The organism is Actinophytocola algeriensis, assembly GCF_014203735.1.
GTDB lineage: Bacteria > Actinomycetota > Actinomycetes > Mycobacteriales > Pseudonocardiaceae > Actinophytocola > Actinophytocola algeriensis.
The window spans coordinates 257,698-314,346 of sequence record NZ_JACHJQ010000006.1 but is presented as its reverse complement, the minus strand read 5'-3'; the positions used below and the strand labels follow the sequence as shown (position 1 = coordinate 314,346).

Here is a 56,649-nt window from a genome sequence, read left to right as displayed (position 1 = left end):
GCTCCCGCGCGCCCGCTTCGTCCTGGATGCCGGTGGACCCGGACAGGAACCGCGTCGCGGTGTCCGGGCTGAACAGGTCCACCGGTACGCGCGTGCCGAGCCGTTCGACCGCGTGGCTCGCGCTGGTCAGCACGATCTGCGTGCTGCCGGTGGCCGGCAGGTACGGCGTCACGTGCTCGGGGTCGGTCACGTTGTCGAACACCAGCAACGCGGGGTCGCGCCGGGTCTGGAGCAGGTTCCGCACCCGGACGAGCACGGTGGCGTCGTCCTCACCCTCCCGGCGGAGGCCGAGCGCGTCGGCCAGTTCGCCGAGTCCCGCCGCGACCGCGTCTGCGGTCTCGCCGGGTATCCAGGCGGTCAGCCACCCGTCGCGGATCCGTTGCCGCGCATAGGCTCCGACGAGCTGGGTCTTGCCGACGCCCCGCTGCCCGGTGACCGCGCACACCACGGCAGGCGCGCCGGCCCCGGCGAGCCGGGCCAGCTCGCCGACCTGCTCCCTGCGCTGGAAGTGCTGCGGTTCCCGCGGTACCGGCCCCACGACGACCTGCCCGTCGGCCACCGGCGAACCGGGCGACGACAGGTACACCTTGTCGATGTGCCGTGCCTGGACGACGTTGTGCGCCCAGCCGGAGACCTCGTTGCGCACGGGTACCTGGTCTTCGCCGCCGCGCTCCGCGGTCACTCCTCGTCCGGCACCACGTGCACCGCCGCCTCCTCGGACGACGCCGCCGCGCCGTCGATGCCGACGTCCCGCGCGTAGAGGTGCGCGTCGGCGTCGGCGGAAGCACCTTCGTCCTCGGCCACCAGCCTGCCGGACCGCGCCACCCCGACCTCGTCGTCGTACAACTCGCCGTCGGTGTCGGAGGCGTCCCCGAGCCCGTCGCCGTCCTCGGGACCGCCCTCGGGCAGCTCCCGGGACAACCGGGCATCGAGCGCCTCGTGCTCGGTGGAGAAGTCCGACGGCCGCTCAGCGGGGGAGTACCCCTCGTCCAGCACGTCCTCCACGCCACGGTCGACGAGCGTGTCCGCCGACGGGAGCAGGTCGGAATCGCTGTCGATGTCGTCTCTCATAGCTCCTCCTCAGCCCAACTGGCTGTCCACGTAGCACCACCGCCAATTCTCTCCCGGCTCGAAGCTGCGCATCACCGGGTGCCGGGTGTCGTGAAAATGCCGGGCCGCGTGCCTGCGTGGCGACGAGTCGCAGCACGCCACATTGCCGCATTTCACGCACATCCGCAGATGCACCCAGGTCGTGCCCTCCTCGACGCAGGCGGTGCACGCGTCGGTGGCGGACGGCGACACCTCCTGCCACGGGTGGTCGAGGTGCTTGCACGACTGGGCCGTCGACGCGGGGGTGCTCAGCTCGCGGTCCGTGTCGACCGGCTGGTCGTCGTCGCGGTCGAGCATCGACTCCTCGATGTCCAGGCGCTCCAGGATCCTGCGCAGCACCACGTCGTCCGCCTGACCGCTGTCGCGGGCCTTCAGCGCCTGCTCACGTTCGGTCTTGAGCAGCTCGGTGCGCAGCCTGCGGTACGCGTCGCTGGGGGTCTCGGCCAGCGTGCTCTGCCTGCCGAGCTGCTCCCACGCCGAGTCGGTGCGGTCGCGCAGCCTGGCCCGCAGCCGGTCGATGACCTCCGGCGGGTCCTCCGGCCGCTGGAGCTCCTCGAGCCGCTCCAGCGCGAGCTTGCCCATGTCGTTGACGACGGCGGCCTCCTGCAGCGCGTCCTCCGCCGGGTCGGGCGGCGGCAGTCGCAACTTGCGGACGAGCAGGGGCAGCGTCATGCCCTGGACGATGAGCGTGCCCGCCACCACCACGAACGCGGCCAGCACCAGCACGGCCCGCTCCGGGGTGTCGGCGGGCAGGATGAACGCGGCGGCGAGCGTCACGACACCCCGCATGCCCGCCCACGCGATCACCGCCGAGTACCCCCACGGCCACACGTGCCCGCGCTTCTTGCCGGTGAACCGCCGGACGACCCGCTTCGCCGTGCCGATGCCGAGCAACCACAGCATGCGGGTGAGGACCGTCGCGCCGAGCACGGCCGCGCAGATGCCCGCGATGGCGGTGCCGGACAGGGAGCTGTCGGCGACCTCCTCGGCGATCTGCCGCAGCTGCAGCCCGATCAGCAGGAAGACCGCGTTCTCCAGCAGGAACTGGATGGTCTGCCAGTTGTGCCTGCTCGCGAGGCGCGCCTGCCCGGACAGGACGGTCGGCGACTTGTGGCCCATGATGATCCCGGCCACCACCACCGCGAGCACGCCCGACCCGTGCACCACCTCGGCCAGCAGGTAGGCGACGAACGGCACCGCGAACGACAGCGCGGTGTCGGTCGTGAGGTCCTCGAGGCGGTTGCGGACGTACGCGGCGGCGATCCCGACCAGCAGGCCCGCGACCCCGCCACCGACCGCGGCGAGCACGAAGTCCAGGCTGACCTGCCACAACGACACCGATCCGGCGATCGCCGCGATGGCTGTGCGCAGCGCGACCAGCGCGGCAGCGTCGTTGAACAGGCTTTCGCCCTCGAGCAGGCGGACCAGCTTGCGCGGCATCCCGACGCGCCGCGCGACCGCGCTGGCCGCCACCGCGTCGGGCGGCGCGACGACCGCGCCGAGTGCGATGCCCGCCGCCAGCGGCAGCCCGGGCACCACGGCCCACGCGACCAGGCCGACGCCGAACGCCGTGAACACGACGAGCCCCACCGACAGCAGCGCGATCGGGCCGCGCAGCTTGCGGTAGTCCAGCAGCGAGGTCTGGATGGCCGCCGAGTACAGCAGCGGTGGCAGCAGTCCGACCAGCACGAGCTCGGGGGACAGCTCGTACTCGGGAATGCCGGGTAGGTAGGAGGCGGCGACGCCGACCCCGATCAGGCACAGGGGTGCCGACCAGTTCAGCCTGCGCGCGACGGCCGTGACGGCGAGTACCGCCACGACGAGCGCCACTATCTCTGCCGCGATGTGCACCCGACCATCATCCCCGCTCGCACCGCGGGGGCGCCTCGTGCCCGGGATGGACCCCCGCGGCACGCCCGGCGTGATGAAGGGGTCCTTCCTCGCGTCCGGTGTGATGAAGGGGTCCTTCGTGACGTCAGCGTCGCGAAGGACCCCTTCATGGGCACCGGGGGTCGGATCCGGGTCAGGCGCTGTAGCCCTTCGGCGGGATCAGCGTCGCGAGCTGGTTGAACGTGAGCCAGTAGATCTGGTTGCCGCCGAACGACGCGGGGTCGGCGATCAGGACCGTCATGTTGGCGTCGTTGTAGCCGATGACCGTGAAGTAGTGGTAGATCGTCTGGCCGGGCGGGTAGCCGGGCGGCTGGTTGCCTGGCGGGGCGACGATGTTGGCGACGATGGCGTAGCCGTTGTCGATGTCCAGCACGATGTCGCGCCACAGCAGGTCGCGTTGCGCCTGCGTGGGCGGGTCGTTGGGCATCTCCTTCGTCTCATACCAGCCGACGTAGCCGCCCAGTACGCGGGTGACCTGGCCGATGTGGTCGGTGCCGCCGGTGTGCGTGCCCAGCTCGGCGGCGAGATCGGCCTGGCTGCGGTACACGCCGCGGGCCGACAGCGCGATTCTGGTCGCGGCCGGGCCGCACCAGTAGCCGGTCTCCTGGACCTGGTAGTCGACCTGCAGCACGTGCTCGCCCGCGACGTGGACGTCGGCCGGTGGCGGTGCGGTGGCGGCCGCGAGCGGCGCCGTGAACAGGGTGGTGGCGGCGGTCGTCACGGCCGCGAGCGTGAGCGCGATCCTGCGCATGGGATCTCCTTCGACAGGCAGGGTCAGCCGATCTGTGAAGGATCAACCAACTGTCTGGGATTTCCGTTGCTCACCGATCGTGACAGCTGTGATGCGATCATTGCCAGACCTGTCCCCTGGCTCACCTGCGACATAGCGCAACTGAGCCACGCCGGAGGTCCCCGTGTACGACGTGCTAGACCCAGGCCGCGACCAGGGCCGCGTGTACCGCGCGCTCGCAGGCAACCGTCCGTCCGACGTGGACAGAGTGGCCGCGGCGACCGGGCTGTCCACCGAGGACGCGGCACGGGTGCTGGCGGAGCTGGCCGACCTCGGCGCGGCCGTCCGGACCGGTGAGGGGTGGGTGGCGCGGCCGCCGGTGCGGGTGATGTCGGACGTGCTGCGCGCGGAGGAGGCGCGCAGGACCGCGCTGTGGCGGGCGGGTGCCGAGCTGGACGAGCTGTACCACGCGGCACGCCGGGACATCGGCAGCGCGACCGACGTGGAGCCGGTCGCCGACCTGACCGAGCTGTTCGCGCTCACCGAGCGGGTGCAGGACCGGGCGCGGGAACGGATCCGCTGGCTCGACCGCCCGCCCTACCGCAGCTCGCCGGAGCGGTTCGCCGCGCAGGAGTCGTTGCAGGCCAGGCGGATGGGTGCGGGCGTCGCCTACCGGACGCTGTACCACCAGGCGGTCTACGACGACGCGGACCTGTTCGCGAGCATGACGAGGATGATCGACGCCGGTGAGGACGCCCGCGTGCTCGCCGACCTGCCGGTGAAGCTCGTCATCGGCGACGACCACATCGCGCTGCTGGTACCGGAACCGGGGCGGTCGGCGCTCGCCGGTGCGCTCGTCGTGCACGCTTCCGGTCTGCTGAACGCCTTCTGCGGGCTGTTCGAGACACTGTGGACACTCGGGGTGCCGGTCACCGCGGCCGAGCCGTCCGTGCGGCTGTCCGATCGCGACCGCACGATCATCACGCTGATGGCGGCGGGCCTCACCGACGAGGCCATCGCCCGCCGCCTGCGGCTGTCCCGCAGGACGGTCGTCCGCCGCATCACGGCGTTGCTCGACCGCCTCGGCGCCACGACCCGGTTCCAGGCAGGCGTACAGGCAGCGAACCGCGGCTGGCTCTGAGGCCGCCGCGGTTCGCTGTCCGGGGGTCACGACACCACCGCGGGCTCCCGCTCCTCGCCCTGCTCGGCGGCCTGCTCCGCAGGCTGGGACTTGCGCAGGGCCACCATCCCGATCACCGCGAACGCCACCACGACGACCGCGCCGATCGCGGCGACGGTGTGCAGGCCGCCGGTGAAGGCCTCCCGCGCCGAGGTGAGCAGGCTCGCGGCCACCTGCTGGTCCAGCCCGGGGGCCACGTTGGTGGCACCGGCCAGGCTCTCGCCCGCCTCGGCGGCGGCGCCGCCCGGCAGACCCGAGGGCAGGGTCAGGTCGTCGCGGTACACGGCGGTGCCGAGGCTGCCGAACAGCGCGATGCCCATCGCGATCCCGAACTCGCCGGTGGTCTCCGACATCGCCGACGCCGCGCCCGCCTTCCTGGCGGGCACCGAGCTGATGACCATCTCGGTGCACAGCACGCCCTGCGGCCCCATCCCGAACGCCGCGATCGACATGCCGAGCACGATCAGCACCACGCTGTCGGACCCGGCCTGGGTGAACAGCACGAACCCACCGGCGGCGAGGATCATCCCGAAGCCGAGCACGAACTCGGCCCGGATCCGACTGGCCAGCCGCGGCGCGATCAGCGACCCGGCGACCACCGCCAGCGCCTGCGGCACCAGCACGGCCCCGGCCTCCACGGCCGACAGCCCGGCCACCAACTGCAGGTACTGGCTGACCAGCAGGAACACGCCGCCCATGATCAGCGCGCCGATCGACATGATGCTCAGCGCCGCGGTGAACTTCCGGTTGCGGAACAGGCTCAGGTCCAGCATCGGGTCGGTCAGCGTCCGCTGCCGCCGCACGAACAGCACGCCCACCGCGAGCCCGCACAGCAGCACCAGCGCGGTCGCCACGGACACGCCGTCCTTCGCGAACTCCTTCAGTGCGAACACGACGGGCAGCACGGTCCCGAGCGACAGCACGACGCTGACCAGGTCCAGCCGGCCGGCCTGCTCGTCGCGGTACTCCGGCAGCAGCTTCGGCGCGGTGGCGAGCAGCAGCACCATGACCGGGACGGCCAGCAGGAACACCGCGCCCCACCAGAAAGCCTCGAGCAGAAGCCCACCGACCAGCGGGCCGACGACCATGCCACCCATGAAGCAGCTCATCCACACGGCGATCGCCAGCCCACGCTGCTTGGCGTTGGGGAACATGTTGCTGATCAGCGCCAGCGTCGACGGCATCAGCGTCGCCCCGGCGACCCCGAGGGCGGCCCGCGCCGCGATCAGCATCTCCGGACTGGAGGCGAACGCGGCCAGGATGGACGCCACCCCGAACGCGGCGCCGCCGTACATGAGCAGCTTCCGGCGCCCGATCCGGTCACCGAGCGTGCCCATGGTGACCAGGAACCCGGCGATCATGAAGCCGTAGATGTCGATGATCCAGAGGAGCTCGGTGCTGCTCGGCCGCAGGTCAGCGGCGAGGTGCGGCACCGCGAGGTGCAACACGCTCATGTCCAGCGACAGCAGCAGCGTCGGCAGTGCGAGCACCGCCAGTCCGGTCCACTCCCGGCGCCCGGCCAGTGCGGTGGTCTCGTTCATGATCCTTGCTCCGATGTGTTCGTGGTGGTGGTTCACCTACACGTCGGAGCGCCGGTACGGATCTCGACATCCGATCCGGATTTTTTTTTGATTGATCTTCTGGCTGGTCGTCCCGCGGGACTGGGCCTCCGCTGTACGCGGTTGTCGTCACCGGAGGTTCTGCTTGGCGGGGGTGTCCTCGCCGGACGTTCTGCACGGCGTGCCGTGTCCTCGCTGGACGTTTTGCACGATGTGGTGTGTCCTTGCCGGACGGGCCTCCTCGCCGGAGGGCAGGTCTCCGGGATGGCCGAGGGTTGGCAACGGGGCTGGTTTGGCAGGCAGCCTTGGGTTTTGGGCTTGTGCCCGTTTGCGCGGGGTGGGGTTGGCTCTGTCGTGAGGGGGCCGATCGGGGTCGTGCGCCTATCGGCACCCTCACGACAAGGCCAACGTCCTGGGGGGCGTAACTGTCCGTACTGTGGTCGGTCAGTCTCTGCCGCGGATGATGATCGTGTCCTCGTCCGGGGTCTCGGGTGTCTGGCGGTCCGGCTGGGGCACGCGCCAGCGGGTCGAGCGGCCGCCGATGGTGGCGGCTGGTTTGCGTTGTTCTCTTTCCCATCCGATGCCGGGGCATGCTGCCCGGAACTGGTTTCTGCGCACCGTCGTCTCCTCGTTCGTGCGGCAACCGAAGTGTTCGGAGGGTAGGCAGCATCGCACGAGATATGCCGGTGAATCACTCGAAATTCGCTGACTACGTCTATTCCGGCAGCGCGCGGCCGCGGGTTTCCGGGCAGAACGGGACCACGACCATGCCGACGATGTAGATCAGGCCGAGGACCGTCGCCGCCGTGCCGTAGCCGCCGAACGCGGCGATGATGGTGCCCGCCAGCAGTGGGCCGAGGAAGGCGATGAACCTGGCCGCGTTGAACACGAACGCGGCACCGGTCGCGCGCAGGTGGGTGGGGTAGAACTCCGGCAGCCACACCGGCATCCACGTGTACTGGCCGAGCGTGAAGAACCCGTTGACCGCGCACAGCAGCAGCACCAGCGTGAGGTCCGACGTCCACAGGAACAGCACCGGCGTCATGATCAGCGACGCGGCGAAGTAGGTGAACACCGTGCCCTTGCGGCCGAACCTGTCCGCCGCGAAGCCCAGCGAGATGTAGCCGGCGATGGCGCCGACGTTGTAGATCATCCCGGCGGTCGACGCGTAGCTCTCCGGTGAACGGCCTTCCGAAGCGGCGATGCTGCCGACGTACGCGGGTACCCACGTCGAGATGCCCCACCACGCCAGGGTCGTCACCGTCGACATGATCGAGCCGAGGATGGTCAGGCGGCGCAGCGCGGGATCGGCCAGGATCTGGCGCAGCGTGAACTTCGTGTACGTGCGTTCTTCCTCGGTCAGCGAGGACCGCGCCTGCAGTGCCGCCCGCCGCGACGCCACCTTCGTCCACTTGTCCGACTCCGGCACCCCGCGCCGCAGCCACAGCGCGAAGAACGCGGGCAGCACGCCGAGCAGGAACATGTACCGCCACGAGTCCGCGCCCAGCGGGGCGATGAAGTGCCACGCCGCCGACGCGACGAAGAACCCGAGGCCGAGGCCGCACTGCATGAGCCCGGCGGCCTTCGCGCGTGCGTGCGCTGGCCACATCTCCGCTACCAGCGACGTGCCGGTGCCCCACTCCGACCCGAGCGTGACGCCGGTCAGCAGGCGCAGGATCAGGAACGACTCCCAGTTCCACGCGAACGCCGACAGGCCGGTGAAGATCGAGTACAGCGTGATCGACAGCAGCAGGACCTTCCTGCGTCCTATGTAGTCGGCCACAATGCCGCCGATGATCCCGCCCGCACCCCACCCGAGCAGGGTCATGGCGATCGTGAGTCCGATGTAGAACGCCGGGTTGCCGTCGGGGTGCAGCTGCCTGAGCGCGAACCCGGCGGTGAGGATCAGCGCGTACGTCTCGAACCCGTCGAACAGCCAGCCCAGGTTGGCGGCGATCAGCGCCCGCCACTTGGTCCGATCAAGGGATCGGTACCAGGGAGTGGTTTCCTGCACTTCGGTCATGAACGACTCCTATGTCGTGCCACGCATGCGGCGGGACACCGCGGTCTCCGCACGCGTGACGACCCAGTTCACCACGAACCCCAGTACCCCCGCGATCGTGAGCAGTCCGTACACCTGCGCGGACAGGAAGCTCGACTGCGCGGCGCCCAGTGCGGCGCCGAGACCGTTCACCCTCGTCACGATCTCCACCAGCAGCGTGATGATCAGTGCCAGCGGCGCCGCCACCCGAACGCCCAGCAGCACCGCGGGCAGCAGTGCCGGGGTGAGCACCTTCGTCATCCGGTCCCAACCGGACAGTCCGAGCGTGCGTGGCGTGTCCAGCAGCACCGGCGACAGCGACCGCCGCGCCGACCGGCAGGTCAGCAGGATCGGCCACATGGCGGGCAGCACCACGACCACCAGCTTCATCTGCGCCGTGTACCCGAGCACCAGCGCGGCCACCGGCACCAGCGACGCCGCGGGCAGCGCACGCAGGAACTCCAGGCTCGGCGACAGCGCGCGGTCCACCGGCCGCGACGCGCCGACGAGGGTCCCGACGAGCGAACCGAGCACGGTCGCGATGAACAGTCCGAGCACGAACGTGAGCGACGTGTCACCGATGGCCGGCAGGAGCCTGTCGCTCTCGACCAAGGGTGAAACCCCGTCGACCCACGTGGACGGTGGCGGGAAGTACGGCGACGCCGGGTCGCCGAGCACCTCCCACAGCACCAGCAGCACCACCAGGGGGATCAACCCGCGAACAGGGGTTCCGCGCATCACGCCTCCCCGGCCGAGGCCAGCTGACCGCGGAAGGCCAGCCGGGCCGCGCCCATGACGAGTCCGTTGAGGATGATCCCGGTGACGCCGATGACGAACACCGCGGCGAACATCTGGCCCGGCTGCAGCGCCTGGCCCTTCGTGACCAGCAGGAACCCGAGCCCGGCCGGGTTGCCGACCATCTCGGCCACGAGCGTCAGCACCAGTGACGTGGACAGGCCCAGCCGCAACCCGACGACGATGGTGGCGGTCGCGGCGGGCAGCTGGATCTTCCACAGCACCGCCGCGCGGGACAGCTTCAGCACCCGCCCGGTCTCCACCAGCCGTCCCTCGGTGCGCATGCCGTTGATCGTGTTCAGCAGGATCGGCCACAGCGCCGCGTAGAACGCCACCATGATCTCGGTCTGCACGGAGAACCCGAACAGCAGCACGGCGACCGGCACGAACGCGACGATCGGCAGTGCCCGCAACGCCTCCAGGCTCGCCATCGAGTACGTCCACACCGGACGGACCAGCCCGAGCACCGACCCGGCCGCGACGCCGACGAGCCCGGCGACGGCCCAGCCGGTCAGCGCGGCGAACAGCGTGTGCCCGAGTGCCGTGCCCAGCTCGCCGTTGCCCAACAGCTCACCGAGCCCGACTGCCACCTCCGACGGCGGCGGCAGGTAGGTGAACGTGAGCAGGCCGGTGCGTACCAGCAGCTCCCACAACCCCAGCCCGAACACGAACACCGCCGCGCCGAGCACGTTCACACGTTCAGCCACTGGCGCGCTCACCGACCTTGTGACCGAGCGCCGCGTACACCTCGTGCCGCAGTTCGAGGTAGTCGGCGCGTTCCTTGGTGGCGATCTGGTCGCGTGGCCGGGGCAGTGGCACGTCGAGCGACAGCCCGATGTTCGCCGGGCTGCCGCTCAGCACGACCAGCCGGTCGGACAGGTAGACGGCCTCCTCGACGTCGTGCGTGACGAACACGACCGTCGTGCCGGTCAGCTCGGCCACCTGCTGGAGCTGGTCCTGCAGCGACGCCTTCGTCATGGCGTCGAGCGCGCCGAACGGCTCGTCCATCAGCAGCACGCGCGGCCGCATGGCCAGGGCCCTTGCGATCTGCACCCGCTGTTGCATGCCACCCGAGAGCCGCCACGGGTACTCACCGTCCCGTTCGGACAGCCCGACCATCGCGAGCGCCTCGTCGACGCGGCTGTCCCGTTCGGTCTTGTCGAGCTTCTCGATGCCCAGCGCCACGTTGCGGCGCACGGTCCGCCACGGCAGCAGCGAGTGCGCGTAGTCCTGGAACACGGTGACCACGCCGTCCGGCGGGCCGGCGATGTCCACCCCGTCGCACGTGATCCGGCCGCCCGTCGCGGACTGCAGCCCGCCGAGCACGCGCAGCAGGGTGGTCTTGCCGGAGCCGGACGTGCCGAGCACCGACACGAACTCGCCCTTCGCCACCCGCAAGTGCACACCGGACAGGATGTTCACCGGCCCGTTCGCGCCGGGCAGCGTGACCGAGAGGTCGTCGCAGGAGATCATGGCAGTCCCATCAGCTCTGTCGCGCGCGCGGTGTCCACAACGGACCCGTACTTCAGCTGGATGTCGAAGAGGTTCGCCGCGTGCGCGAACGGTGACCGGTCGAAGCACGCGTCCTCCGCGACCAGCACGCGGAAGCCGTACGAGGCCGCGTCGACGACGGTGGCCCGCACGCAGCCGGACGTGGTGGTGCCGCACACGACCAGCGTGTCGACACCGCGCTGGGTCAGATAGGTCGGCAGTGGCGTGCCGAAGAACGCGCTGGCCTTGGCCTTCGACAGCACGTACTCGTCGTCCCTCGCCGCCAGCTCCGCCGGGAACGGTGCCCCGTGCACCCGCCGCGCGATCTCCGGATCGCTCGACAGCTTCACCGCGCCGCCCACGAACACCGCGTCCGGCGCCGACCCGCACGTGAACACCCGGGGGATGCCCAGCGCACGCGCGTGGTCGACGAGCTTGACGATCGCGGGCAGCCGGTCCCAGCCCGCCTGGCCGCAGCCGGTCGGGTAGTCGGTGCTGAGGAACGACAGCGTCACGTCCACGACCAGCAGCGCCGGGCGCTCGCCGAACTCGACCGGGCCGCCGAAACCCCTGTCCCGCAGGCGTGCCAGCTCACCGGGTGGTACGAACTCGTCCCAGACGGCCATGGTCAGTCCGCCGAGGTGACGAGTGCGTCGAGGTCGACGTCACCGGTGAAGCCGTCGGCCTCCCTCATGGCCGCCAGCCAGACCGTCATGTCCTGCGGGCGGATCTCGGTGGTGTAGGTCGGCAGCTTCGCGGCCTTGATCGCCGCGTCCGGCAGGCCGGTGTAGTCCTTGAGCACCGCCCGCGCCTTCTCGTCGTTGCCGGTGATGAACTCCTCGGCCTCGTCGAGCGAGGCGCGGAAGTCCTTGAGCACGTCGGCGTTCCGCGCGGCGAAGTCCTGCTTCGCGATCCACAGGATGGCCGACAGCTCGGGCGCCAGCTCCAGGTACGGGTCGCCGAGGTTCACCGCGTTCGGGTCGGCCAGGATGCCGGTGGCGAACGGCATCACGGTCTCGACCGCGTCCACCCGGCCCGCCGCGAGCTGGTCTGCCTGCGCGGGCCCGTCCACCTGGACGATCTTGACGCTCGCTGGGTCGACACCCTCCTGCTTCAGCCACGCCTTGGTCGCGATGTGCGTGGTGCCGGTCTCGGTCAGCACACCGAGCGTCTTGCCCGCCAGCTGCTTGATGTCGGTGACCCCGGACTTCTTCGACCCGATCACGAAACCGGTCGGGTTGTCCTGGACGTCGATGGTCGCGCCGGACACCTGCGTGACCGGAATCCCCTGCTGTGCCGCGGCGATCACGGTCGTCGGCACGGAGAGCGCGATGTCGAACGAGCGGCCGAGCGTGCCCGGCAGCGTGCCGATGTTCTCGACCTTGGTGAACTCGACCTTCAGGTCGTGCTTGGCGAAGATGCCCTCCGCCATGGCCACCTGCACGGGCAGCGCGGCGGCGTTGGAGTTGTGCGCGATGCGCAGCGTGCGGGGGTCGCCGTCGTCGGAGGCGGCGCCGGGGCCGGAGCCGCAGGCGCTCGCCAGCACGAGGAGGGCCGCGACGGCGGCGAGCTTGGGGATGGTGGCCATGGGGGAAACTCCCTGGTCCTCTATACGACACTCATTGTCCTGTGGAGCGGATGCTAGGAGGGGGTTCCGAGCGCGTCAAGGCCTGATTCGTCCGGCTTGACAGTCTGTTACGGGAGACCTACTGTCCCGCTGACAGGACAACTAGTCTCGTATGGCGGTCTACATGAAACTTGCGTCCGAGTTCTCCGTCCCCGCGGCGCCGTCGAAGGTGTTCCCGCTCTTCTTCGATCCGGAGGTCATGCGCGGCTGCATCCCAGGCTGCGAGGAGCTGGTCCGCGTCGACGACGCGACCTACACGGGCCGCCTGGTCAACGAGGTCGCACACGTGCGCTTCTCGGCGGGCTTCTCCGCGTCGATCCAGTCGATCAGCGACGCCGACGACCGCAAGGAGGTCACGGCCGTCCTCAAGGGTGAGGACCGCAGGCTGGGCAGCTCCATCAAGATCGACGCCACGCTGTCGGTCCGCCAGGACGGGGACGAGAAGTCCGTGATCGGCTACCGGATGGACATGGCGCTGTGGGGCAAGCTCGGCCGCCTCGGCGAACCGATCATCCGGCGCCGCAGCCGCGAGGTGGAACTGGAGTTCGCCCGTTCACTCGCGATCGCGTGCGGTGCGCCGGTCGAGGAGGTCCGGCCGAAGGAGAAGCCGAGGAAGAAGGCGGTGACGGTGGCCGCACAGCCTGCCGCCACCCAGCCCGCTGCCGTCCCGTCCCACGATCTCGCGATCGCCACCACGCGGCAGCTCGCTGTGGTCGCGACCGTCATCTCGGTCGTGGCACTGCTGGTCGCTGTGCTGAGGCGGGGGCGTTGATGGCCCAGCTGCACCGCCCCGGCTCCCTCGACGAGGCCGTCGAGCTGCTGTCCGGTTTGGACAACGCGATGGTCTACGGCGGCGGTACCGCCATCCAGATCCTGATCAAGCAGGGCATCCTGTTCGCCGACCACTTCGTCGACCTCGCCACCGTGCCGGGCCTGCGCGAGGTCACCGCGGACGACCGCGGTGTGACCGTCGGTCCCATGGTGTCGATCCGCCGCATGGAGACCGCGGCCCCACCGCTCGCCGCCGACGCGTACCGGCACGTCGCGAACCCCCGCGTCCGGAACACCGCCAGCGTCGGTGGCAACCTGGCTCACGGCGACTACCGGCTCGACCCGCCGACCGCGCTGCTCGTGCTGGACGCGGTCGTGCTGGCCACGAGTGCCGGCGGCACGCGGGAGATCCCGGTCCGGGAGTTCTTCACCGACTTCCAGGAGACCGCGCTCGAACCCGGCGAGCTGGTGTCCGGGGTGCGGATCCCCAACCAGGACGCGAGCGCCGGGTACCACTTCGAGAAGAACTCGTCGCTCGGTGAGAACGACTGGCCGTGCGCGTCGGCCGCCGTGCTGCTCGACGACCGGACCGTCCACATCGGACTCGGTGCGGTCGCGCCGGTGCCGGTGTACGTGACCGCCGACATCGCGGGCCTCGACGACCAGGGCGCCGTCGACGCCGCCATCGCCGCCGTCGAGCCCGTGCTCGACCCGATCCCGGACGTCCGAGGCGGCGCCGAGTACAAGCGCAGGCTCGCGCGGGTGACCGTCGAGGACGCCGTCCGCCGCGCGTGGAAGGACCGCGACCATGGGTGACCAAGTCGGCCGTTCCCGGCCGCGTTTCGACCTGCCGGGCCGGGTGCGCGGGCTCGTCTCGCACGTCGGCGACCAGCCCGTCGGCACCGCCGCGCACGTCGCGCTGCACCGCAGCACCGCGCCGCACGCGCGGATCGGCGAGGTGCACGTCGACGAGGCACTGGCCATGCCGGGCGTGTACGCCGTCGTCACCGGGCTCGACCTGTACAAGCAGCTCGGCGACCGCATCCTCACCGGCCCGGCGTTCGCCGACCAGCCCGGTCTCGCGCACGAGAAGGTCCGGTACGTCGGCGAACCGGTCGCCGCCGTGCTCGCCGCGGACCTGAAGACCGCCCGCGCCGCCGCCGACGCCGTGTGGGTGGACTACGAGGAGCTGCCGCCGGTCTACGACCTGCGTGACGCGCTCGACGGCGACGCGTACGTGCACGACGAGCTGCGTCCGTCGTCGGTGTTCGGCGACCTGAAGCACCTGCGCGGGGTCCGCGACACCAACGTGAACTACGAGTACAACCTGCGCCACGGTGACGCGGCCGCCGCCCGCGACGCCGGTGCCGCCACGGTGACCGGCGAGTTCTGGGCGCCGCCGACCCACCACGTGCCGATCGAGCTGCCGTGCACGATCGCGTGGGTGGACGCCGGCCGCCTGGAGATGCTGACCACCACGCAGACCCCGTCGTACGTCCGGCAGACCGTGTCCGACCTGCTGGACCTGCCGCTGTCCCGGGTGCGGATCACGACGAAACCGCTCGGTGGCAGCTTCGGCGCGAAGATGTACGACCGGCTCGAACCCCTGGCGGCCGCGCTGGCGTGGACCACCGGCCGCACGGTCCGGCTCGTCGCGTCGCGGGAGGAGTCGTTCCTCCTCACCACCCGGCACGGGGCCGGGGTCACGTCCAGCATGACCGCCGACGCGGACGGCAACCTGGTCAGCGCGATCGCCGACGTCCGGTACGACACCGGCGCGTACGCCGACGTCGGCCCGCGCATCACCGCCAAGTCCGGCATGGTCGCGTCCGGCCCGTACCGGATCGCGAACGCGAGCGTGCGGTCCCGCTGCGTGTACACGAACAAGCCGTCGGCCGGGCCGTTCCGCGGGTTCGGCGTGCCGCAGGTGACGTGGTCGCACGAGTCGCTGATCGACGAACTCGCGCACCGGCTGGGCGCGGACCCCGTCGAGTTCCGCCGCCGCCACCTCCTGCGCGAGGGCGACGAGGCACCGATGGGCACCACGATGCACAGTGCCGACTTCGTCGGCTGCCTGGACGCGGTCGCGAACGCGATCGGATGGGACCAGCCGATCGAGCGTGGCGACGGGCGCGTCAAGCGCGGCCGCGGGGTCGCGGTCGGCGTGAAGGCCGTGCTGACGCCGACGATCGCCAACGCCGTGCTGCAGATGAACCAGGACGCGTCCGCGACGCTGCTGATCAGCACCGTCGACATGGGACAGGGCAGCGACACGATCATGGCGCAGATCGCCGCCGACGTGCTGTGCCTCGACTCCGCGCGGATCCACGTCGTGCGGGCCGACACCGACGCCACCCCGTACGACACGATCACCGCGGGCAGCCGCTCGACCTACCACACCGGCAACGCGGTGCGGAAGGTCGCGGAAGCCATGCGCACCAAGCTGATCGGCTTCGCCGCGCAGCACTTCGGCGCGGACGACGTGACGTTGGACGCCGACGGCCTGCACCACGGCGACGCGCACGTCACGATCCCGGAGCTGATCCACGGCCACTTCGGCGCGCGTGGCGCGACCGTCACCGCCGAGGCCAACTACACCACCGAGTGGGTGCCCTACGACAAGGAGACCGGCCGCTCGGAGAAGGCGACCGAGCACTGGTTCGCCGGTGCCGTCGGCGTCCAGCTCACGGTCGACACCGCGACGGGCCGCGTCCACCTCGAACACCTCGCGGTCGCGGGGGACGTGGGCAAGGCGATCAACCCGAAGCTCGTCGAACAGCAGCTGTCCGGCGCCGCGATCATGGGCATCGGGCACGCGCTGTTCGACCAGCTCGTGCTCGACCAGGGCCAGGTGATCAACGGCACGCTGCTCGACTACCAGCTGCCGTCCATCAAGGACCTGCCCGACAAGCTCACGCCGATCATCGTCGAGAGCCCGCACGCCACCGGCCCGTTCGGCGCGAAAGGTGTTGGGGAGACCGGCATCCTCGGCATCGCCCCCGCGATCGCCAACGCCGTCCGCGACGCGCTCGGCGTGCGCATCACCACTCTGCCGCTGACTCCGGAGTCCATCGTGGCCGCTCTGGAGCGGAGCGACCCATGGACACTGGAGGAGAAGTGACCACACAGATCACCGTGAAGGTCAACGGGGTCGAGCACTTCCTGGACGTCGAGGACGACGCGTTGCTGCTCGACGTGCTGCGCGAGAAGGTCGGCACCACCAGCGTCCGCGAGGGCTGCGGTGTCGGCGCGTGCGGGGCGTGCACCGTGCTGTCCGGCGGCATGAGCGTGTCCAGCTGCCTCGCGCTCGCCGTCCGCTACGACGGCGCCGAGCTGACCACCGCGGAGGGCCTGGACGAGACCGACGACGTCGTGTCGTCCTTCGTGGACTGTGACGCTGCCCAGTGCGGCTACTGCATCCCCGGTTTCGTGCTGATGTCCCGTGAGCTGCTGGCGGAGAACGCCAGGCCCAGCGAGTGCCAGATCACCGAGCACCTGGAGGGCAACATCTGCCGCTGCGGCACCTACCCGGAGATCCGGAAAGCGGTCGCGGCGGCGGCGGAACGGCGGTCCCCGCGATGAAAGCACTGCTCCTGCACTCGCTCGCCATGTCCGGTGGCCTGTGGCAGCCGCTCCAGGAACGGCTGGCCGTGCCGTCGGTCGCCATGGACGCCCGCGGCCACGGCGAGTCCACCTGGGACGGTTCGCCGTTCACCATCGAGGACCTGGCCGCCGACGCGGCCGCGCTGGTCGAGGCCCGTGCCGACGGTCCGGTCGCGGTGGCAGGCATGTCCATGGGCGGCTGCGTGGCGATCGCGCTGGCGGGGACGCGGCCGGAGCTGGTCGACCGGCTCGTGCTCGCCGACACCACCGCCGACTACGGCCCCGGCAAGGTGACCGCGTGGGCCGACCGCGCCGACAACGCCATCCACAAACCACGCGACCGGCAGCTCGCGTTCCAGGTGGACCGCTGGTTCTCCCCGGCCTTCGCCAAGGAGGACCCGGCAGAGGTCAAGCGGGTGTCGGAGCTGTTCATCGCGACCGACTCCCGCGCGCACGCGCAGGCCTGCCTCGCCCTCGGCGCGTTCGACGGCACCGCGCTGCTGCCCGGGATCACGGCGCGGACGCTCGTGGTGGTCGGTGAGCACGACTACGCGACCCCGCCCGCGATGGCCGGCACGCTCGCCGAGGGCATCCCCGGCGCACGCCTGCACATCTTCGAGAAAGCCCGGCACTTCAGCGTGTTCGAGGCTTCCGGTGGGCTCGACCTGGTCGCCGCGCACCTGGAGGGACGCTCATGACAGACCTCCGGTCGTGGCTCGAGAAGGTCGAGTCGTTCGGCGAACTGCGGCACGTCCTCGGCGCGCACTGGGACACCGAACTGGGTGCCATCGCCGAGCTGAGCTACCGCACCCCCGAGCCGAAGGCGTTGCTGTTCGACGACATCGATGGCTACGCCACCGGCCGCGTCCTCACCGGCAGCACCGGTTCGGCCCGCCGCCTCGGTCTCACGCTCGGCCTCGGTGACGACCTCGACGACGCCGCCGTGGTCGCCGCGCTGCGCGGCAAACCGTCGGTGTGGGCGGCCACCGCACGCGACCATCCCACCGAGACGGTCACCAGTTCTCCGTTGCTGGACAACGTGGTCGAGGGCCGGGACGTCGACCTGCTGTCGCTGCCGGTGCCGCGTTGGCACGCCGAGGACGGCGGCCGGTTCATCGGCACCGGCTGCCTGGTGATCACCACCGACCCGGAGACCAAGGACATCAACGGTGGCTGCTACCGCATGGAGGTCGTCGAGGACGGCCGGTCCGCCACGATCGCCGCCGTGCCGGGCAAGCACGGCGCGCAGCACGTGCGACGCTGGTTCGACCGCGGCGAGAAGGCGCCGGTCGTCGTCTCGTTCGGGCACCACCCGGTCCTGCTGGTGACCGGCGGGACCGAGGTGCCGACGGGGATCTCGGAGCTGGAGTACGCCGGCGCGATCCTCGGCGAGCGGCTGCCCGTGCTGATCGGCGAGCACACCGGGCTGCCGATCCCGGCGGGCAGCGAGGTCGCGATCGAGGGCTGGCTGTCGCCGGACCACCTGGCCGACGAGGGCCCCTTCGGCGAGTGGACCGGGTACTACTCCGGCAGGCGGCGCCCCGCGCCCGCGCTCGAGATCGCGCGCATGTACCACCGCGACGACCCGGTCCTGCTCGGCGCGCCACCCGGGAAACCACCGCACGACTACTCGTACATGCGTACGGTGATGAAGTCCGCGATGATCGAGGACGCCCTGGTCGCGGCGGGTGTCCCCGGTGTCCGGGGGGCGTGGGCGCACGAAGCGGGCGGCGGCAGGCTGTTCATCGCCGTGTCGGTTGAGACGCGGTACGCGGGGCACTCCACACAGGTGGGGCACCTGACGGCACAACTGCCCGCGGCGGCGTACATGAACCGGTTCGTGGTGGTGGTCGACGACGACATCGACGTCGCGAACCTGGACGAGGTGGTGTGGGCGATGAGCACCCGCTGCGACCCGGTGCGCGACATCGACGTCGTCGGCGGCACGTGGGGCAGCAAGCTCGACCCGATGCTGGTCGAGGGCGCGCCGCCGTACAACAGCAGGGCGGTCGTCGACGCCACCCGGCCGTACGACCGGCGCGCCACGTTCCCGAAGGTGTCGACGGGGGATCCCGCGTACCTGCGGTCGGTGATGGCAAAGTGGGCGGACGTGTTCTCGTGACGATTGGGGTCGGAGAGTGGCGAGTGACGTGCCGGCGGTGTCGTCGGCGGTGCGGATCCTGGAGCGGCTGGCGGCCGAATGGCCTGCCGCCGTCCCACCGAAGGACCTCGTCAACGAGCTGGGGCTGAACCGCAGCACCTGCTACAACATCCTGGCGACGCTCCAACGCGCGGGCTGGGTCAGCTCGACGGGTGAACGGTCCGGCTGGATGCTGGGGCCCAAGCTGCTCACGCTGACGGGCGTCACCGACGACATGACGGCGGCCATCGCACAACAGGAGATCGACGAACTGGCGCGACGGCTGGGTTTCGTCGTGTTCGTCGCCGAGCCGGACGGTGCGGGCGGGTACGTCGTGACGGTGAAGGCCGAGCGGCAGATGGGCGTGCGCGTGACTGTCGGTGTGGGGGAGGGGTTTCCGTTCTCCGCGCCCGCGATCATGCAGGCCTACCTGGCCTGGCACGCGCCGGACAAGGTCGACGAGCTGGTGGATCGGTACGGGCTCAAGCAGTTCACCCAGCACACGGTCACTGAACGGGACGAGCTGCGGCGAGTGCTGGCGGAGATCCGGTCGCGGGGGTACTCGACCAGTTTGCAGCAGTACGACATGGCTCAGAGCGGGGTCGCCGCGCCGGTCTTCGATCGGCGGGGGCAGGTCTCGCGGGTTGTCTGTTCGCTGGCTTTCTTCACCGAGCTGCACGCGGACAACGTGGGGCGGATCGGGGCTCTGGTCAGTGACTGCGCGGACCGGATCACCGCTCGGACCGGTGGGCGCCGCCCTGCCGGGGAGTGACCGCGCCCCTGGTGGGCTAACCCCTGTTGATCGCGTCGACCACCAGGTCGCGGAACGTGTCCTCGTCCACCGCGGGTTCCAGGTGCTTGCCCTGCGGGGCGAACACCCGTGGCCGCACCAGCGACAGTGCCGCCGCGTCGTCCCACAGGCGGGTGCCCAGCCACTGCGACGGGTCGGCCTCCAGCACCGCCTTCAGCAGTCCCGGCAACCCCGCCGTCTCCAGCCGGGACACCATGTCCGGGGTCGGGTCGTACGGTGGGGACGCGGGCAGGTCCACGTACACCGCCCTGCGTGGCGCCGCCTGGCAGGCCGCCAGGTCGTACTCGCAGTTGAAGTTGTCCGGGTTGTTCTCCGCGAACGACCTGCCCGACGCCAGCACCCGCACGTGCCCGCCCAGCGCGGACGCGTACTTCGGGTACGACGTCCACGGGCCAAGCACCAGCAGGTCGACCCGGTCGCAGCCGTGGACCGCCGACCGCACACCGGCCGCCAGCCGGGACGGCGTGCCGTTCGCCGGGACCGCGGCGCCCAGGAAGTTGTTCATCCGCTCGGCTGCCGCGCGGACCGGGGGCAGCCAGTCGTACGCGGGTGGGTTCGGCGACGCCAGGCCGGGCAGCACCGGCACGCCTGCGCCGCGGCCTGCCAGGAACATCGAGACAGCGGTGGCGCCGTTCGGTACGCCCGAGATCCCCTCGGTGACGACCACCGCCCGCACGTCCCGCGCCGGGGCCACCACCGCCAGTGCGCGGTAGTCGTCCACGCCCACGTCGGTGTCCACCACCAGGCAGGTTCTCGGGTCGGCCGCCGGGGCCGCCACCCCAAGGCCCGCCCACACCAGTGCCAGCACCGCTGTCAGCAAGATGGCCTTGCGCCCCATCGTCCGGACGTTACCCCCGCCGTGATGCTCGCTCCATCGTCCGTTCGGGTCCGTCGCAGTCGAGCCGATCACTGTCCGGGTCCGGCGGCGCGGGTGCCGGTTTAGGCTCGGTGAGCCCCTGCCGCGCAGGAGAGGACCGCATGAGCATCGACTTCGGCCGTACGGCCGCCGACTACGCCAAGTATCGCGCGGGGTTCCCGCCGGAGTTCTTCACCCGCCTGGCCGCGCTCGGGATCGGGGTGCCCGGCCAGCGGATCGCCGACCTCGGCACCGGCACCGGTGTGCTCGCGCGGGAGCTGGCGGCCGCCGGCAGCGTGGTGACCGGGGTCGACGTCGCGCCGGCACTGCTCGACCAGGCCCGTGAGCTGGACGCCGCCGCCGGGGTCGAGGTGACCTACCGGGTCGCGGCCGCGGAGGACACCGGGCTGCCGGGCGGGGCGTGGGACGTCGTCACGGCGGCGCACTGCTGGCACTGGTTCGACGCGCCCCGCGCGGTCGCGGAGGTGCGGCGCCTGCTGGTATCGGGTGGGGCGGTCGTGCTGTGCAGCCGCGACTACCTGGTGCTGCCCGGGAACGTGTGCGAGGCGAGCGAGGAGCTGATCCTGTCCTACCACCCGGGCTGGCCCATGGCGGGCAGCCCGGGCACGCACGACGAGTGGGCCGAGGACCTGACCGGGTTCACCGACCTGGAGACGTTCAGCTTCGACGTCGACGTCCCCCACACCCACGTCGCGTGGCGCGGACGCATGCGCAGCTCCAACGGCGTCGGGGCGAGCCTGCCCGGCGAGGCCGTCGCCGCGTTCGACGCGGACCTGGCGCGGCTGCTGCGGGAGCGGTTCGACGAGGAACCGCTACCGGTGCCGCACCGGGTGTTCGCGATGGTCGCGCGTCAGTAGTCGTCGCTGTCGCGGTCGCGGGCGGCGGCCTTCTTCACCGGCCGGTTCGCCCACGAGTCGATCGCGACGACCAGGAGCGCGAGGATGATCAGGACCACGCCGAGGATCGCGATATCGCTCCAGATGAAGAGGCCCGCCATCAGCACGAGCGGCACCACCGCGAACATGACGAACGGGTCGATCCGCCCGAAGTACTGCTGTTTCTGCCCTGTCGAGCTTCCGTACTGCGCTGCGATGGCTCCGCCCACCCGTCGTTCGTGTTCTGGTTGCCGCGTGCGATCGTAACGCGGCTCACGACCAGCCGGCGTCGAGCCCGCTGGACCGGTCAGCTCGTCAGAGCGCGATGACGGTCATGCCCGGCCCGGTGGGCGGGTGGTCCATCGCGGCGAGGGCGGCCGGGGCGTCGGCCAGGCCGATGACCGCGCCGACCAGCAGGTCCGGGCGCAGTGTGCCGTCGGCGACCATGGCCAGCAGCGGTGGGTAGTCGGCGGCCGCCATGCCGTGGGAGCCGTGGATGGACAGTTCCTGAGCGATCACCACGTCCATCGGCAGCGGGGTCGGGCCGTCCAGCAGGAGCCCGGCCTGCACGTGTCTGCCGCGGCGGCGCAGGCTCAGCACCGACGCCGCGGCGGTGGCCGGTGACCCGAGGGCGTCGAGCGACACGGTCGCGCCGCCGCCGGTGCGGTCCCGGATCGCCGCGGCCGCGTCGGTGGCGTCGATGGCATGGGCCGCACCGAGTTCGGTCGCTCGCGTGCGTGCCGCCGGTGCGATGTCGACGGCGATCACCCGCGCCCCCAGCGCCACGCCGATCTGCACGGCCGACAGCCCGAGCCCGCCGCAGCCGTGGACGGCGAGCCAGTCGCCCTCGCGCACGCGACCGTGTGCGGTGAGCGCGCGGTAGGCGGTGGCGAACCGGCAGCCGAGCGACGCGGCGGTCACGAAGTCCACGGAATCGGGCAGTGCCACCAGGTTCGTGTCCGCGGCGTGGACGGCGACCCGCTCGGCGAACGACCCGGGCCCGGTGAACCCCGGCTGTGTCTGGTGTGGACAGACCTGTGCGTCGCCCGCGCGGCAGTACTCGCAGGCACCGCACCCGCACACGAACGGCACGGTCACCCGGTCGCCGGGCCGGAAGCCCCCCACCCCGGCACCGACCTCGGCGACGACCCCGGCCAGCTCGTGCCCCGGCGTGTGCGGCAGCGGCACCGGCTCGTGCCCGCGCCACGCGTGCCAGTCCGACCGGCACACCCCGGTCGCCCGCACCTCGAGCACCGCACCACCGTCCGGCGCGACCGGCGCGGGCACGTCCGCCACCACCGGCTGCTCGCCATACCCGGCATACAGAACAGCACGCATCACCCGATCCTAGGTTTGTGACGGCCGCCACATCCGGTCACGCTCCCGTGACGTCGCAGGTCATCGGGGTGACCGGCACATCAGGTGCCGGGAGTGAGGAGCATGAGATGTCCACCGCATACGTCATCGTCACCCTGGTCGCCGCCGCCATGGTCGGGTTCTCGGCTGTTTCCGTGTTCCTGCGAGCGAAGTGGGTCGTCGGGCCGCTCGCCGACTACGGCGTGCCGCGGTCGTGGTGGCCGTGGCTGGGCGCCGCGAAGGCCGCGGGCGCGGTCGGTCTCGCGGCCGGTGTGTTCGTGCCGGTGCTCGGGGTGATCGCGGCGATCTGCCTGGTGCTGTACTTCGCCGGCGCGATGATCACCGTGCTCCTGGCGCGTTTCTGGGCGCACGTGTCCGCGCCCTTGCTGTACGTCGCGCCGGTGGTGGCGTCGCTGGTGCTCGCGTCGTGAGTCAGTCACCCAGGCGGAACAGGGCGGCGCCGCCAGCGGCGAGCTGCACCGTCACCTTGTCGGCCGAGGCCGTCGTGAAGTCGGCGGCCTCGACCTGGAACTCCTCGCTGCGGTTGGCGGCAGGCCCGAACGTCAGCGTGACGGTCGTGTCGGTCGTGTCGGAGCGGTTGACCACCAGCACCCACCGCCTGCCGTCGTCGACCGCGGCGCGGAACTGGCCGACGACCACCGCACCGCCCTCGACGGCAAGCACGTGCTCGTCGGGGGCGAACGCCTCCGTGCCCGGCGGCAGCGGGTTGTCGTTCGCGTGCGTCGCGGACACCGACACGAGCGGCTTCAGCTCCCGGCCGATCGGTGCGAGCCACTGCTTGTTGATGCGCGTGGCGATGTCGTAGAGGGGCGTCTTCGTGCCGTTGACGTTGATGAGCGCCGACTCGAAGTTCTCGCCGCGCGCGACTTCCGGGGTCCAGTAGGTGAAGTACTGGATGCCCTTGCAGCCGTAGGCGAGGCTCATGTTGATCTGCCACCGCAGCTGCGCCTCGGTCGGCACCACCCGGTTCTGGAACTTCACCGACTGGATGTAGGTCCACGTCGGGATGCCCTCGGCCAGCGCCGCCTTGCGGATGATGGCCCAGTTGTCGAAGTAGTTGATGTCCAGCCCCGTGTTGAGGAACGGGTACCGGTCGAACGACAGGATCGGCGGGTGCACGGTGTCGACGAACGCCTTCACGAACGCGGTGTAGCCGGCGCCGGTGCCGGGCCACAGGTTGGAGTACGGCAGCAGCGTGGGCGCCAGCTCCCGGATGATCCGCGTCACCGCACCGACGGTGGGGAACTTGGCCTGGGGCGGCTCGTCGTACACGTCGAACCCGGCGAACGCGGGGAAGCGCCGGTACTCGTCGAGCATGATCTGCACCAGCCTGCGCGCGTCGGAGGTGCTGATCCGCAGCGGCGCCTGCAGGTCGTCGGTGACCGACAACGTCGACGTGATCGCCGACAGCCGCGGCTCCGGCGAGTTCACCAGCACCTTCAACCCGGCCTGCCCGGCGAGGTCGAGCGCCCGCCGGTTGATGTGCTGGTCGAACATGTAGTTGCCGGTGACGAGGAACGTCATCCCCGCGGCGGCGATCTCCTGGTAGCGCGCCAGCGTCACCTCATACGGGTGCGGCGGCCAGAAGATTCCGATGGGGAAGTCGGGACCGCCGGTGAGCGGCAGACTGTCAATGGGCCACGGCTCTGTGCTCGACACACAACCACCCTATGCCGACGATCACCAATTGTCACGACACTGTCACTGCTTGCTGAAGATCGCCTTCCGGCGGAAGGCGCGGAGGATCCCTGTGACCACTGCCGAGATCACCGGCAACCCACCCGGCTCGTTCGCGTGGGGCGTCCTGCACGACCGGCACCCCAAGCTGATCACGCAGGTGCGCGACGGGCTGCCGTACCCGCCCACGACCGAACGCGCGCTCGACGAGCTGGCCGAGGAGATCACCGGCGAGATCCGCCCGCTGCCCGGCTGGGAGGAGCACGCCGGCCGCTCCTGGTACGAGGTGCCGTTCCTGTGGGCCGAGAGTTGCTTCTACCGCAAGCTTCTCGGCGCCGTCGGCTACTTCGCGCCAGGTCCGTGGCAGAGCGTGGACCCGTTCGAGCCGGTCAAGTCGGCGGAGCTGCGCTCACCGGAGTTCGCCGGGGACCTCGACACCGCACGACCCGACCGCGACGCGCTGCTGGCCGCGTCACTGTGGGGCAACCGCGCCGACCTGGGGTTCCGCCTGTCGTCCGGCGAGGCGACCGGCGACGGGGGACTGCTGGTCGACCAGAGCCAGGAGCTGTGGTCGCTGCTGGGGGAGGGCGGCCGGGTGGTGCTCGTGGCCGACAACTCGGCCCGCGAACTGGTACCGGACCTGCTGCTCGCCGACCACCTGCTGGCGGACCGGGCGGCGAGCGTCGTGCTGCACGTCAAGCCGTACCCGTACTACGTGTCCGACGCGCTGCTCACGGACGTGATCGCCGCGCTGCGGAGGCTGTCGGAGAGCCACCCCGCCGGCGAGCGCTTGACGCGGGCCATGCGCGAGGGACGGCTGGAGGTGCGGGCACACCCGTTCTCGTGCGCACCGTGGTCCTACCACGACATGCCGTCAGACCTGGCCGACGACTTCGCGTCGGCGACCGCCACGATCATGAAGGGCGACCTGAACTACCGCCGCCTCGTCGGTGACCGGCGGTGGCCGCCCACGACACCGTTCGACGAGGTCACTGCGTACTTCCCGGGCCCGGTGGCCGCGCTGCGCACCATGAAGTGCGACGTCGCGGCCGGCATCCCGGCCGACGCGGTGACCCGCCTGGACGCGTCCGGTGAGCAGTGGCGCTCGAACGGCACACACGCGGTGATCCAGGTGCGTGCCTAGCGCTGTGTCTACTTGCGTTGGCTGGGAGTGGGTTCGTGGTTTGTCCTTGCCGGACGGGTGTTCTCGCCGGATGGGGTTTGCCTCCGGCGGCTCCTCGCCGGAGGGGCAGGTCTCCGGGATGGCAGGCAGCCTCGGGTGTGGTGTGGGGCTCGCGCCCCCTTCGCGCCTGCGCGCCTTCACGGTGTCCGTTGTGCTGTGAAAGGCGCTTTCGCGGCACGCCAGCCCACCCGGTACGACGATCACCGTGGCTTGGGCGGATCCGCCGCAGGACCTGGCAAGCGAACTACGCTGGCCGTAAACGAGGAACTGGGGGCGTCATGCTTGCTGAGGAACTGCTGGCGGAGTGCGACCACGTGCTCCTGGCGTTCGACGGTCCGGTGGCCGAGTTACCGACGGTCGCGGCCGCCGACCGGTTGCGGACGCTGATCGCCGACGAGCCGTTACCCCGGGAGGTCGCACGGACCGGGGACCCGTTCGTCGTGCTCGCGCACGCCGCGACCATCGGCCCCGCGACCGGACAGGCGCTGTACGACCACCTGTGCCGCGTCGACTTCGAGGTGGTCGGCGGCGGCCAGGTCGCCGAGGGTGTGCACGCCGCGCTGGCCACCCTCGCCGCCACCGGGACGCGGGTGACCGTGGTCAGCGGCCTGCACTCGGAGGCCGTCCGTTCGTTTCTGGTCATGCACGGGCTGGACGTGCACGTCCGTCGCATCTCGGCGCGTACCGGACCCGATCCCGCGGTGCTCCCACCCGCTCCCGACCTCGTCACCGCGGCACTCGGCGGTGACTCCTGCGTGTTCATCGGCACCCACCGCAGGGACCTGGCCGCCGCGGCGGCCGCCGGGGTCAGTGTGCTCCGGCACCAGACCACCGGTGTCACCACGATGGCGGACCCGAACCGGAACCCCTGGTTCGCCAGCTTGTCCTGATCCGATCGCGGCCTGCTTGGCAACATCGGGCCAGCGGCAGCCGGACGATCCCACACCTGCCTAGCGTCGGCAGGCATGGGGATCCGTGCCGGAGCGCTCGCGTTGCTGACCGCGTTCATGATCTCGGGGTGCGCCGCCCGGGCCCCCGACCCGGAACCGAACCTGTTCGCCGAGTACACGCGGTCGACCAACGTCGAGCACGACCGGTACGCCACCGGCGGGTCCAGTGGCGACCGCAGGGCGTTCTTCGCCTCCAGGTACCGCGCGGAGGAGCTCGCGTCCCGGCTCTTCCTGACGTTCGAGTGCGGCGAGTCCCTTGAAGGCGACCCGTTCGACACGAGCTGCGACCTCGACGACGCGGTACGGGAAGCCGTGCGCGAAGCGGGCGGTGACGAGGACGCTCCCACCGCCCGGGTGATCATCGTCAAGCACGCCGACGAATCGCTCGCGCTGCTCACCCTCTACGTCGCGGACGGCACACTCATCGACAGCACCGGCGAGACCCACGACGGCCTCGACGACTTCGTGGACGACAACGACCTGCTCAGCCACGACGACGTGATCATGGCGCCGCGCGACATCACCGCCGTCCCCGGTGAAGGCAGGCTCGTCACCATCTACGGGCACGCGCCACCGACCTGGCAGTGGTGGGCACTGGGCGGCATCGCGGTCGTCATGCTCCTGTCCGGTGCCGGCTTCCTCAGGCGGCAGCTGCGCTCATGAGGCGGTCCCATCCGTCCGCGCCACTGGCTACTGTGATCGGTGACGCGTCATCGACGACCAGTGGAGACCTGTATGCGCATCGCGATCCTGCTCTTCGACCGGATGGCCGCGTTGGACGCCGTCGGGCCGTACGAGGTGCTGCGGTACAGCGAGAACGCCGAGGTGGTGTTCGTCGCCAAGGAGAAGGGGGAGGTGCGCGCCGGGCAGGGGACGCTGGGGCTGGTCGCGGACGCCGCGCTCGGCGACGTGACGGAGACCGACATCGTGCTCGTGCCGGGCGGGCCCGGTCAGGTCGACCTGATGACCGACGACGAGGTTCTGTCGTGGTTGCGGACCGTCGACGAGACCAGCACCTGGACCACCTCGGTGTGCACCGGGTCGCTCGTGCTCGCCGCCGCCGGGTTGTTGAAGGGGCGCAAGGCCACCACGCACTGGCTCGCCCAGGACCAGCTGCCCGCGTTCGGGGTCGAGGCGACCGGGGAACGGGTCGTGTTCGACGGGAAGTACGTGACCGCCGCAGGGGTGTCCGCCGGGATCGACATGGCGCTCACGCTGATCGACCGCGTCGCGGGGAACACCGCCGCGCAGGCGATCCAGCTCGGCCTCGAGTACGACCCGCAGCCGCCGCACGACGCCGGCTCACCCGGGAAGGCGCCCCAGCCGATCGTCAGCTCCATGCGGGAGAACAGCCGGTTCTTCCTCCAGGACATCTGACGGGTCAACCGACGCGGGCTTGCGCGGGCCGGGGAAGAACCGGTTCACCTCGGCCTGGTACCGGCGGTAGCCCGGTCGTTTGAGCACGCTGTAGTGCTCGGCGGGCACGGCGCCGGAGTAGAACACCATCACCTGGTAGATCGCGCGCACCAGGAACAGCAGCCCGACCGAGGAGATCACCCACGCCACCACCGGCGACCGGTCCCAGAGCGCCACCACCGACGGCACGGCCAGCAGCACCGCGGCACACCACTGCACCCACTGCCCGAAGTAGTTGGGGTGCCTGCTGTACCGCCACAGTCCGGTGTCGCACACGTCGCGGCTGTCGCTCGCGTACCCGCCGAGGAACCGGCCCTTCTGCACGTCCGCGACGCTCTCGTACACGTACGCCGCGATCCACACCACGATCGCCGCGATCTCGACGGGGTGGAGCCCGCCGCGCGGGTTGGTGGCGATGATGATCGACGGCAGCGCGAAGTAGGACATGTTCGCCGTCGCCTGCACGCTGATCTCGTACTGCAGCGACAGCCGTTCACTGCGCAGGCCCGCCTTCTCCCACACCAGGCGCTGGTACTGGTAGCGCGGGAACTCCTCCTTGAGCCACCCCGGTTTCACGACCAGGTAACCCCAGTACATGAGCCGCGCCCCGGCGACCGTGAACATGGTCGCGGCCGCGATCGTGAGCGGTGTCAGCTCCTCGGCGAACACGAACCCCTGGATGCCGAGCGCCAGGATCCCGGCAGGCCACGCGAAGTCCACATAGGACATCCGATTGGTGCGCCACGCCGGCACGCACGCCGACGGCACGAAGATCGCCGCCTGGACGAGCACGTTCCACAGTGCGAACGCCCTCGTGGCCGGGTTCGCGACGAGCGCACCCAGACAGATCAGGACCGACACCACCCAGACGACGCGTTCACGCATGCCCCGACGCTAGGACCGGACCGTCGCACCCCGGTCGCACGGCACATGACGCGGCAGGAAGGTGACGGACCGGCAACGCGGCGGCCGGAGTGCCGCTACGTTCGGTGGGTGATCCGCCGCGTCATGCCCTTGCTGGTGTTGCTCCTCGCGGGCTGCGCCGCGGAACCGGGAGAACCCGCCGCGCCGCCCGTGCCGCCGCCCACCTCGGTGTTCCCGAGCGTGAGCGCCCAGCCCAGCCCGGGGATCAAGGCCACCGAGGAGCAGCTCCGCCGCGCCGACCCGTGCCTGCTCGTCGACTGGACGATCCTCACCGCCTACGGCAGCCTCGAACGCGTCGAGACGCCGATCGAGTTCACCGACTGCGAGGCGACTGTCTACCGCCCGGCCGGCACGTCGCTCACCGTGAGCCTGGGCTTCGGCCTCGCGTTCGGGGAGGGGGCCGACCTGCGCCCGGTCGAACGCGACGGCGTCACGGTCCAGGTCGGGGAGCTCGGCCAGTACGGGTGCGGTCGGGGTGTCGCGGTCGCCGAACGCGCGGTGGTCAGCATCCACGCCCGCGACGACCGGCACCCCGGCGACCTCTGCGCGATCGCGGACCGCGTGCTCGACGCGGCGCTGCCGAAGCTGATCGCCGGTGATGTGCCGCCGTCCGCACTGCCGGACGAGTCCCTCGCGAACGTCGACGCGTGCGCGCTGCTGCGCCCGGAGGAGGTGTTCCGGCTGCGCGGCATCGACCGGACACGGGTCACCCCGGGGTTCGACGGGCAGAACTGCACGTGGGGCGAACCGGAGGTGTCCGAGACGAACGTGTTCATCAACTTCGGCCCGGCCCTCCCGCTGGAGGCCGACTCGACCGGCGACCGGGAGACCGAGATCGGCGGCCTGCGCGCGGTCGTGCACCCGCAGCCGGGCGGCAGCAACCCGCAGTACCGGACACCGCCCGGCTGCGAGGCACGCATCGAGTACCGCAGGCTGGACAGGCCAGGGCAGGTGGCAGAGATCGAGGAGATCTCCATCCAGGTCACCGCCGACGAGGACGAGAAGTACCGCTGCGACCTGGTCACCGACCTGGCCGAAGCCGCGGTGCGCCGCCTGCCGTAGCCCGGCCGAGCAGAAGACCAACCCAACCCGGCCAACTAGTCCTGCTCCGCCTCCACCTGGCGGTTCCAGTCCTTCTTCGTCGCCTGCCAGCGGTCCTCGTCGTGGCCCGTGCGCCAGTAGCCCGAGATGGAGACCTGGTCGCGGGGGATGCCATGGTCGACGAAGAGGAACCGGCGCAGTTCCTTGACGAAGGTGGCCTCGCCGTGGACGAAGGCGTGGACCTGGCCCGGCGGGAACTCGAGGTCCCTGACCGCGCGGACCAGTGCCTCGCCCACCGGGGCCGCGCCCCGGTGCAGCCACGTGATCGTGGCGTCGGTGGACGGCTCGAGCTTCTGCTCCTCGTCCGGGCCGCTGACCTCGATGAACGCGTGCGCGCGGGCACCGGCCGGGAGCTTCTCCAGTGACGCCGCGATCGCGGGCAGGGCGCTCTCGTCGCCCGCCAGCAGGTGCCAGTCGGCGTCGGGGGAGGGGGCGTACGAGCCGCCGGGGCCCATGAAACGGATCTCGTCACCCGGCGCCACGCTGGCCGCCCACGGGCCCGCGATGCCCTCGTCGCCGTGGTGGACGACGTCGATCCACAGCTCACCGGCGTCCCAGCGGCGCACGGTGTACGTGCGGATGCTCGGCCACTGCTCCCTGGGCAGTTCCTCCCGGATCCGCTGCATGTCGAACGGCTCGGGGTAGGTCACGCCGGCGGGTGGGAACAGCAGCTTCACGTAGTGGTCGGTGAACTCGCCCGCGCTGAACCCGGCGAGGCCGTCGCCGCCCAGCACCACGCGGGTCATGTGCGGTGTGAGCCGTTCCACACGCGACACGCGACCGAGCTTCGTACGGGGGTTCCTGCGTCCGCGAGCCTCTGCCATGAGGCCGATGGTAACCGTCCCGGCAGTGTGCGCGCAGTGTCCGGTAATTCACTGCTGGAGACCGCTCTCCCCGCGCTCTCATCCACCTGGAAGCGGGTCGCCCCGGCATACCTCCCCGCCGTATGGTCCGGGCAAGTCGCCTGCCGCTATGTCCATTTAGGACGGTTCTGATGAAGACGTTGACCAAGCTCGGGGCATTCGTGGTCGCCCTGATACTGGTGTTCACGAGTGCCTGGGCCGTCGGCCGCATCGTCGGTCCGCCGCCAACCGAGGCCGCCGCCGCACCAGCCCCCGCCGCACCCGCCGCGGCCGACGAGCACTCCGGACCCGGTGGCCTCACCGTGTCCGCGGAAAGCATGACCCTGAAGGTGCTCAACGAGTCCTTCCGGGCCGGGGAGGAACAGATCCTCGCCTTCCAGGTCCAGGAACGGGAGGGCACGCCGCTGCTGCAGTACAAGGCGCAGCACGACAAGCTGCTGCACCTGATCATCGCGCGGCACGACCTGTCCGGGTTCCAGCACATCCACCCGAACCTGGGCGCGGACGGCACGTGGCGGATCCCGGTCACGTTCCCCGAGGCAGGCACGTACAAGGTCTTCGCGGACTTCTTCCCCGGCTGGGGCATCCACGGGACCACGCTCGGCACGGACATCCAGGTGGCGGGCAACTTCACGCCGAAGACCCTGCCCGCGCCCTCGAGCACCGCGAACGTCGACGGGTACTCGGTGACGCTCTCCGGCAAGCTCGTCCCCGGCGAGTCGGCCAAGCTCACGATGCACGTGTCGAAGGACGGCAAGCCGGTCACCGACCTCGAACCGTACCTCGCCGCCTACGGCCACCTCGTGATGCTGCGCGGTGGTGACATGGCCTACATCCACGTCCACCCCGACGGCGAACCCGGCGACGGGAAGACCGCACCGGGACCGGAGATCGTGTTCCACGCCGAGGCCCCGTCCTACGGCCCGTACCGGCTGTACCTGGACTTCCAGCACCAGGGCAAGGTCCGCACCGCCGAGTTCACGGTGAACGTCGAGGGTCCGAACCCGCCGCCGCACGGCCTGTCGCCGGAAGTGTTCGAGCAGGCCAAGGCCACGAACCTGGCGGGCGGCAACAGCGCGGCACCCGGTGGCGCGAGCAGCGGCGCGGGCAGTGAGGGAGGGGCGACGCATGGCCACGGGGGCTGACCAGGTCGAGCTGGTCATCGGCGGCATGACCTGTGCGTCGTGCGCGGCGCGGGTCGAGGCACACCTGAACGAGATCGACGGTGTGGAGGCGACGGTCAACTACGCCACGGAGAAGGCGAAGGTGACGCACGCGTCGTCCGTGCCGGTGGCCGACGTGGTCGCCGCGATCGAGGAAATCGGCTACACGGCGAAACCCACGGTGAAACCAACTGCCAAGCCGAAGCCGAAGCCGACACCGGGTCAGGTCGAGCTGGTCATCGGCGGCATGACGTGCGCGTCGTGCGCGGCGCGGGTCGAGGCACACCTGAACGAGATCGACGGTGTGACCGCGACCGTCAACTACGCCACCGAGAAGGCGAAGGTCTCGCACCCGCCTGCCGTGGCGGTGGCCGACATCGTGGCGGCGATCGAGGAGATCGGCTACACCGCGACACCGCCCGCGGCCCCGAAACCCGTCGCGTCCGAAGTGGACGGAGTGGACGCGGGGGTGTCGGAGGAGGACGAGCACGACGCCGCCCTGCGGTCCGCGCGCAACCGGGTCCTCATCGTCGCCGTGCTGACGGTTCCCGTCGTCGTCATGTCGATGGTCCCGCTCTTCCAGTTCAACTACTGGCAGTGGGCCTGCCTCGCACTGTGCGGCCCGGTCGTCGTGTGGGGCGCGTTCCCGTTCCACAAGGCCGCGTTCGCGAACCTGCGCCACGGCGCCGCCACCATGGACACGCTGATCTCGGTCGGCACGATCTCCGCGTTCCTGTGGTCGCTGTGGACGTTGTTCCTCGGCGAAGCCGGCATGCCCGGCATGAAACACCCGTTCCGCATCACCATCGAGAGAACGGCCGGCGAGGCCAACATGTACCTCGAGGTGGCCGCGGGGGTCACCCTGTTCATCCTCTGCGGACGGTACTTCGAGGCGCGCGCCAAGCGCAGCTCCGGCGCCGCGCTGCGGGCACTGCTCTCGTTGGGTGCCAAGGACGTCGCCGTGCTGCGGGGCGGGGTCGAGACCACGATCCCGATCAGCGACCTCGCCGTCGGCGACCGGTTCGTGGTGCGGCCGGGGGAGAAGGTCGCGACCGACGGTGTGGTCGACGAAGGTTCGTCCGCGGTCGACGCGAGCATGCTCACCGGTGAGTCCGTGCCCGTCGAGGTGAGCAGCGGCGACGAGGTCGTCGGTGCCACCGTCAACGTGGGCGGGCGGCTCGTCGTGCGTGCGACCCGCGTCGGCGCCGACACCCAGCTCGCCCACATGGCGCGGCTCGTCGAGGACGCGCAGAACGGCAAGGCGAAGGTCCAGCGGCTCGCCGACCAGGTGTCCGCGGTGTTCGTGCCCGGAGTCATCGGGCTCGCGCTCGCCACGCTCGGCTACTGGTTCGGCGCGGGCGAGTCGTCCACGGCGGCGTTCACCGCCGCGGTGTCCGTGCTGATCATCGCCTGCCCGTGCGCGCTCGGCCTCGCCACCCCGACGGCGCTGCTCGTCGGCACCGGCCGGGGCGCGCAGCTCGGCATCCTCATCAAGGGCCCGCAGGTGCTGGAGTCCACCCGCACGGTGGACACCGTGGTGCTGGACAAGACCGGCACCGTCACCACCGGGGAGATGTCGCTCGTGGACGTCGTCCCCGCGGACGGTGTCGACGCCGACGACCTGCTGCGCCTGGCGGGTGGGCTGGAGAACGCGTCCGAGCACCCGATCGCCCGCGCCATCGCGGCCGGGGCCCGGGAGAAGGTCGGCGACCTGCCGACGCCGAAGGACTTCGTGAACGAGGCGGGGCTCGGCGTGCGGGGCACCGTGGACGGCCACCAGGTGGTCGTCGGCCGGGCCGCGTTCGCCGGGGAACTGCCCGCCGAGCTGGTAGCGGCGGCAGCGGTCGAGGGCCGGACCTCGGTCGTCGTGAGCTGGGACGGCGTGGTGCGCGGTCTGCTCATGGTGTCCGACACCGTCAAACCCACCAGCGCGGACGCGATCCGGCAGCTGCGTGCGCTCGGCCTCACCCCGGTCCTGCTGACCGGCGACAACGAGGCCGTCGCGAAGGCGGTCGCCGCTGAGGTCGGCATCACCGAGGTGATCGCCGAGGTGCTGCCCGCTGGCAAGGTCGCGGAGATCAAGCGGCTGCAGGCAGAAGGCCGCGTCGTCGCCATGGTCGGCGACGGGGTCAACGACGCCGCCGCGCTCGCACAGGCCGACCTCGGGCTCGCCATGGGCACCGGCACCGACGTCGCCATCGAGGCGGCGGACCTGACGCTGGTACGTGGCGACCTGCGCGTGGTCGCGGACGCGATCCGGTTGTCCCGCAGGACACTCGGCACGATCCGGTCCAACCTGTTCTGGGCGTTCGCCTACAACGTCGCGGCGATCCCGCTCGCGGCAGGTGGGCTGCTCAACCCCATGCTCGCCGGACTGATCATGGCGGGCAGCTCGGTGTTCGTGGTGTCCAACAGCCTGCGCCTGCGCACGTTCACGCCGAAGTCGGGCGCGACCGTGCCGGGGCAGGCGGCGCGTACGTCCACCGTGGAGAAGAAGGCGATGGTGGCGGCGTCCTGACCGGCAACCCGACCCTGTTGCTGCTGCACGCGGCCGGGCTGGACAGGACGAGCTGGGACGACGTCGTGGCGCGGATCCCCGGGTTCGCGCACGCCGTCGCCATCGACCTGCCCGGCCCGGTCACCTACGACCGGGCCGCCGTCCCAGCACTGGCCGACCACGTGGCCGAACGGATCGCCGAGCTCGGCCTGCACCGTCCGCACGTGGTCGGGCACTCGCTGGGCGCGGCGGTGGCACTGGAGTTGGCGTGCCGGGTGCCGGTGGCGGCCGTGACCGCCTTCTGCACCATCGGTTTCCACGCCACGACGCGCACCGCGACGTGCGGGGTGAAGATGCGGGCGCTGATGCGGGTGCTGCGTGCCGCGGGCCCGGTGGCGCGGACCCGGCTGCTGGACAGCCCGCTGTTCCACCGCTGGATCATGTCGCGGCTGTCGGCCCGCCCGGCCGCCATCTCGGCGCGGGTGGCCGCCGCTGACGTGAACTCGATGGTCGACAGCGATCTCGGTGTGCTGGCGGACTTCGCGTGCCAGTACGTACTGGCCGACCCGGAACGGCTCGCGGACGTTCCCGTGAACCTCGTGTGGGCGGACCAGGACCGCGTCGTCGCACGCTGCGACGCCCGGCACGCGGCGAAGCTGCTCCCGCACGCGTGGCACACGACCATGCACAGCTGCGGCCATCTTGTGATGCGCGACGACCCGGACGGCACCGCAGCCGTTGTTCACGCGAGCCACTCGCACCTGATGCGCGACCTTCAGCGGCGGATGACCGGTTAGTCGCGCTGGGCTGTTCTCGGTGTTCGTCTGCCCGTTGAGGCTGTCCTGCAGGGTTGGTCTCGGGGTGATTCCAGGGATGTCCTCGCCGGACGGGCCTCCTCGCCGGAGGGGCAGGTCTCTGGGATGGCAGGCAGCCTCGGGTGTGGTGTGGGGCTCGTGCCCCTGCGCGGGCCGTCCGCCGCACGCGGCTGCCTTTCACGGCACAAAAGATCGTCGGGTGCGGGCCGGGTGCGCAGCGCCTGGCCCGCGAGACGGGGGCATGACCGGGCCGCACTACCGCACGCCAGATCCAGGTTGGCCTAGTAGACAAGTCTCATAGATGACTTGTCTACTAGTGGCATGGTCCTCTCGCGCATCATTCTGGGGTTGCTCGCCATCGCTCCCATGACCGGTTATGACCTCAAGCGGCACTTCGACTCGACCGTCGGGCACTTCTGGGCGGCGGACAAAGCGCAGATCTACCGCACTCTCGCCCGTCTGGTCGCCGACGGGTTCGCCGAGGTCGAGAAGGTGGCCGGGGCCGGTGCGCCGGACCGTCAGGAGCACCGGGTCACCGCGGCTGGGCGGGCGGCGCTAGCCGAGTGGCTGTCCAGTGAGCCGGAGCGCCACGTCCAGCGTGACCCGTTTCTCGCGCGGGTGTTCTTCGGTGCCGATCTCGGTGCGGACGGTCTGCGGGCGCTCTTCGCGAGCCGTCGCGAGGAGGCCCGGTCGCAGCTCGCCGACTTCGAGCGGGTGCGTGCCGAGACCGCGGCGGCCGATCGTGGTGCCCGGCTCCGGCTCGCCACGCTGGACAACGGCATCGCGCACCTGCGTACCGAGCTCGCCTGGCTCGAGGCTGCCGAGGGGGAGTTCGCATGAGTTTCCCCGTGGTGCACGAGGCGCGTACCGACACCGGAGCGCCCCCGCTCGTCCTGCTGCACGGCGGCAACGTCGCGAACTGGATGTGGGAACCGCAGCTCGCCGAGTTCACCGACCGGACGGTGATCACGCCGGACCTGCCGGGCTTCGGTGCGCGGACCGGTGAGGACTGGCCGGGGCTGGACGCGGTCGCCGACGACGTGGTCGCGCGGATGGACGGTCCTTTCGACCTCGTCGGGCTGTCGCTCGGTGCGGTGACGGCGTTGCGGGTGCTGGCCCGCCACCCCGACCGTGTGCGGTCCGCGTTCCTCACCGGCGCGCCGCTCACGCCCGCGGGCGTGAGCGTCCGTCTGCTCACCCGGCTCCAGCTGGCGCTCTGGCGGGCTCGGTGGTTCTGGCGTGCCCAGGCCACCGCCTTCGGGCTGCCGGCGGACTCCCGCGAGCTGTACGTCACGCACGGGCTCTCGGTGCGCCGCGAGACGGCGTTCGCGATGTACACCGAGGTGTGCGCGGGTGGGGTGCCTGCGAACCTGGGTGACTACTCCGGTCCGCTGCTCGCGATCGCGGGCGAGAAGGAGTCCGCCGCGGTGCGAGAGTCCCTGGCGCTGGTCGCCGAGGCGGCACCGCAGGCGCGGCTGCGGCTCGCCCCGGGGATGCGCCACATCTGGAACGTGGAGGACAGCGGCCTGTTCAACGAGGTCCTGCGTGCCTGGCTGGCCGGGAGTATCGACCCGCGTTTCCTCGAAACGGTAACCGGGCGGTAATTCCACACTTGGCAGGCGGTTGTTTTTCGAGCAGTTCCGGGGATTTCGCTGAATCGGGGGAACCACACGTTCGCCAGGGACGACTACTCACACGAGACCGCTATGAAGAATTCATGGACAACGGCGTTCGGTTCTCATGTGGTCCCTGTGCATGACGTCACCGCTCCAGACTGAAATATCCCAGAGGACTTCTCATGAAAATTTCCCCACAGGCAGGTAAGAAGTTCGGCGTCGTCGTCGAGGGCTTCAACGCGGAGACGGCTTCTGCCGAGGACATCGCGGAGCTCAAGAAGGCCGTCTACACCAACAAGATCGCCGTGCTGAAGAACCAGGACCTGGACCCCGGGCAGTTCCTCGCGCTGGGCAAGCGGATGGGCGAGGTGGCCGAGTACTACGAGCCGGTCTACCACCACCCGGAGGTCAAGGAGGTCTTCGTCTCCTCCAACGTGAAGGAGGAGGACGGCAGCCAGATGGGCGTGCCGAAGACCGGCAAGTTCTGGCACTCCGACTACCAGTTCATGCCGCGCCCCTTCGACCTGACGCTGATCTACCCGCAGGTGGTGCCGTCGAAGAACCGCGGCACGTTCTTCATCAACATGGCCGACGCCTACGAGAAGCTGTCGGCCGACCTGAAGCAGGCGGTCAAGGACACCACCGCCACGCACAGCGTGCTGCGGTACTTCAAGATCCGCCCGACCGACGTCTACCGGCCGATCTCGGAGATCATCGAGGAGGTCAACGCGAAGACCCCGCCGGTGACCGACGCGACCGTCGTCAAGCACCCGTTCACGGGTGAGGACATCCTGTACCTCAGCGAGGGCTTCACGCTGTCCGTCCAGGACGCGGCAGGCAACGACCGCGCGGACCTGCTCAAGGAGCTGCTGGACGCCTCCGGCCAGCTCGACCGCACCTACGAGCACGACAACATCCACCTGCAGACCTTCGAGAAGGGCGACATGCTGGTGTGGGACAACCGCACCCTCGTGCACCGCGCGCTGCACACCGCGACGCCGGAGCCGGCCGTGTCCTTCCGCGTCACGGTGTACGACAACGACGCGGCCGCATAGCGGGGCGAGCAGGACGCGGGTGGAATTCCAGTTCACTGCCGACGGAATTCCAGTCCACTGTGGAAATCTCAGGCCCAGGGATCGGGTACGGCGGGCGCTCTGACAATCCGGGCGCCCGCCGAACCCGTGGTTTCTCTCCGCACTGAGGGTGAGGCAGTCATGGCAGAGCGGTTGACCGCGGAGTTGGTTCGTGCCGATGTCGCGGCGTTGTTGTACGTCAACGCGGACGAAATAGACGAAGGGGACAACCTCTTCGACAGCGGGCTCGACTCGATACGCCTGCTGACGCTGTTGGAGAAGTGGCGGGAGGCCGGGGTCGTGGTCAGTTTCGTGGAACTGGCCGAGCAACCCACGCTCGCGGACTGGTCGAGACTGCTGACCGCCCGGCAGCCGGTGGTCCTGGATGCCTGACCGCCGTGGCGTGCGGGTCGGGCTGACCGCCGCGCAGGAGGGCATCTGGACCGGGCAGGAGTTCGATCCGGACAGCCCCGCCTTCAACACCGCCGAGTACGTGACGATCCACGGCCCGGTGGACATCGCGCTGTTCGACCGGGCCGTGCGCACGGCCGTCGGCGAGACCGACGTGCTGTCCGCCCGCTTCGGGGAGGACGACGACGAGGACGGCGGACAGGCCTGGCAGGAGATCGGCGACTGCCCGGACTGGACGATGACGGTCGTCGACGTCGCGGGCGAGCAGGACCCGGTCGCCGCCGCGCTGGCGTGGATGCGTGCCGACCTCGCGGTACCCGTCGACCTGCGGCGCGGTCCGGTGTTCGGGCAGGCGCTGTTCCGGGCCGGTCCCGAGCTCTTCCTGTGGTACCAGCGGGTGCACCACATCGCGCTCGACGGCTTCGGCCTGTCGCTCGTCGCGCGCCGCGTCGCGGAGGTCTACACCGCGCTCGTCGCGGGCACCGAGCCGGAGCCCAGCGGGTTCGGTGTACTGGCCGACGTGGTCGCCGAGGACCTGACCTACCGCGACTCGCCCCGGTTCGCCGTGGACCGCGACTTCTGGACGGACAAGGCGGAGGGCAAACCGGTCCCGGTGGTCCTCGCGCACCGGTCGGGGGTGCTGGCGCACGGCGTCGTGCGGGAGAGCGCGGACCTCGACGGCGCCGACCTCGCGACGCTGAAGAACGCCGTCGGTGCCGCGACGTGGAGCGAGACCCTGACCGCCGCGTTCGCCGCCTACCTGCACCGCATGACCGGCGCCGCCGACCTGGTGTTCGCGCTGCCGGTCATGGCCCGCATCGGGTCCGTGTCGCTGCGGGTGCCGTGCATGGTGACCAACGTCGTGCCGCTGTGGCTGCACGTCGCGCCCGGCATGTCCCTCGCCGATCTCACCAGGCAGGTCGCCGGGGAGCTGCGGGCCGGCAGGCCGCACCTGCGCTACCGGTACGAGCAGCTGCGCCGCGACCTCAAACTCGTTGCCAGCGAACGGAAGCTGTTCGGCCCGTCGGTCAACATCATGCCGTTCGACTACGGCCTGCGCTTCGCCGGGCACCGCGGCGTGGTGCACAACGTCAGCGCGGGCCTGGTCGAGGACCTGGTGCTGCACGTGTACGACCGCGCGGACGGCAGCGGGCTGCGGATCGTCGTGGACGCCAATCCGAACTGCTACACCGCCGACGAGGTCGCCACGCACCTGCGCCGGTTCCTGACCTTCCTGCGTCGCCTCACCACCGCGCCTGCCGCGCCGATCGCCGGCGCCGACCTGCTGCTCGACGGTGAGCGCCACCGGCTCCTGACCGAGTGGAACGACACCGCGCGGGTCGTGCCGCCGGTGACCGTGCCCGACCTGTTCGAGGAGCGGGTCGCCGCGACCCCGGACCGGACCGCGCTCGTCGCCGACGGCGGCACGTACACGTTCGCGGAGCTGAACCGGCGCGCCAACCGGCTGGCCAGGCTCCTTGTCGAGGAGGGCGCCGCCCCCGAGTGCCACGCGGCGCTCCTGTTGCCCCGCACCGCGGACGCGATCGTCGCGCTGTTCGCGGTGCTCAAGGCCGGCGCGGGCTACGTGCCGATCGACCCCGACCACCCCGTGCGGCGCATCGCGCTCACCCTCGCCGACAGCACACCGGTCGTACTGGTCACCACCGAGGCCCTGCGCGCCACCGCGGAAGCCGCGGACGCCACCAGAGTGGTCGTGCTCGACGACCCGGCCACCGCGGCCCGGCTCGACGGGCTGTCCGACCGGGACCTCACCGACGGCGAACGGCACGCGCCGCTCATCCCCGCCAACCCGGCCTGCCTCATCCACACCTCCGGCTCGACCGGCACGCCCAAGGGTGTCGTGATCGAGCACAGTGGACTGGTCAACCTGTTCTTCCACCACCGCGACACGCTGATCCGGCCGAACGCGAGTGGCCGGACGATGAAGGCCGTGCTGTCCGCGTCCCTGTCGTTCGACACCTCGTGGGAGGGGCTGCTGTGGCTCCTCGACGGCCACGAGCTGCACTTCGTCGGTGAGGACGTGCGCCGCGAACCCGCCGCGATGCTCGACTACATCCACGCCCGGCGCGTCGACTTCCTCGACATCACCCCGACCTACGCCGAGGAGCTCCTCGCGACCGGGTTGCTGGCCGAGGGCAGGCACCGCCCGGCCGTGATCGCGCTCGGCGGCGAGGCCACCGGGCCCGCGCTGTGGTCGGCACTGCGCGCCGCGCCGGACATCGCCACCTACAACCTGTACGGCCCCACCGAGTGCACAGTGGACACACTGCACTGCGCGCTCGCCGACAGCCCGGACCCCGTCGTGGGCCGCCCGATCGCGAACACCAGGGCGTACGTGCTGGACAACGCGCTCGACCTGGTGCCACCCGGCGTGGTCGGCGAGCTGTACTTCGGCGGCGCCCCGGTCGCCCGCGGCTACCACGAACGGCCGGGCCTGACGGCGGAACGGTTCACCGAAGACCCGTTCGGCCTGCCGGGCGACCGGATGTACCGCACCGGCGACCTGGCGCGGTGGCGGCCGGACGGCACGCTCGAGTTCCTCGGCCGCGCCGACGACCAGGTGAAGGTGCGCGGGTTCCGCATCGAACCGGGCGAGATCGAAAGCGTCCTGAGTGGACATCCGCAGGTCGGGCAGGCCGCGGTCGTCGTCCGCGACGGCAGGCTCGTCGCCTACGTGGTCCCCGGTGACACCGTGCACACCGCTCCCGAACCCGCCGCGCTGCGCCAGTACGCGGCAGAACGGATGCCGGACTACCTGGTGCCACCCGCGTACGTCGTCGTGGACCGGCTGCCCCGCACCACCAACGGCAAGCTCGACCGCGCCGCGCTGCCCGCACCCGACCACGCCGCGCTGACCACTGGCCGGCCACCCCGCGACCGGCGGGAAGCCGTGCTGTGCGGGATGTTCGCCGACCTGCTCGGCGTCGAGACGGTCGGCATCGACGACGACTTCTTCTCCCTCGGCGGGCACTCGCTGCTCGTCGGCAGGCTCATCGGGCGGATCCGCACCGAGTTCGGCGTCAAGCTCGGCATCCGCGCGGTGTTCGAGGCGCCGACGGTCGCCACGCTCGCGCCCCGGCTCACCACGGAGGCCGACGAGAACGCGTACGAGCCGCTGCTTCCCCTGCGCACCAACGGCAGCGGGCCACCGCTGTTCTGCGTCGCCCCGGCCACCGGCCTCGCGTGGGCCTACGCCGGGCTGCTCGCCCGCCTGCCGGACCAGCCGCTGTACGGGCTGCAGCTCGTCGGCGCGGACCAGCACGCCGGGGTCGCGGAGCTGGCGGCCGACCTCGTACGGCACATCAGGTCCGTGCAGCGGACCGGGCCGTACCACCTGCTCGGCGCGTCGTTCGGCGGGCTGGTCGCGCACGAGGTCGCGGCACAGCTCGAGGAGGACGGCGACCGGGTCGAGGTGCTCGCACTGCTCGACGCGTACCCGTTCCCGGATTCCATGCGCGACCAGCAGGCGCCGACCGAGGACGAGTTCGCCAGGCACGTGCCCGACGCCGCCGGCTTCGGCGCGTTTGACCGGCTGTACCGCACCTACGCGCACTGCGCCCGGATCGGTTCGGTGTGGACCCCCCGCCACACCAGTGCCGCGGTGGTCCTGTTCGCCGCGACCGAGGAACGGGCCCCGGACTGGCCGGGCCCGGACAGCTGGCAGTCGCATGTGGACGGACTGGACGTGCGGCCCGTGGCCGCGACCCACCACGGGATGACCGAGGCGGCCGCACTGGACGTCGTCGGCGCGGTCCTCGCGGGCCGCACCGGGCTGAGGAGGGCGTCGTGATCGGCCGCCGCGAGTGGCTCGGACTGTGGACGGTCCTGGCCGCCACCTTCATGACCCAGGTCGACGGGTTCATCGTCAACGTGGCGAGCCCGTCGATCCAGCACGACCTGGACGCGGGCTTCGACCAGATCCAGTTCGTCGGCGCCGCCTACGTGGTCGCGTTCGGCGCGCTGCTGATCACCGGCGCGCGGCTCGGCGACCGCGCCGGGCACCGGACGGTGTTCCTGTGGGGCGTCGCCGGGTTCACCCTGACCTCGCTGATCTGCGGGCTCGCGCCGAACGCGGAACTCCTCATCGCGGCGCGGTTCCTGCAGGGGGCCACGGCCGCGTTCATGGCGCCGCAGGTCCTGTCGATCATCCGCGCGACCGTGTCCGACACCGAGCAGCGCGCGAAGGCCGTCAGCGTGTACGGCGTCGTGATCGGGCTCGGCGTGATCAGCGGCATCGCGGGCGGCGGCATCCTCGTCGACCTGGACATCGCCGGGCTCGGCTGGCGACCCGTGCTGCTCGTGAACGTGCCCATCGGGCTCGCGATCCTGGCACTGGGCAGGCTCCTGCCGACCGGTGTCGCGAACCGGGAAAGCCGCCTCGACCTCGCAGGCGCCGCGCTCACCACGGTCGCGCTGCCCGCACTGCTGGTGCCGTTGATCTTCGGGCCCGGCGGCGCGTGGTGGCTGTGGCTCGGGCTGCCGCTTTCCGCCGTCGTGTTCGCCGCGCTCGCGCGACAGCAGCGCGGGCTCGTCGCCGCCGGCGGCGCACCGCTGTTCCCGCCGAGGGTGTTCCGCGCGCGCGGCATGCGCCTGTCCCTGCTCACCGTCGCCGCCCTCTTCGCCACGAACTCGGGACTGTTCCTGGTGTTCACCTACTACCTGCAGACCGGGCTGGGGCTCGAACCGTTCGCCGCCGGGCTGATGTTCGTGCCGCTCGGCGTCGGGTTCTCCCTCGCCTCCGCCGCGAACCGGTGGCTCACCAGGCGGATCGACGCACCGATCCCGATCATCGGCTGCGCCACGGTCGCCGCCGTGCTGCTCGGCGGCGCGGCGATCACCCAGGCGGCACAGGACGCGCAGCCCGCGCTGCTCGCGGTCATGATCGGGCTCGCAGGCCTCGGCCAGGGCATGGTCGTCACCCCACTGGTCGCCGGGATCCTCAGCCGCGTCGAACCGGCCGACGCGGGTGCCGCGTCCGGCATGGCCACGACCGTCACCCAGCTCGGCCTCGCGCTCGGCGTGGCCGTCGCCGGTGGCTGGTACCGGACCGTCCTCGGCGCCACCCCCGGCGAACCCGGGGTGCCGTTCACCGACCACGCGACGGCGTTCATGGCCGCCGCCGTGCTGCTCGCGGTGTCCGCCACCGTCACCAGCCTGCTCAACGCGCGGCTGCACCGGCTGCCCGCGACCCCCGATCCCCAACCCCAAGCCGCAACACCGGAAAACAGGGCGGCACCGGTTGCCGCCCCGACCACCCAGAGGAGCCCATGATGAAGGTCAGGACTGTCCTGGTGGCCCTAGGCGCGCTGTGTCTGGCCACGACGGCGGCGTGCGCCACGACCACGACCGCCGAGGAGTCCGGGGACCAGGCCACGTCCGCCGCCTACCCGGTCACCATCACCAACTGCGGCAAGGAGTACACCTACGACAAGGCGCCGAGCCGGGTCGTGGTCATGAACGGCGGCTCGGTCGCCGAGGTGTCCGCGCTGCTGGAGCTCGGCCTCGGCGACAAGATCGTCGCCAACGCGCAGTCCTACGGCGACTCCGAGGTGCCCGGCCGCGTCGACGAGATCAAGGCGCTGCCCACCGGCGACATCGAGCTGAACGAGATGATGGACATCCCGCGCGAGGCGATGATCGGCCTCACGCCGGACTTCGTGATCTCCACCTACGACGGCGGCTTCCGCGCCGAGGCGGGCTTCGCCACCCGCGACGACCTGGCGAAGATCGGTGCCAACACCTACGCGCCGGAGAGCGCCTGCGGTGACGTCGGCACGGTCAGCCACGAGCCGACCATCGAGGACAGCTACGCGATGCTGCGCGACCTCGGCAAGATCTTCGGCGTCTCCGACAAGGCGGAGAAGATCATCGCCGACTCGGAGGAGCGGATCGCGGCCATCGAGAAGAAGGTCGCGGACGCACCAGAGCTGAAGGCGATGCTGATCATCCCCGGCATGGCCATGGGCGACCAGTTCAGCTCCGTCGGCGACAACGGCATCTGGAACGACATCATGGCGAAGGCCGGTGTCACCAACGCGTTCGCCGGTGCCTCGGAGAACATGTTCACCAACCCCAGCAAGGAGCAGGTCGCGAAGGCCGACATCGACGCGCTGGTCGTCGTGAACTACCAGTCGCCCGACTCGGACGCCGACGCGCAGGCGCTGTTCGACCAGTTCCCGCAGTGGGACGCCGCGAAGGACAAGCGCTACGTCGTCCTGTCCGACTCGATCTACCTCGGCCCGAGCAACGCCGTCGCCGTCGAGGAGATCGCGAAGGCATTCCACCCGGACGCGTTCTGATGACTGCCACCCCCATCACCACGCGCCCCGCGCCCCGGCCGCTCACCAAGGCGGCCGGGGCGCGGCCCGCGCCGCTTTCCTCGGTCCCGCTCCCGGTGTCGCTGGTGGTGCTCGGCGCGCTGCTGGTCGTGGTGATCCTGGCGGCGTCCGCGATCGGCTCGGTGACGTTCTCCCTCGGTGACAGCTGGCAGATCGTCCAGGCCCACATCTTCGGCGGCGAGGTGAACCCGGCCCACGACCAGATCATCTGGGAGTTCCGGATCCCGCGCGTGCTGCTCGCCGCCCTGGCAGGCGCCGGGCTCGCGGTGACCGGTGTGGTGCTCCAGGCACTGGTGAACAACCCGCTCGCCGACCCGTTCATCCTCGGGGTCTCGGCGGGCGGCTCGGTCGGTGCCGTGACCGTCATGGCGCTGGGCGCGGGAGCGCTCGGCGGCCTCGGCGTGTCCGGCGCCGCGTTCCTCGGCGCGACGCTCGCCGTCGGCCTGGTGTTCCTGCTCGGCCAGCAGGGCGGCAAGCTCAACCCGGTGCGGCTGGTGCTGGCCGGGGTCGTGGTGAGCTACGTGTTCACGTCGGTCACGAACTTCATGCAGCTGCAGACCGAGCCCAACAACATGCGGGCGATCATGTTCTGGCTGCTGGGCAGCGTGTCCGGCGCGCACTGGGAGCAGTTGCACATCGCCGGGGTCGTCGTCATCGCCTCGACGCTGCTGCTCACGCTGTACGGCCGCCAGCTCAACGCCCTGGTCACCGGCGACGAGTCGGCGACCGCCCTCGGCGTCGACGTCAAACGGCTGCGGCTGATCCTGATCGTGCTCAGCTCACTGGTCGCGGGCGTCCTCATCGCGGTGGCGGGCGGCATCGGGTTCGTCGGCCTCATGGTCCCGCACCTGGTCCGCCTCACCTTCGGCGTCGACCACCGCAAGGTCTTGCCCCTGGCCGCCCTGGTGGGCGCGATCTACCTGGTGATCGTCGACCTGCTGTCGCGGACCGTCGACCCACCGAACGAACTGCCCCTCAACATCCTGACCGCCCTCTTCGGCGCGCCGTTCTTCATCTGGCTCATGCGCCGGGATCGGAGCCTGGCCCACTCATGAAACTGCAGGTCAACCAGGTGAGTGTGAGCCTCGGCGGCAAGCAGATCCTCCACGACGTGGATCTCGACGTGGCGCCGGGCGAGTTCGTCGGCCTGATCGGGCCGAACGGCAGCGGCAAGTCGACGCTGCTGCGGACGATCTACCGGTCGGTGCGGCCCGCCGCCGGGACTGTCCACCTCGGTGAGCAGGACGTCTGGGGCATGTCGGCGCGGACCGCGGCCCGGCACACCGCCGCGGTGCTGCAGAACTGCCCGACCCCGCCCGGGCTGACCGTGCGCGAGGTGGCCGAGCTGGGGCGCACCCCGCACCACGGCATGTTCGACCGGAACGGGCACACCGACCGGGAGATCGTGGACGCGGCGCTGGCGCGGACCGGCATGGCCGACCACGCGGACCGCATCTACGGGTCGCTGTCGGGTGGTGAGCGGCAGCGGGTGCTGCTCGCCCGCGCGCTCGCGCAGGAGCCGAAACTGCTGGTCCTCGACGAGCCGACCAACCACCTCGACATCCGCGCCCGGTTCGAGCTGCTCGAGCTGGTGCACACGGTCGGGGTCACGACCCTGGCCGTGCTGCACGACCTCGACCTCGCCGCCCGCAGCTGTGACCGGCTGGTCGTGCTCGACGGCGGCCGGGTCGTCGCGGTGGGGCCGGTGCTCGAGGCGCTGTCGCCCGCGGTGCTGTCGGAGGTGTTCGGGGTGACCGCGGCGACGGAGCGTCACGATGACGGCATTGTCCGGGTCACCTACGGTGCACGACCGCTGGCGAGGGCGAGCTAGTGCGGTGCTGGAGCATTGCCCGGAAATCGACTGAATTCTGATCATCATCCGGAGGAAAGTGAGCCGGGGCGGGGGTCCCCGGCAGATTTTCCGCGTCATGCCGCCTTTGTCGGCACGATCCCGCGAATTGCGGATCGCATACCGTCGGCCGGACCGTCCTCGACGGGTGCCCGGCGGACCCGTTCCGATGCTCCCGATGGCGGAACGGATCCGCGTCGCGGCGGTGACACGCGGCCGAGCAGGACCACGAGCACGAGGCCCGCCGCGGACAGCAGGAGCGACAGCGCACCGGTCGCGGTGCCGATCACGAACCCCCAGGCCAGTACGCCGACGAACGTGCCGAGCAGCGGAATCAGCCCGGCCGGCTGCGTGCGGCGGGCGGCGACCGCGCAGAACGCGACCGCCAGCGCGAGCTGCCACGCCGCGGTCTGGTGGTCCTCGTTGCCGATCAGGGAGAACAGGCCGGTCGCGGCCTGCACCGCACCGACGGCACCCAGCGCGACGCGCAGCCTTCCCGCTGCCGCCGACGTGCCGGCCGGAACCTGTGCCAGTACCGCGTCCGCCACGTCCGGCCAGGTGACCGCCGCCGTGGTCCTGGTGCGCCGCGTGATGAGGGCGGCGTTGTCGTACCAGCGCGCACAGTCGGCGCACAGCTCAAGGTGGCGGTCGGCCGGGCGGCGGGCGTCGTCCGGGCCCTCCTCGTCGTCGAGGCGGGCCGACAGGGCTTCTCGGTATTCTTCGCAGTCCACGTAGTAGTAGTCGGTCACCTCGCGTCGCCGGTTCCAGCAGGTCTTCAATCAACGGCACGAACTGCGCTTGATTCGCGGTCTCGCGAGTTCTTCCGCGCCATTTCGGTGAGTACCTTCCAATTCATGTCGGACTTAGCGGCGGATGACACCGTCACGGAATTGGCGCTGGCCGCTGGCCGCGGGGATCGCGACGCGGCGAACGCTTTTATCCGGAGCACGCAGCGTGACGTCTGGCGCTTTCTCGTCTATCTGGCAGGCGCGTCGGAGGCGGAGGACCTCACGCAGGAGACGTTCGTGCGCGCGCTCGGTAGCGCGCACCGGTTCACGGCACGCAGCCACGCGCGCACGTGGCTGCTCGCCATCGCCCGCCGCGTGGCCGCCGACCACTTCCGCGCCGCGGCGGCCCGTCCGAGGATCGCGTCCGACGCGGACTGGCAGACGGCCGCCGACGAGCGCGGCGACCGGGGCCTGCCCGGTATCGACGACACGGTGTCGATCAACCTCGCCGTGCGGACACTGCCAGGCGACCGGCGCGACGCGTTCGTGCTGACGCAGGTGCTCGGGCTCGGGTACGCGGAGGCCGCGCAGGTGTGCGGGTGTCCTGTCGGGACCATCCGGTCGCGCGTCGCGCGGGCGCGCAGGGAGCTGGTCGACGTGCTCGCACCGGACCTGCGACGTGCGCCCGCGGCGGGCCGATAGGACGTCCGGCGTAGTCCGCTGCTCTGACGTCACGCACCACCGGGAACTCCTTGACAAGCGTCAAAACGGTGTGGAATCGTACGCCGCACGTATGAGGGCTTTATTTGAGTTACTCAAATGTGGTATCGATTCCAGGTTGTCGCCGCAATCAATTTACCCAACTGCCACGGTTTTCGTCTATTCTCTCCAGTAGCATGGCATTTCTACGCGTTTCTGTGGCAGAGCGGTGAGGATCGGGTGTGGGCGGCATGACGATCAGTACCGGTGTCGGGACAGTCGGTGGTGAGCGTGGCTCTCCACCTCGACGACGACCGGCGCACAATGCTGTCGTCGGCCGGCCGGCAGCACCCCCCGGGGAACCTCACCCGCCACGCATGTGTGTGAGGGGATTCCTCCGGGTGCAAGGAGTTAGGCTCGTGTACGTATCACGTTCACCGCAGTACCACCCCAGTGCCGACGAACGCATACGCGCTGTCGTCCGGTCTCCGGTCGAGCCCCGATTACGGTAGCGGCGCGGGGGCCCGGCATGGACTCCTCCACCGAGGTGAGGTCCGACGTCGACAGAACCGTCCCGTTCCCCGCCCCGCGCCTCGCGGTAGGGGTGGTCACGGCGGTTTTCGTCAGTATCAGCCTCATCGGTTTCCTGCACGTGTTGTTCCTGCCCATCGGAGTGGGCGAGATCGTGCTGTCGTTCGGTTGTATCGTCGCGCTGCTCGTGATGCAGTTGCTGTGGTACGGCCGTTCGAGTGCGCCACTGCGGTCGCGCGTCGGCTACGGGCTCCTCGCGGCACAGGCGTGTCTGGTGTACCTGCCCATCCTGATCTTCGGTCAGGCGTGGGTCGGCATGCCGGGATTCCTGGCCGGCAGTGTGTTGCTGGTGCTGCGCCCGATCGCGGCGTGGGCGGCGTTCTCACTGATCGTGGCCAGTATGGGCCTGGCGCAGGCGGTCTTCACCGGTGCGCCGGTGGACATCCTGTACACCTCGATCTCGACGGTGACCACCGGTCTGGTGGTGTACGGGTTGTCGAGGTTGACGGCGCTGGTCGTGGAGGTGCAGTCCACGCGTGCGGAGATAGCACGCATGGCTGTGCTGCGCGAGCGGTTGCGGTTCGCCCGCGACCTGCACGACCTGCTGGGTTACAGCCTGTCCGCGATAACGCTGAAGATCGAGCTGACGCACCGGTTGCTGGAGAAGTCGCCACAGGAGGCGAGCGACCAGCTGCTGGAGATCCTCGAGATCTCGCGTCTGGCACTGTCGGATGCCCGCACCGTCGCCACCGGCTACCGGGAACTGTCACTCGAGGACGAGTGCCGGTCGGCGGTGTCCGTGCTGCAGGCGGCGGACATCAGCGTCCGGCTGGACAGCGACGCGACGGACCTGCCGGTGCGGGTGAGCACGGTACTGGCGACTGTGTTGCGCGAAGGTGTCACAAACCTGCTGCGGCACAGCAAAGCCAAGCATTGTGAGATCACGATCCGGCAGACCCACGACCGCGCGACGCTCGAGATCACCAACGACGACGTGCAGCCGAACCCGAAGCCACCGCAGGACCGTGGCCGCAGCGGCTTGCACAACCTGTCGGTACGAGCGGGCGAGATCGGCGGAACGGTCACTGTGGACCATGAACCGAACGAGTTCCGGCTGAAGGTGGACGTACCGCTGAGGTTGGAACGCCGCTGAGGTTTGGACAAGACGAGAGGGCCCGGACACTGTCCGGGCCCTCTTTGTCGCTGGGACCTGGAATCACCCCGAAACGACGAAGGCCCCGCCAAAGCGGGGCCCAGCCTCGACACCGAAAGTCCCGAACGGACTACTCAGAGCCAACCAGCCTCACGAGCGATCCGGATGGCGTCAACCCGGTTGCGGGCAGCCAACTTCCCGATCACAGTCGTCAGGTAGTTGCGCACCGTGCCCACCGAAAGGAACAGGCGCGAAGCGATGTCAACAGCCTGCAACCCCTCCGCGGTCAGGCGCAGCACCTCGGTCTCGCGGGCGGTCAACGGGCACTCGGCGCTGTCCCACGCCGCCATCGCGAGCTGGCTGTCCACCACGCGCTGTCCCGCCGCCACACTGCGGATGGCATCCGCGAGCTGGGCGGGCGGAGCGTCCTTCAACAAGAAACCGGTTACCTTGGCCGACAGCGCCCGGCGTAAGTTGCCGGGCCTGCCTAAGCCCGTGAGGATGAGGGTCCGGATCTCCGGCAGGAGTTCGTGGACCTCGGCGACCGCCGTCAGGCCGTCCTTGCCGGGCAGGTCGATGTCGACGACGGCCACGTCGGGTTTGAACTTCTGGGCCGTGGACAGGATGTCGGTGCCGTTCGAGACCTCGGCCACCACCTCGATGTCGGGTTCGAGGTTGAGCAGCGCGACAAGAGCCCCGCGGACCATGTGCATGTCCTCGGCCAGCATGACCTTGATCATTCGCGGAAGTACCTCCGAGCAGCCCGCCTCGACTCGTGTTCTACCACGACGTGGTGGGCCACCGCAGTAGACATCGTCGAGTTCGTTGTGGTCCGTTTGGTGCAATGTCATGACGTCCTCCCCGGAACGGGCAGGCCGATCACGAACTCGCCCACGCTGACCTCCGCAGGCCAGTCGAGGTCGAACGCCGCCGTCGCCGTCTCGCTGTCGCCCGTCGCCACGGCGCACGGGGCCAGGCCCATCATCGTGGCCACCAGGTACAGGGTCTGTTGCAGCACCCCGACGTGCTTCAGCGTGGTCGCGTAGGCGATGCCGTCGTACACCCACGACAGCCTGCCCATCCTGGCGGTCATCGTGATGAGCACCGGTGGCCTGGTGTGCCCGCCGAGTTGCACCATCGCGCTGTCCAGCAGCTCGTCGGCGTGCGCACCGTCGGTGTTCACCAGTGTGAGCGCGTGGTCCTCCGGGTCGTAGTGGTAGCTCCCGCGGGGCAGGCCAGCGCACCGGTCGACCGTGAGGAACAGGTCCAGCTCGTACAGCGACCCGGCGCTCGGGTACGGCCGCTGCGACACGTGATAGCCGACGCCGCCCGCGCCGACGGCCTCGGTCTGGGAGCGGATCCGCGCGGTCCGGTACAGCAGCTCACCCACCTGCTCGGCCGACGGGCCCTCCTCGGCGAACTCACGCACCGAGTGCCGTTGTTCGATGGCGTCGGTCAACGAAAGGCCGGACGAGGTCAGGTCCGGCCGGTGCAACGGAAACCGCTGACCGGCTGGCACCGGGCGCACCACGGGCAGCGGCGCCAGGTCCGGCACGTGCCGGAACGCGGCGCCCGCCGCGTCGTCGTGCCTGCCCAGCCTGCTGCGGGAGTGGAAGAGGAGATCGTGCGGAGACCAGGTGCGCAGGTCGTCCTCCGCGAACACGGGTCTCGCGCCGTTGCCGGGCGAACCGGTCACGACCATGCCCGTCGCCACCAGGTAGGCCAGGATCTGCGTCAGCAGGCCCTCGCTCACGTTGATGTTCTGCGCGATGTGACCCGCGGTGGTGGCGCGGCCGAGGGCACCGACCACCCACGTCGTCAGCGGCCGGTGCAGCACGATCCGGTGGTGCGACAGCGGCGACTCGACCACCAGCTGCCCGTCGCTCTCCCGCACGATCGCGAACCGGGACAGCCGCACCGGCAGCGTCTCGTCGAGCGCGGGCAGCGACAGGACCTCACCGGGGGAGAGCGGCACCGCCGACAGCAGCGGTGTGGCCGTCTCCTTCAGGCCGAGCGACCGCACGACACACCCCGGCAGCCGCGCCAGCACCGCCAGCAGGTCGTCGCGGTCCAGGCCCTCGACGTTGGTCAGCTCCACGGGACCGAGCGTCATCCGGTACAGGCTGTCCACGATCGCCGGTGCGGGCGAGTCCACCAGGACGTCGCCCCACCGGGTCAGCACGACCAGGCTGCCGCCCGCGGCAGGCTCGATGGCCACGTCGTCCCGGAAGGACCACAGCGGCAGGCTCAGGTCGGGGGCAGCGCCGGCGTCGGATGGCACGTGTCGCTCCTCGGTGTGCATGCACACGCCGCCCGCGTAATACATCACGTTCACACGAATAGGGGGATCGGGTTCAGCTGTTCGTACGGCGTCGGCGCGTCGAGGCGGCCGAGCCGGACGGGTACGTCGAACAGTCGCCCGGGCGCGAACCGCGCCCAGAAACCGCGCATGCCGGGCACGATCGCCTTGACCACCGGGAGCCCGACGTCCGGGCGGGTCTGGTCGAGGACCATGACGTCGAGTCCCAGCCGCTCCAGCCGTTGCTGGACATCGGTGATGTCCTGGCGGAGATCGGTGGCGGGGACGTGCGCGTAGTGGGCGGGGGTGCGGAGCCCTACCGCGGGATCTGGCCGCAGGTACGGCATGCCGTCCCAGGTGGCGGTGCGCCACCAGTGCACGGCGTCGGGATCGGACCAGTCGTAGTCTCCACCCTCACCCGCCGAGACGACGGCGGGCATCAGCTGGTTCATCTCGGTGAGCGCCCGGATCAACGCCACCTCCGGGTCGAGGTGTGCCCCGAACCCGAACATGACGTCCTCGCGTGGCCCGTCTGTGCGGCGGGACAGCGCGGCCATGGTGGGGATCCCGACGTCCGAGGTCACGTCCAGTACCCACACGTCGCGGTGCAGAGCCGCGTACACCGCACGCAGCTCGTCGATCCAGCGCACCCCGAAACTGCCGAGGTCCACCCCAGGCGCTCTGGTGCGGTTGTACCACCACAGCGACACCGCGTCGCGCTCGACCACCTCGAGAAGCCCTTGCAGCAACGCGTCCTCGATGCTGCTGCCCGCCGCGTTGCCGTTCGAGTCCGCCGACAGCGACCCGCCGCCGCCGTACTCGGCTGGGACGTCGAAGTACAGCATCCCGGTCGGCAGGAACCGGTGCCGCTGCTGGGTGAGCGACCACACCGGCGTCCAGCTGGTGGTGGCGTGCTCGTCGAACGGGTCGCACACGTACTGGAACGACGAGTGCGTCGAGTTCCACTCGGCGCGGCCCGCGTACTGCCGCTCGTCGAACAGCAGGCACTCGCGCGGGTGCACGGCGTCCGCGCCGAGCTGTGCGTAGCTCGCGACGACGCGTTCCTCGTCGCCGTGGAAGTAGCCGCTGTGCCGTTCGATCGCCTCGCACAGCGCGCTCACCTTGCCGTGCAACGGGGTGATGCCCTTGCCGCCGTTCTCCGCGCGGGCCGACCGCATGTGCTCGAAGTGCCTGCGCGCGTTCAGCGCGAGGTTGGGCCCGGAGCGGAACGAGTTGAAGAACGACGGACCGCGCTGGTCCTTCGTGATCTCCTTCAGCACCCCGGTGACCGGGCTGATCAGGTGCTCGTAGGCGGCCAGCACGTCCTCGGGCGGCATCGACCGGTGCCCGCCGCCGCTGCGGCTGACCTTCGGCCGGGACTCGATGGTGACCGGTCGGCGGGCCTGCTCGCTCATCAGCCCCGCGTCCCCGCACGCGGGGCACTGGGGGCGCGGCCGCAGGTCGTGGCGGCGGCCGCACAGGTCGAGGCTGTCGAGCGTCCACACCGTGCGCTGGCTGTCGGTGCGCATGCCCGCGACCCACTTGACGGCTTCGAGCGCGACGAGGTTGAGCGCGGCCGTGCCGAGCGGCGGCAGCGACACCGCGGGCGGGATGAGCGGCACGTGCCGGTCGACCATGGCCCGCAGGTGGGTCTCGGCCTGGCGGTGGCCGCGCAGCCGGTGTTCGAGGCAGTGCCAGCAGGCCTGCTCGCCGTGCGCGAAGAACGGGCCGATCCACACCTGTGTGCCGCCCGGTTTCGCGAGCAGCCACGGGCGGCCCGCGGCGCGGTGCAGTGCGTCGATGCCGGGCAGCGCCGGGTCGAGGTAGTCCTCGCACAGCACGACGGACAGGGCGGCGTCGGTGTCGACCCGGTCGGCCGAGCCCGGGACGGTGGTCAGCCCGGCGGCGAGCAGCGCGGCGGTCGCGGCGTCGGCGTCGATGCCGTCACCCGCGCCGTCGTCGGCGCTGAGGAAGATCGTCGAGACCGTGGTGCTCCGCAGCGTGCGGACCACGCCCCCCGGGTCGAGGCCCGCGGCCTCCCAGTAGGCGAGGCTCGGCGGGTCGGTGCCGGGGCCGCCGCCGTCGGTGTGTTCCCGCAGCGTGACCAGCCCGGCGTCGACGAGGCGGGAGACGATCGAGCCCGCCTCCGCCAGCGTCAGCCCGTCGGGGATGTCCCGGCACAGTTCCGCCAGGTCACGGGTGCCGTCTAGCAGCGGGGCCAGCGCTTCGACGTGTGCGCCGGCCACGGAGGTCGCGTCACGCTCGGAGAGCAGGTAGACCGCCTCACCCTGGACGACGTGCGCCCGGAGGTGCCGCTTGAACCCGATCCGCAACCCGCTCTCCTTGCTCGAAGTGGTCATCACCGCTCCTTTGTCCACTCGTCCGCCGCTTGAGCCTCGCTTGAGCCCAAGCGTGCGACGCGTGCGGGGGACTGGACAAGTGCACCCCTCATGTGCTGGGTCTCGGTTACTCACTGCCCATTTATGATGCCGTCACTATCGTCGCGGCAGGCCCTCGGAATACCGTGAGATGTCCTGAAGTCCATGTTCACCGGCGGCGGAGTGTGCGGTGGATCTGGCTGATTGCGAGGTCCCGAAAAATGGTCACCAAATTAGACGCGCTGGGCATGATGACGCACGAGGAGAAACTTGCCCTCCTCGCCACACTGCTGGAGACGACGTCTCAGCCCAGCCTGGACGAAGACGCGGCGGCGGAGGCCTCCGTGCTCGTGCGACCCCGCAGCCCAGAGCAGAACCCGCTCGCCGACCTGCGCTTCGAGCTGCTCGGTCCGCTGGTCATCCGGCACGGGGACCTGGACGTGGCGCCGAGCGCGCCGAAGCTGCGGCTGATCCTGTCCACGTTGCTGTTCAACGCGAACAAGCCGGTCGGCGCTTCGGTGCTGGCGCGGGAGCTGTGGAGCGACGGTGCGCCACGCACCGCGCACTCGACGCTGCAGACGTACATGTTCAAGCTGCGCAGGCTCTTCCGTGCCGTGCTCGGCCTGTCGGTCGACTACATCACCCGTGAGGTGCTGCAGACCTGCTCCGGCGGGTACGTGTTGCGAGTGGACCCCGGTCAGCTCGACATCACCGAGTTCGACCAGCTCGTCACGACGGGTTCGGCCGCGATGCACGCGGGCGACTACGACAAGGCAGCCACCGACCTGCGCTGCTCGCTGGCGCTGTGGCGCGGCAACGTGGTCCACCATGGACAGTGGGGAACCCTGTTGCGGGCACAGGTCGCGCGGCTGGAGGAGCGGCGCTTCTACGCGCACACCACGCGGATCGACGCGGACCTGTGCCTCGGGCGGCACCGCGAGATGATCAGCGAGCTGGCCTCGCTCGTCGTCGAGCACCCGCTGCACGAGTCGGCGCACACGATGCTGATGATCGCGCTGTACCGGTCGGGCCGGGCGTCGGCCGCGCTGGAGGTCTACATGCGCTTCCGGCAGCGGATGCTGCACGAGCTGGGCATCGAGCCGTCGGACCGGATCAGGGCGCTGCACATGGCGCTGCTGTCCACCGACGGGCTGCTGGCCGACCGGTCGCTGACGTCCGACATGCTGCTCGACCGGCTCGTCCGGCGGGGCAATTCGCCTGCTGTTACCAGGGGATGACTCGCACCGATTACGGTCGATGTCGAATGGCGGGCGCGCCGAGGAGGAAATGATGACGGTATTGCCGAACACGAATTCCGGCGAAACCAACTTCGCCAACGACCCGAAACTGCTCGAGGGTGTACTGCGCCCTTATGAGCGCCCGCAGACCCAGTACCTGAAGTCGGCGACGGTGTCGGTGGCGGACGGGCTGGCCAGTGCGGAGGGCCGGTTCTCCATCCCGTTCCCCTGCTACATCGACGACACCGGCCACCTGAACTCGGTCGAGGTGAACATCTGCTTCAACCAGCTGATGTACTACCTGATCGCCAAGGTGGTGCAGGAACGCTCACTGTCGGTGTTCGACTCGTGGTCGATGGACGACTACTGGGCCAAGCAGCTGCCCGACATCCTCATCGCGCGGTTCCAGAGCAACTTCAAGCGGCCGATCGACTCCGCGGACTTCACCGGTGAGGTGTCGTTCGCCGAGTTCGCCGAGACCAACCGCAGCAGGCCGGTGCTGAAGGTCGACATGCCGTGGAAGTTCTGGGACGCGAACGGCGGCTACGCCGAGGGCGAGGTGCGGATGGCGCTGGTGGACCCGCCGGGCATGAAACTGCGCGCGGCCTGACCCCGACTTTCCAACACAGGAGCGGAGCGTCGGAGCGGTCGCCGTCTGGACTGACGAGCACGGAGGCCCGGCGAGGTACGAGCCCGGGGCCTCCGCGCGCAGGAGGGAAGACGGTGGCTCAGCGGAGGCGCGCAGCGACCCGATCAACACAGGAGCGGAGCGTCGGAGCGGTCGCCGTCTGGACTGACGAGCACGGAGGCCCGGCGAGGTACGAGCCCGGGGCCTCCGCGCGCAGGAGG

Annotated in this window: 53 protein-coding genes (1 of these 53 only partly in view); 31 read left to right on the top strand and 22 right to left on the bottom strand. The window is 70.6% G+C overall.

Features of this window, described 5'->3' with window-relative positions; genetic code table 11:
• The 4 genes from FHR82_RS47670 to FHR82_RS28400 form a co-directional block, all read right to left on the bottom strand.
• Positions 1 to 682, bottom strand: the 5' portion of a protein-coding gene (locus tag FHR82_RS47670; RefSeq protein WP_184813629.1) for a tetratricopeptide repeat protein. The gene continues 2,135 nt to the left of window position 1, outside the view; the window shows 682 of its 2,817 coding nt (coding positions 1–682); the start codon lies at positions 680 to 682; the stop codon falls past the left edge of the window.
• On the bottom strand, positions 679 to 1,071 hold the full coding sequence (locus FHR82_RS28410) for a DUF5709 domain-containing protein (RefSeq protein WP_184813628.1): 393 nt from the start codon (positions 1,069 to 1,071) through the stop codon (positions 679 to 681). The genes FHR82_RS47670 and FHR82_RS28410 overlap by 4 nt, the downstream gene beginning before the upstream one ends.
• A 9-nt stretch (positions 1,072 to 1,080) precedes the next feature.
• Positions 1,081 to 2,961 (bottom strand): Na+/H+ antiporter, encoded by a 1,881-nt coding sequence (locus tag FHR82_RS28405; RefSeq protein WP_184813627.1) that lies wholly within the window; start codon positions 2,959 to 2,961, stop codon positions 1,081 to 1,083.
• A 172-nt stretch (positions 2,962 to 3,133) separates the two neighbouring features.
• Positions 3,134 to 3,751: a C39 family peptidase gene (locus FHR82_RS28400; RefSeq protein WP_184813626.1), complete on the bottom strand. Its 618-nt coding sequence runs from the start codon at positions 3,749 to 3,751 to the stop codon at positions 3,134 to 3,136.
• A 163-nt stretch (positions 3,752 to 3,914) separates the two neighbouring features.
• On the opposite strand from FHR82_RS28400, the gene FHR82_RS47665 reads away from it, so the two are divergent.
• On the top strand, positions 3,915 to 4,871 hold the full coding sequence (locus tag FHR82_RS47665) for a helix-turn-helix transcriptional regulator (protein ID WP_184813625.1): 957 nt from the start codon (positions 3,915 to 3,917) through the stop codon (positions 4,869 to 4,871).
• A 26-nt stretch (positions 4,872 to 4,897) separates the two neighbouring features.
• Here the strand turns inward: FHR82_RS47665 and FHR82_RS28390 are convergent, their stop codons facing one another.
• The 8 genes from FHR82_RS28390 to FHR82_RS28355 all read right to left on the bottom strand — a co-directional run bounded on the left by FHR82_RS28390 (position 4,898) and on the right by FHR82_RS28355 (position 12,384).
• Complete coding sequence (locus FHR82_RS28390; RefSeq protein ID WP_184813624.1) at positions 4,898 to 6,451, bottom strand: MFS transporter; 1,554 nt, start codon at positions 6,449 to 6,451, stop codon at positions 4,898 to 4,900.
• Between the two features lie 462 nt (positions 6,452 to 6,913).
• Positions 6,914 to 7,087 (bottom strand): hypothetical protein, encoded by a 174-nt coding sequence (locus FHR82_RS28385; protein WP_184813623.1) that lies wholly within the window; start codon positions 7,085 to 7,087, stop codon positions 6,914 to 6,916.
• 97 nt (positions 7,088 to 7,184) lie between these two features.
• Complete coding sequence (locus FHR82_RS28380; protein WP_184813622.1) at positions 7,185 to 8,492, bottom strand: MFS transporter; 1,308 nt, start codon at positions 8,490 to 8,492, stop codon at positions 7,185 to 7,187.
• Positions 8,493 to 8,501: 9 nt separating this feature from the next.
• Positions 8,502 to 9,248: an ABC transporter permease gene (locus tag FHR82_RS28375; RefSeq protein WP_184813621.1), complete on the bottom strand. Its 747-nt coding sequence runs from the start codon at positions 9,246 to 9,248 to the stop codon at positions 8,502 to 8,504.
• The gene (locus FHR82_RS28370) at positions 9,248 to 10,012 is read right to left on the bottom strand and encodes an ABC transporter permease (RefSeq protein WP_184813620.1); all 765 of its coding nucleotides are present in this window, start codon (positions 10,010 to 10,012) and stop codon (positions 9,248 to 9,250) included. The genes FHR82_RS28375 and FHR82_RS28370 overlap by 1 nt, the downstream gene beginning before the upstream one ends.
• Positions 10,005 to 10,778: an ABC transporter ATP-binding protein gene (locus tag FHR82_RS28365; RefSeq protein ID WP_184813619.1), complete on the bottom strand. Its 774-nt coding sequence runs from the start codon at positions 10,776 to 10,778 to the stop codon at positions 10,005 to 10,007. Before FHR82_RS28365 ends, FHR82_RS28370 begins: the two co-directional genes overlap by 8 nt.
• Positions 10,775 to 11,422, bottom strand: a complete 648-nt coding sequence (locus FHR82_RS28360; RefSeq protein ID WP_184813618.1) for an isochorismatase family protein — start codon at positions 11,420 to 11,422, stop codon at positions 10,775 to 10,777. Before FHR82_RS28360 ends, FHR82_RS28365 begins: the two co-directional genes overlap by 4 nt.
• 2 nt (positions 11,423 to 11,424) lie before the next feature.
• Positions 11,425 to 12,384, bottom strand: coding sequence for an ABC transporter substrate-binding protein (locus tag FHR82_RS28355; protein ID WP_184813617.1), 960 nt, complete (start codon positions 12,382 to 12,384; stop codon positions 11,425 to 11,427).
• 163 nt (positions 12,385 to 12,547) lie between these two features.
• On the opposite strand from FHR82_RS28355, the gene FHR82_RS28350 reads away from it, so the two are divergent.
• The 7 genes from FHR82_RS28350 to FHR82_RS47660 are packed head-to-tail and all read left to right on the top strand — an operon-like array spanning position 12,548 to position 19,709.
• On the top strand, positions 12,548 to 13,195 hold the full coding sequence (locus FHR82_RS28350) for an SRPBCC family protein (protein WP_184813616.1): 648 nt from the start codon (positions 12,548 to 12,550) through the stop codon (positions 13,193 to 13,195).
• Positions 13,195 to 14,010 carry an FAD binding domain-containing protein gene (locus tag FHR82_RS28345; RefSeq protein WP_225943905.1) on the top strand — a complete coding sequence of 272 codons (816 nt, stop codon included), beginning with the start codon at positions 13,195 to 13,197 and terminating at the stop codon, positions 14,008 to 14,010. Before FHR82_RS28350 ends, FHR82_RS28345 begins: the two co-directional genes overlap by 1 nt.
• Entirely contained in the window at positions 14,003 to 16,315 is a 2,313-nt protein-coding gene (locus tag FHR82_RS28340) for a xanthine dehydrogenase family protein molybdopterin-binding subunit (RefSeq protein ID WP_221464403.1), read from the top strand. The genes FHR82_RS28345 and FHR82_RS28340 overlap by 8 nt, the downstream gene beginning before the upstream one ends.
• Positions 16,312 to 16,776 carry a (2Fe-2S)-binding protein gene (locus FHR82_RS28335; RefSeq protein ID WP_184813614.1) on the top strand — a complete coding sequence of 155 codons (465 nt, stop codon included), beginning with the start codon at positions 16,312 to 16,314 and terminating at the stop codon, positions 16,774 to 16,776. Before FHR82_RS28340 ends, FHR82_RS28335 begins: the two co-directional genes overlap by 4 nt.
• Positions 16,773 to 17,495: an alpha/beta fold hydrolase gene (locus FHR82_RS28330; protein ID WP_184813613.1), complete on the top strand. Its 723-nt coding sequence runs from the start codon at positions 16,773 to 16,775 to the stop codon at positions 17,493 to 17,495. Before FHR82_RS28335 ends, FHR82_RS28330 begins: the two co-directional genes overlap by 4 nt.
• Complete coding sequence (locus FHR82_RS28325) at positions 17,492 to 18,919, top strand: UbiD family decarboxylase (RefSeq protein WP_184813612.1); 1,428 nt, start codon at positions 17,492 to 17,494, stop codon at positions 18,917 to 18,919. Before FHR82_RS28330 ends, FHR82_RS28325 begins: the two co-directional genes overlap by 4 nt.
• A gap of 16 nt (positions 18,920 to 18,935) precedes the next feature.
• Positions 18,936 to 19,709, top strand: coding sequence for an IclR family transcriptional regulator (locus FHR82_RS47660; RefSeq protein ID WP_184813611.1), 774 nt, complete (start codon positions 18,936 to 18,938; stop codon positions 19,707 to 19,709).
• Positions 19,710 to 19,725: 16 nt separating this feature from the next.
• On the opposite strand, the gene FHR82_RS28315 is transcribed toward FHR82_RS47660, so the two are convergent.
• Entirely contained in the window at positions 19,726 to 20,586 is an 861-nt protein-coding gene (locus tag FHR82_RS28315) for a hypothetical protein (protein ID WP_184813610.1), read from the bottom strand.
• 140 nt (positions 20,587 to 20,726) lie between these two features.
• Here FHR82_RS28315 and FHR82_RS28310 point away from each other — a divergent pair, with 140 nt between their 5' ends.
• The gene (locus FHR82_RS28310) at positions 20,727 to 21,482 is read left to right on the top strand and encodes a class I SAM-dependent methyltransferase (protein WP_184813609.1); all 756 of its coding nucleotides are present in this window, start codon (positions 20,727 to 20,729) and stop codon (positions 21,480 to 21,482) included.
• Here FHR82_RS28310 and FHR82_RS28305 read toward each other — a convergent pair.
• Positions 21,476 to 21,730 carry a hypothetical protein gene (locus FHR82_RS28305; RefSeq protein WP_184813608.1) on the bottom strand — a complete coding sequence of 85 codons (255 nt, stop codon included), beginning with the start codon at positions 21,728 to 21,730 and terminating at the stop codon, positions 21,476 to 21,478. The two genes, FHR82_RS28310 and FHR82_RS28305, sit on opposite strands and share 7 nt — an antisense overlap.
• Before the next feature lie 85 nt (positions 21,731 to 21,815).
• A complete protein-coding gene (locus FHR82_RS28300) occupies positions 21,816 to 22,838 on the bottom strand; it encodes an alcohol dehydrogenase catalytic domain-containing protein (RefSeq protein ID WP_184813607.1) in 1,023 nt (340 codons plus the stop codon).
• Between the two features lie 107 nt (positions 22,839 to 22,945).
• Here FHR82_RS28300 and FHR82_RS28295 point away from each other — a divergent pair, with 107 nt between their 5' ends.
• A complete protein-coding gene (locus tag FHR82_RS28295) occupies positions 22,946 to 23,287 on the top strand; it encodes a DoxX family protein (protein WP_184813606.1) in 342 nt (113 codons plus the stop codon).
• A gap of 1 nt (position 23,288) precedes the next feature.
• On the opposite strand, the gene FHR82_RS28290 is transcribed toward FHR82_RS28295, so the two are convergent.
• On the bottom strand, positions 23,289 to 24,536 hold the full coding sequence (locus FHR82_RS28290) for a hypothetical protein (RefSeq protein WP_184813605.1): 1,248 nt from the start codon (positions 24,534 to 24,536) through the stop codon (positions 23,289 to 23,291).
• 91 nt (positions 24,537 to 24,627) lie between these two features.
• Between FHR82_RS28290 and FHR82_RS28285 the strand changes: the two genes are divergently transcribed.
• From FHR82_RS28285 to FHR82_RS28270, 4 genes are all read left to right on the top strand, one after another.
• Positions 24,628 to 25,698 (top strand): damage-control phosphatase ARMT1 family protein, encoded by a 1,071-nt coding sequence (locus tag FHR82_RS28285; RefSeq protein WP_221464401.1) that lies wholly within the window; start codon positions 24,628 to 24,630, stop codon positions 25,696 to 25,698.
• A 317-nt stretch (positions 25,699 to 26,015) separates the two neighbouring features.
• On the top strand, positions 26,016 to 26,627 hold the full coding sequence (locus FHR82_RS28280) for an HAD family hydrolase (protein WP_184813603.1): 612 nt from the start codon (positions 26,016 to 26,018) through the stop codon (positions 26,625 to 26,627).
• 75 nt (positions 26,628 to 26,702) lie between these two features.
• Positions 26,703 to 27,350 (top strand): hypothetical protein, encoded by a 648-nt coding sequence (locus FHR82_RS28275; protein ID WP_184813602.1) that lies wholly within the window; start codon positions 26,703 to 26,705, stop codon positions 27,348 to 27,350.
• A gap of 72 nt (positions 27,351 to 27,422) precedes the next feature.
• Entirely contained in the window at positions 27,423 to 28,064 is a 642-nt protein-coding gene (locus tag FHR82_RS28270; protein ID WP_184813601.1) for a DJ-1/PfpI family protein, read from the top strand.
• Here FHR82_RS28270 and FHR82_RS28265 read toward each other — a convergent pair.
• Positions 27,990 to 28,988, bottom strand: coding sequence for a DUF1295 domain-containing protein (locus tag FHR82_RS28265; protein ID WP_184813600.1), 999 nt, complete (start codon positions 28,986 to 28,988; stop codon positions 27,990 to 27,992). The two genes, FHR82_RS28270 and FHR82_RS28265, sit on opposite strands and share 75 nt — an antisense overlap.
• Before the next feature lie 108 nt (positions 28,989 to 29,096).
• Here FHR82_RS28265 and FHR82_RS28260 point away from each other — a divergent pair, with 108 nt between their 5' ends.
• Positions 29,097 to 30,089, top strand: coding sequence for a DUF3558 domain-containing protein (locus FHR82_RS28260; RefSeq protein WP_184813599.1), 993 nt, complete (start codon positions 29,097 to 29,099; stop codon positions 30,087 to 30,089).
• A 35-nt stretch (positions 30,090 to 30,124) separates the two neighbouring features.
• Here the strand turns inward: FHR82_RS28260 and FHR82_RS28255 are convergent, their stop codons facing one another.
• Positions 30,125 to 30,952, bottom strand: a complete 828-nt coding sequence (locus FHR82_RS28255) for a siderophore-interacting protein (RefSeq protein ID WP_184813598.1) — start codon at positions 30,950 to 30,952, stop codon at positions 30,125 to 30,127.
• A 170-nt stretch (positions 30,953 to 31,122) separates the two neighbouring features.
• Between FHR82_RS28255 and FHR82_RS28250 the strand changes: the two genes are divergently transcribed.
• The 12 genes from FHR82_RS28250 to FHR82_RS28190 all read left to right on the top strand — a co-directional run bounded on the left by FHR82_RS28250 (position 31,123) and on the right by FHR82_RS28190 (position 46,756).
• Positions 31,123 to 32,136 (top strand): DUF8832 domain-containing protein, encoded by a 1,014-nt coding sequence (locus FHR82_RS28250; RefSeq protein ID WP_184813597.1) that lies wholly within the window; start codon positions 31,123 to 31,125, stop codon positions 32,134 to 32,136.
• The gene (locus FHR82_RS28240; protein WP_225943904.1) at positions 32,120 to 34,672 is read left to right on the top strand and encodes a heavy metal translocating P-type ATPase; all 2,553 of its coding nucleotides are present in this window, start codon (positions 32,120 to 32,122) and stop codon (positions 34,670 to 34,672) included. The genes FHR82_RS28250 and FHR82_RS28240 overlap by 17 nt, the downstream gene beginning before the upstream one ends.
• 17 nt (positions 34,673 to 34,689) lie before the next feature.
• Positions 34,690 to 35,448: an alpha/beta fold hydrolase gene (locus tag FHR82_RS28235; protein WP_184813596.1), complete on the top strand. Its 759-nt coding sequence runs from the start codon at positions 34,690 to 34,692 to the stop codon at positions 35,446 to 35,448.
• A 339-nt stretch (positions 35,449 to 35,787) separates the two neighbouring features.
• Entirely contained in the window at positions 35,788 to 36,306 is a 519-nt protein-coding gene (locus FHR82_RS28230; protein WP_184813595.1) for a PadR family transcriptional regulator, read from the top strand.
• Positions 36,303 to 37,070, top strand: a complete 768-nt coding sequence (locus FHR82_RS28225) for an alpha/beta fold hydrolase (protein ID WP_184813594.1) — start codon at positions 36,303 to 36,305, stop codon at positions 37,068 to 37,070. The genes FHR82_RS28230 and FHR82_RS28225 overlap by 4 nt, the downstream gene beginning before the upstream one ends.
• A gap of 194 nt (positions 37,071 to 37,264) precedes the next feature.
• The gene (scoE, locus tag FHR82_RS28220; RefSeq protein WP_184813593.1) at positions 37,265 to 38,137 is read left to right on the top strand and encodes a (3R)-3-[(carboxymethyl)amino]fatty acid oxygenase/decarboxylase; all 873 of its coding nucleotides are present in this window, start codon (positions 37,265 to 37,267) and stop codon (positions 38,135 to 38,137) included.
• Between the two features lie 159 nt (positions 38,138 to 38,296).
• Complete coding sequence (locus tag FHR82_RS28215) at positions 38,297 to 38,548, top strand: phosphopantetheine-binding protein (RefSeq protein WP_184813592.1); 252 nt, start codon at positions 38,297 to 38,299, stop codon at positions 38,546 to 38,548.
• Entirely contained in the window at positions 38,541 to 42,377 is a 3,837-nt protein-coding gene (locus tag FHR82_RS28210; RefSeq protein ID WP_184813591.1) for a non-ribosomal peptide synthetase, read from the top strand. The genes FHR82_RS28215 and FHR82_RS28210 overlap by 8 nt, the downstream gene beginning before the upstream one ends.
• Positions 42,374 to 43,858: an MFS transporter gene (locus FHR82_RS28205; protein ID WP_184813590.1), complete on the top strand. Its 1,485-nt coding sequence runs from the start codon at positions 42,374 to 42,376 to the stop codon at positions 43,856 to 43,858. The genes FHR82_RS28210 and FHR82_RS28205 overlap by 4 nt, the downstream gene beginning before the upstream one ends.
• Positions 43,858 to 44,886 (top strand): ABC transporter substrate-binding protein, encoded by a 1,029-nt coding sequence (locus FHR82_RS28200; protein ID WP_221464400.1) that lies wholly within the window; start codon positions 43,858 to 43,860, stop codon positions 44,884 to 44,886. The genes FHR82_RS28205 and FHR82_RS28200 overlap by 1 nt, the downstream gene beginning before the upstream one ends.
• Positions 44,886 to 45,980: a FecCD family ABC transporter permease gene (locus tag FHR82_RS28195; RefSeq protein WP_184813588.1), complete on the top strand. Its 1,095-nt coding sequence runs from the start codon at positions 44,886 to 44,888 to the stop codon at positions 45,978 to 45,980. The genes FHR82_RS28200 and FHR82_RS28195 overlap by 1 nt, the downstream gene beginning before the upstream one ends.
• Positions 45,977 to 46,756, top strand: a complete 780-nt coding sequence (locus tag FHR82_RS28190) for an ABC transporter ATP-binding protein (RefSeq protein WP_184813587.1) — start codon at positions 45,977 to 45,979, stop codon at positions 46,754 to 46,756. The genes FHR82_RS28195 and FHR82_RS28190 overlap by 4 nt, the downstream gene beginning before the upstream one ends.
• A 95-nt stretch (positions 46,757 to 46,851) precedes the next feature.
• Here the strand turns inward: FHR82_RS28190 and FHR82_RS28185 are convergent, their stop codons facing one another.
• Entirely contained in the window at positions 46,852 to 47,523 is a 672-nt protein-coding gene (locus FHR82_RS28185) for a hypothetical protein (protein WP_184813586.1), read from the bottom strand.
• Positions 47,524 to 47,628: 105 nt separating this feature from the next.
• Here FHR82_RS28185 and FHR82_RS28180 point away from each other — a divergent pair, with 105 nt between their 5' ends.
• Both FHR82_RS28180 and FHR82_RS28175 read left to right on the top strand, forming a co-directional pair.
• A complete protein-coding gene (locus FHR82_RS28180) occupies positions 47,629 to 48,204 on the top strand; it encodes a sigma-70 family RNA polymerase sigma factor (protein ID WP_184813585.1) in 576 nt (191 codons plus the stop codon).
• A 526-nt stretch (positions 48,205 to 48,730) separates the two neighbouring features.
• Complete coding sequence (locus FHR82_RS28175; RefSeq protein WP_184813584.1) at positions 48,731 to 49,885, top strand: sensor histidine kinase; 1,155 nt, start codon at positions 48,731 to 48,733, stop codon at positions 49,883 to 49,885.
• A gap of 134 nt (positions 49,886 to 50,019) precedes the next feature.
• On the opposite strand, the gene FHR82_RS28170 is transcribed toward FHR82_RS28175, so the two are convergent.
• The 3 genes from FHR82_RS28170 to FHR82_RS28160 all read right to left on the bottom strand — a co-directional run bounded on the left by FHR82_RS28170 (position 50,020) and on the right by FHR82_RS28160 (position 54,544).
• A complete protein-coding gene (locus FHR82_RS28170) occupies positions 50,020 to 50,625 on the bottom strand; it encodes a response regulator transcription factor (RefSeq protein ID WP_184813583.1) in 606 nt (201 codons plus the stop codon).
• A gap of 107 nt (positions 50,626 to 50,732) precedes the next feature.
• Positions 50,733 to 52,166: a SagB/ThcOx family dehydrogenase gene (locus tag FHR82_RS47655; RefSeq protein ID WP_184813582.1), complete on the bottom strand. Its 1,434-nt coding sequence runs from the start codon at positions 52,164 to 52,166 to the stop codon at positions 50,733 to 50,735.
• Positions 52,167 to 52,216: 50 nt separating this feature from the next.
• Entirely contained in the window at positions 52,217 to 54,544 is a 2,328-nt protein-coding gene (locus FHR82_RS28160) for a TOMM precursor leader peptide-binding protein (protein WP_184813581.1), read from the bottom strand.
• A 239-nt stretch (positions 54,545 to 54,783) separates the two neighbouring features.
• On the opposite strand from FHR82_RS28160, the gene FHR82_RS28155 reads away from it, so the two are divergent.
• Positions 54,784 to 55,800 carry an AfsR/SARP family transcriptional regulator gene (locus FHR82_RS28155; RefSeq protein WP_184813580.1) on the top strand — a complete coding sequence of 339 codons (1,017 nt, stop codon included), beginning with the start codon at positions 54,784 to 54,786 and terminating at the stop codon, positions 55,798 to 55,800.
• Positions 55,801 to 55,852: 52 nt separating this feature from the next.
• Positions 55,853 to 56,410 (top strand): FcoT family thioesterase, encoded by a 558-nt coding sequence (locus FHR82_RS28150; protein ID WP_184813579.1) that lies wholly within the window; start codon positions 55,853 to 55,855, stop codon positions 56,408 to 56,410.
• Positions 56,411 to 56,649: the final 239 nt, after the last annotated feature.

Bases quoted from the DNA above. Each gene is read 5' to 3' on its own strand.
- FHR82_RS28195 (WP_184813588.1), top strand. From the start codon at position 44,886: ATGACTGCCACCCCCATCACCACGCGCCCCGCGCCCCGGCCGCTCACC.
- FHR82_RS28150 (WP_184813579.1), top strand. From the start codon at position 55,853: ATGACGGTATTGCCGAACACGAATTCCGGCGAAACCAACTTCGCCAAC.
- FHR82_RS28325 (WP_184813612.1), top strand. From the start codon at position 17,492: ATGACAGACCTCCGGTCGTGGCTCGAGAAGGTCGAGTCGTTCGGCGAA.
- FHR82_RS28295 (WP_184813606.1), top strand. From the start codon at position 22,946: ATGTCCACCGCATACGTCATCGTCACCCTGGTCGCCGCCGCCATGGTC.
- FHR82_RS28200 (WP_221464400.1), top strand. From the start codon at position 43,858: ATGAAGGTCAGGACTGTCCTGGTGGCCCTAGGCGCGCTGTGTCTGGCC.
- FHR82_RS28240 (WP_225943904.1), top strand. From the start codon at position 32,120: ATGGCCACGGGGGCTGACCAGGTCGAGCTGGTCATCGGCGGCATGACC.
- FHR82_RS28230 (WP_184813595.1), top strand. From the start codon at position 35,788: ATGGTCCTCTCGCGCATCATTCTGGGGTTGCTCGCCATCGCTCCCATG.
- FHR82_RS28225 (WP_184813594.1), top strand. From the start codon at position 36,303: ATGAGTTTCCCCGTGGTGCACGAGGCGCGTACCGACACCGGAGCGCCC.
- FHR82_RS28355 (WP_184813617.1), bottom strand. From the start codon at position 12,384: ATGGCCACCATCCCCAAGCTCGCCGCCGTCGCGGCCCTCCTCGTGCTG.
- FHR82_RS28170 (WP_184813583.1), bottom strand. From the start codon at position 50,625: ATGATCAAGGTCATGCTGGCCGAGGACATGCACATGGTCCGCGGGGCT.
- FHR82_RS28280 (WP_184813603.1), top strand. From the start codon at position 26,016: ATGCTTGCTGAGGAACTGCTGGCGGAGTGCGACCACGTGCTCCTGGCG.
- FHR82_RS28255 (WP_184813598.1), bottom strand. From the start codon at position 30,952: ATGGCAGAGGCTCGCGGACGCAGGAACCCCCGTACGAAGCTCGGTCGC.
- FHR82_RS28410 (WP_184813628.1), bottom strand. From the start codon at position 1,071: ATGAGAGACGACATCGACAGCGATTCCGACCTGCTCCCGTCGGCGGAC.
- FHR82_RS28400 (WP_184813626.1), bottom strand. From the start codon at position 3,751: ATGCGCAGGATCGCGCTCACGCTCGCGGCCGTGACGACCGCCGCCACC.
- FHR82_RS28180 (WP_184813585.1), top strand. From the start codon at position 47,629: ATGTCGGACTTAGCGGCGGATGACACCGTCACGGAATTGGCGCTGGCC.
- FHR82_RS28175 (WP_184813584.1), top strand. From the start codon at position 48,731: ATGGACTCCTCCACCGAGGTGAGGTCCGACGTCGACAGAACCGTCCCG.
- FHR82_RS28310 (WP_184813609.1), top strand. From the start codon at position 20,727: ATGAGCATCGACTTCGGCCGTACGGCCGCCGACTACGCCAAGTATCGC.
- FHR82_RS28160 (WP_184813581.1), bottom strand. From the start codon at position 54,544: ATGACCACTTCGAGCAAGGAGAGCGGGTTGCGGATCGGGTTCAAGCGG.
- FHR82_RS28360 (WP_184813618.1), bottom strand. From the start codon at position 11,422: ATGGCCGTCTGGGACGAGTTCGTACCACCCGGTGAGCTGGCACGCCTG.
- FHR82_RS28210 (WP_184813591.1), top strand. From the start codon at position 38,541: ATGCCTGACCGCCGTGGCGTGCGGGTCGGGCTGACCGCCGCGCAGGAG.
- FHR82_RS28155 (WP_184813580.1), top strand. From the start codon at position 54,784: ATGGTCACCAAATTAGACGCGCTGGGCATGATGACGCACGAGGAGAAA.
- FHR82_RS28390 (WP_184813624.1), bottom strand. From the start codon at position 6,451: ATGAACGAGACCACCGCACTGGCCGGGCGCCGGGAGTGGACCGGACTG.
- FHR82_RS28340 (WP_221464403.1), top strand. From the start codon at position 14,003: ATGGGTGACCAAGTCGGCCGTTCCCGGCCGCGTTTCGACCTGCCGGGC.
- FHR82_RS28250 (WP_184813597.1), top strand. From the start codon at position 31,123: ATGAAGACGTTGACCAAGCTCGGGGCATTCGTGGTCGCCCTGATACTG.
- FHR82_RS28330 (WP_184813613.1), top strand. From the start codon at position 16,773: ATGAAAGCACTGCTCCTGCACTCGCTCGCCATGTCCGGTGGCCTGTGG.
- FHR82_RS28275 (WP_184813602.1), top strand. From the start codon at position 26,703: ATGGGGATCCGTGCCGGAGCGCTCGCGTTGCTGACCGCGTTCATGATC.
- FHR82_RS28350 (WP_184813616.1), top strand. From the start codon at position 12,548: ATGAAACTTGCGTCCGAGTTCTCCGTCCCCGCGGCGCCGTCGAAGGTG.
- FHR82_RS28375 (WP_184813621.1), bottom strand. From the start codon at position 9,248: ATGCGCGGAACCCCTGTTCGCGGGTTGATCCCCCTGGTGGTGCTGCTG.
- scoE (WP_184813593.1), top strand. From the start codon at position 37,265: ATGAAAATTTCCCCACAGGCAGGTAAGAAGTTCGGCGTCGTCGTCGAG.
- FHR82_RS28215 (WP_184813592.1), top strand. From the start codon at position 38,297: ATGGCAGAGCGGTTGACCGCGGAGTTGGTTCGTGCCGATGTCGCGGCG.
- FHR82_RS28315 (WP_184813610.1), bottom strand. From the start codon at position 20,586: ATGGGGCGCAAGGCCATCTTGCTGACAGCGGTGCTGGCACTGGTGTGG.
- FHR82_RS28345 (WP_225943905.1), top strand. From the start codon at position 13,195: ATGGCCCAGCTGCACCGCCCCGGCTCCCTCGACGAGGCCGTCGAGCTG.
- FHR82_RS28300 (WP_184813607.1), bottom strand. From the start codon at position 22,838: ATGCGTGCTGTTCTGTATGCCGGGTATGGCGAGCAGCCGGTGGTGGCG.
- FHR82_RS28190 (WP_184813587.1), top strand. From the start codon at position 45,977: ATGAAACTGCAGGTCAACCAGGTGAGTGTGAGCCTCGGCGGCAAGCAG.
- FHR82_RS28365 (WP_184813619.1), bottom strand. From the start codon at position 10,778: ATGATCTCCTGCGACGACCTCTCGGTCACGCTGCCCGGCGCGAACGGG.
- FHR82_RS28380 (WP_184813622.1), bottom strand. From the start codon at position 8,492: ATGACCGAAGTGCAGGAAACCACTCCCTGGTACCGATCCCTTGATCGG.
- FHR82_RS28265 (WP_184813600.1), bottom strand. From the start codon at position 28,988: ATGCGTGAACGCGTCGTCTGGGTGGTGTCGGTCCTGATCTGTCTGGGT.
- FHR82_RS28270 (WP_184813601.1), top strand. From the start codon at position 27,423: ATGCGCATCGCGATCCTGCTCTTCGACCGGATGGCCGCGTTGGACGCC.